General features: G+C 72.1%; 59 protein-coding genes and 1 pseudogene (1 of these 60 only partly in view). 24 read left to right on the plus strand and 36 right to left on the minus strand.

The genetic code is table 11. From position 1 onward, the window contains the following. Positions 1-740: pseudogene (locus V6U90_RS23420) on the plus strand (hypothetical protein); the annotation flags it as partial. Positions 741-793: 53 nt separating this feature from the next. Here the strand turns inward: V6U90_RS23420 and V6U90_RS23425 are convergent. After that, positions 794-976: a DUF397 domain-containing protein gene (locus V6U90_RS23425; RefSeq protein ID WP_334440712.1), complete on the minus strand. Its 183-nt coding sequence runs from the start codon at positions 974-976 to the stop codon at positions 794-796. Between the two features lie 4 nt (positions 977-980). Continuing rightward, positions 981-1,862, minus strand: a complete 882-nt coding sequence (locus tag V6U90_RS23430; protein ID WP_334440514.1) for a helix-turn-helix domain-containing protein — start codon at positions 1,860-1,862, stop codon at positions 981-983. Between the two features lie 211 nt (positions 1,863-2,073). On the opposite strand from V6U90_RS23430, the gene V6U90_RS23435 reads away from it, so the two are divergent. The 4 genes from V6U90_RS23435 to V6U90_RS23450 are packed head-to-tail and all read left to right on the plus strand — an operon-like array spanning position 2,074 to position 3,482. Next, positions 2,074-2,382, plus strand: a complete 309-nt coding sequence (locus V6U90_RS23435) for a hypothetical protein (RefSeq protein ID WP_334440517.1) — start codon at positions 2,074-2,076, stop codon at positions 2,380-2,382. Next, positions 2,379-2,651 (plus strand): hypothetical protein, encoded by a 273-nt coding sequence (locus V6U90_RS23440; RefSeq protein WP_334440520.1) that lies wholly within the window; start codon positions 2,379-2,381, stop codon positions 2,649-2,651. Before V6U90_RS23435 ends, V6U90_RS23440 begins: the two co-directional genes overlap by 4 nt. After that, complete coding sequence (locus V6U90_RS23445; protein WP_334440523.1) at positions 2,641-2,937, plus strand: hypothetical protein; 297 nt, start codon at positions 2,641-2,643, stop codon at positions 2,935-2,937. Before V6U90_RS23440 ends, V6U90_RS23445 begins: the two co-directional genes overlap by 11 nt. Further along, a complete protein-coding gene (locus V6U90_RS23450) occupies positions 2,934-3,482 on the plus strand; it encodes a hypothetical protein (protein WP_334440525.1) in 549 nt (182 codons plus the stop codon). Before V6U90_RS23445 ends, V6U90_RS23450 begins: the two co-directional genes overlap by 4 nt. Positions 3,483-3,536: 54 nt before the next feature. Here V6U90_RS23450 and V6U90_RS23455 read toward each other — a convergent pair whose 3' ends face one another. From V6U90_RS23455 to pgsA, 7 genes are all read right to left on the minus strand, one after another. Beyond that, positions 3,537-4,286 carry a YebC/PmpR family DNA-binding transcriptional regulator gene (locus tag V6U90_RS23455; RefSeq protein WP_334440528.1) on the minus strand — a complete coding sequence of 250 codons (750 nt, stop codon included), beginning with the start codon at positions 4,284-4,286 and terminating at the stop codon, positions 3,537-3,539. 309 nt (positions 4,287-4,595) lie between these two features. Continuing rightward, the gene (gene pdxT / locus V6U90_RS23460) at positions 4,596-5,201 is read right to left on the minus strand and encodes a pyridoxal 5'-phosphate synthase glutaminase subunit PdxT (RefSeq protein ID WP_334440715.1); all 606 of its coding nucleotides are present in this window, start codon (positions 5,199-5,201) and stop codon (positions 4,596-4,598) included. Positions 5,202-5,245: 44 nt separating this feature from the next. Further along, positions 5,246-6,163 (minus strand): pyridoxal 5'-phosphate synthase lyase subunit PdxS, encoded by a 918-nt coding sequence (gene pdxS, locus V6U90_RS23465; RefSeq protein ID WP_442933656.1) that lies wholly within the window; start codon positions 6,161-6,163, stop codon positions 5,246-5,248. Between the two features lie 401 nt (positions 6,164-6,564). After that, complete coding sequence (locus tag V6U90_RS23470; RefSeq protein WP_334440531.1) at positions 6,565-7,071, minus strand: hypothetical protein; 507 nt, start codon at positions 7,069-7,071, stop codon at positions 6,565-6,567. A gap of 104 nt (positions 7,072-7,175) precedes the next feature. Further along, positions 7,176-8,336, minus strand: coding sequence for a glycosyltransferase family 4 protein (locus V6U90_RS23475; RefSeq protein ID WP_334440534.1), 1,161 nt, complete (start codon positions 8,334-8,336; stop codon positions 7,176-7,178). A gap of 1 nt (position 8,337) precedes the next feature. Beyond that, complete coding sequence (locus V6U90_RS23480; protein ID WP_334440720.1) at positions 8,338-9,219, minus strand: phosphatidylinositol mannoside acyltransferase; 882 nt, start codon at positions 9,217-9,219, stop codon at positions 8,338-8,340. A gap of 26 nt (positions 9,220-9,245) precedes the next feature. After that, positions 9,246-9,875, minus strand: coding sequence for a phosphatidylinositol phosphate synthase (gene pgsA / locus V6U90_RS23485; protein WP_334440537.1), 630 nt, complete (start codon positions 9,873-9,875; stop codon positions 9,246-9,248). A gap of 173 nt (positions 9,876-10,048) precedes the next feature. On the opposite strand from pgsA, the gene V6U90_RS23490 reads away from it, so the two are divergent. Together V6U90_RS23490 and V6U90_RS23495 are read left to right on the plus strand one after the other, a co-directional pair. After that, positions 10,049-12,211, plus strand: a complete 2,163-nt coding sequence (locus V6U90_RS23490) for an elongation factor G-like protein EF-G2 (protein ID WP_334440539.1) — start codon at positions 10,049-10,051, stop codon at positions 12,209-12,211. A 410-nt stretch (positions 12,212-12,621) separates the two neighbouring features. Then, on the plus strand, positions 12,622-12,825 hold the full coding sequence (locus tag V6U90_RS23495; protein WP_442933657.1) for an MbtH family protein: 204 nt from the start codon (positions 12,622-12,624) through the stop codon (positions 12,823-12,825). Positions 12,826-13,142: 317 nt separating this feature from the next. On the opposite strand, the gene V6U90_RS23500 is transcribed toward V6U90_RS23495, so the two are convergent. Further along, complete coding sequence (locus tag V6U90_RS23500; RefSeq protein ID WP_334440723.1) at positions 13,143-13,655, minus strand: HIT family protein; 513 nt, start codon at positions 13,653-13,655, stop codon at positions 13,143-13,145. A gap of 196 nt (positions 13,656-13,851) precedes the next feature. On the opposite strand from V6U90_RS23500, the gene V6U90_RS23505 reads away from it, so the two are divergent. Continuing rightward, the gene (locus V6U90_RS23505; protein WP_334440543.1) at positions 13,852-14,604 is read left to right on the plus strand and encodes a D-Ala-D-Ala carboxypeptidase family metallohydrolase; all 753 of its coding nucleotides are present in this window, start codon (positions 13,852-13,854) and stop codon (positions 14,602-14,604) included. 80 nt (positions 14,605-14,684) lie between these two features. Here the strand turns inward: V6U90_RS23505 and thrS are convergent, their stop codons facing one another. Then, complete coding sequence (gene thrS, locus V6U90_RS23510; protein ID WP_334440545.1) at positions 14,685-16,688, minus strand: threonine--tRNA ligase; 2,004 nt, start codon at positions 16,686-16,688, stop codon at positions 14,685-14,687. 121 nt (positions 16,689-16,809) lie between these two features. Then, complete coding sequence (locus tag V6U90_RS23515) at positions 16,810-18,477, minus strand: ArnT family glycosyltransferase (protein ID WP_334440548.1); 1,668 nt, start codon at positions 18,475-18,477, stop codon at positions 16,810-16,812. 85 nt (positions 18,478-18,562) lie between these two features. On the opposite strand from V6U90_RS23515, the gene V6U90_RS23520 reads away from it, so the two are divergent. Both V6U90_RS23520 and V6U90_RS23525 read left to right on the plus strand, forming a co-directional pair. Further along, complete coding sequence (locus V6U90_RS23520) at positions 18,563-19,252, plus strand: response regulator transcription factor (RefSeq protein WP_208816184.1); 690 nt, start codon at positions 18,563-18,565, stop codon at positions 19,250-19,252. Between the two features lie 29 nt (positions 19,253-19,281). Further along, the gene (locus V6U90_RS23525) at positions 19,282-20,673 is read left to right on the plus strand and encodes a HAMP domain-containing sensor histidine kinase (RefSeq protein WP_334440552.1); all 1,392 of its coding nucleotides are present in this window, start codon (positions 19,282-19,284) and stop codon (positions 20,671-20,673) included. A gap of 246 nt (positions 20,674-20,919) precedes the next feature. Here V6U90_RS23525 and V6U90_RS23530 read toward each other — a convergent pair whose 3' ends face one another. Then, a complete protein-coding gene (locus tag V6U90_RS23530; protein WP_334440554.1) occupies positions 20,920-21,945 on the minus strand; it encodes an adenosine deaminase in 1,026 nt (341 codons plus the stop codon). A 10-nt stretch (positions 21,946-21,955) separates the two neighbouring features. Continuing rightward, positions 21,956-22,744: a trans-aconitate 2-methyltransferase gene (locus tag V6U90_RS23535; protein ID WP_334440726.1), complete on the minus strand. Its 789-nt coding sequence runs from the start codon at positions 22,742-22,744 to the stop codon at positions 21,956-21,958. Positions 22,745-22,913: 169 nt separating this feature from the next. On the opposite strand from V6U90_RS23535, the gene V6U90_RS23540 reads away from it, so the two are divergent. Next, complete coding sequence (locus V6U90_RS23540) at positions 22,914-23,144, plus strand: hypothetical protein (RefSeq protein ID WP_334440558.1); 231 nt, start codon at positions 22,914-22,916, stop codon at positions 23,142-23,144. 137 nt (positions 23,145-23,281) lie between these two features. On the opposite strand, the gene V6U90_RS23545 is transcribed toward V6U90_RS23540, so the two are convergent. The 7 genes from V6U90_RS23545 to V6U90_RS23575 form a co-directional block, all read right to left on the minus strand. After that, positions 23,282-23,485 carry a cold-shock protein gene (locus V6U90_RS23545; RefSeq protein WP_007075740.1) on the minus strand — a complete coding sequence of 68 codons (204 nt, stop codon included), beginning with the start codon at positions 23,483-23,485 and terminating at the stop codon, positions 23,282-23,284. Positions 23,486-23,861: 376 nt separating this feature from the next. Beyond that, entirely contained in the window at positions 23,862-24,134 is a 273-nt protein-coding gene (locus tag V6U90_RS23550) for a DUF4235 domain-containing protein (protein ID WP_334440632.1), read from the minus strand. Beyond that, positions 24,131-24,487 (minus strand): DUF3618 domain-containing protein, encoded by a 357-nt coding sequence (locus tag V6U90_RS23555; RefSeq protein ID WP_334440633.1) that lies wholly within the window; start codon positions 24,485-24,487, stop codon positions 24,131-24,133. The genes V6U90_RS23550 and V6U90_RS23555 overlap by 4 nt, the downstream gene beginning before the upstream one ends. Beyond that, complete coding sequence (locus tag V6U90_RS23560; protein ID WP_334440636.1) at positions 24,484-24,918, minus strand: phage holin family protein; 435 nt, start codon at positions 24,916-24,918, stop codon at positions 24,484-24,486. The genes V6U90_RS23555 and V6U90_RS23560 overlap by 4 nt, the downstream gene beginning before the upstream one ends. Before the next feature lie 188 nt (positions 24,919-25,106). Beyond that, a complete protein-coding gene (locus V6U90_RS23565; RefSeq protein WP_334440729.1) occupies positions 25,107-26,351 on the minus strand; it encodes a mechanosensitive ion channel family protein in 1,245 nt (414 codons plus the stop codon). A gap of 116 nt (positions 26,352-26,467) precedes the next feature. After that, complete coding sequence (locus V6U90_RS23570; protein WP_334440639.1) at positions 26,468-27,289, minus strand: DUF1206 domain-containing protein; 822 nt, start codon at positions 27,287-27,289, stop codon at positions 26,468-26,470. 60 nt (positions 27,290-27,349) lie between these two features. Then, positions 27,350-27,712, minus strand: a complete 363-nt coding sequence (locus V6U90_RS23575) for a hypothetical protein (protein WP_334440641.1) — start codon at positions 27,710-27,712, stop codon at positions 27,350-27,352. A 97-nt stretch (positions 27,713-27,809) separates the two neighbouring features. Here V6U90_RS23575 and V6U90_RS23580 point away from each other — a divergent pair, with 97 nt between their 5' ends. Continuing rightward, positions 27,810-29,048: a cysteine desulfurase-like protein gene (locus V6U90_RS23580; RefSeq protein ID WP_334440643.1), complete on the plus strand. Its 1,239-nt coding sequence runs from the start codon at positions 27,810-27,812 to the stop codon at positions 29,046-29,048. A gap of 17 nt (positions 29,049-29,065) precedes the next feature. Then, positions 29,066-29,347, plus strand: a complete 282-nt coding sequence (locus V6U90_RS23585) for a GNAT family N-acetyltransferase (RefSeq protein WP_334440645.1) — start codon at positions 29,066-29,068, stop codon at positions 29,345-29,347. Between the two features lie 40 nt (positions 29,348-29,387). Here the strand turns inward: V6U90_RS23585 and V6U90_RS23590 are convergent, their stop codons facing one another. Continuing rightward, positions 29,388-30,884 (minus strand): glycoside hydrolase family 3 protein, encoded by a 1,497-nt coding sequence (locus V6U90_RS23590; RefSeq protein ID WP_334440648.1) that lies wholly within the window; start codon positions 30,882-30,884, stop codon positions 29,388-29,390. A gap of 148 nt (positions 30,885-31,032) precedes the next feature. On the opposite strand from V6U90_RS23590, the gene V6U90_RS23595 reads away from it, so the two are divergent. Next, positions 31,033-31,167, plus strand: coding sequence for a hypothetical protein (locus tag V6U90_RS23595; protein WP_334440650.1), 135 nt, complete (start codon positions 31,033-31,035; stop codon positions 31,165-31,167). A 7-nt stretch (positions 31,168-31,174) separates the two neighbouring features. Here V6U90_RS23595 and V6U90_RS23600 read toward each other — a convergent pair whose 3' ends face one another. Both V6U90_RS23600 and V6U90_RS23605 read right to left on the minus strand, forming a co-directional pair. Next, positions 31,175-31,411 (minus strand): hypothetical protein, encoded by a 237-nt coding sequence (locus tag V6U90_RS23600; RefSeq protein ID WP_334440653.1) that lies wholly within the window; start codon positions 31,409-31,411, stop codon positions 31,175-31,177. A gap of 119 nt (positions 31,412-31,530) precedes the next feature. Beyond that, on the minus strand, positions 31,531-32,577 hold the full coding sequence (locus V6U90_RS23605; protein ID WP_334440656.1) for a trypsin-like serine peptidase: 1,047 nt from the start codon (positions 32,575-32,577) through the stop codon (positions 31,531-31,533). A 256-nt stretch (positions 32,578-32,833) separates the two neighbouring features. Between V6U90_RS23605 and V6U90_RS23610 the strand changes: the two genes are divergently transcribed. Next, a complete protein-coding gene (locus tag V6U90_RS23610; protein WP_334440658.1) occupies positions 32,834-33,784 on the plus strand; it encodes a TIGR03557 family F420-dependent LLM class oxidoreductase in 951 nt (316 codons plus the stop codon). Positions 33,785-33,971: 187 nt separating this feature from the next. Here the strand turns inward: V6U90_RS23610 and V6U90_RS23615 are convergent, their stop codons facing one another. Both V6U90_RS23615 and V6U90_RS23620 read right to left on the minus strand, forming a co-directional pair. Continuing rightward, positions 33,972-34,805, minus strand: coding sequence for a hypothetical protein (locus tag V6U90_RS23615; RefSeq protein WP_334440660.1), 834 nt, complete (start codon positions 34,803-34,805; stop codon positions 33,972-33,974). 22 nt (positions 34,806-34,827) lie between these two features. Continuing rightward, the gene (locus V6U90_RS23620) at positions 34,828-35,271 is read right to left on the minus strand and encodes a hypothetical protein (RefSeq protein ID WP_334440663.1); all 444 of its coding nucleotides are present in this window, start codon (positions 35,269-35,271) and stop codon (positions 34,828-34,830) included. Between the two features lie 245 nt (positions 35,272-35,516). Here V6U90_RS23620 and V6U90_RS23625 point away from each other — a divergent pair, with 245 nt between their 5' ends. The 5 genes from V6U90_RS23625 to V6U90_RS23645 all read left to right on the plus strand — a co-directional run bounded on the left by V6U90_RS23625 (position 35,517) and on the right by V6U90_RS23645 (position 40,326). Continuing rightward, entirely contained in the window at positions 35,517-36,410 is an 894-nt protein-coding gene (locus V6U90_RS23625) for a helix-turn-helix domain-containing protein (RefSeq protein WP_334440665.1), read from the plus strand. Then, complete coding sequence (locus tag V6U90_RS23630; RefSeq protein WP_334440668.1) at positions 36,400-36,606, plus strand: DUF397 domain-containing protein; 207 nt, start codon at positions 36,400-36,402, stop codon at positions 36,604-36,606. Before V6U90_RS23625 ends, V6U90_RS23630 begins: the two co-directional genes overlap by 11 nt. Positions 36,607-36,693: 87 nt before the next feature. Continuing rightward, positions 36,694-38,325, plus strand: a complete 1,632-nt coding sequence (locus V6U90_RS23635; protein WP_334440672.1) for a RecQ family ATP-dependent DNA helicase — start codon at positions 36,694-36,696, stop codon at positions 38,323-38,325. 178 nt (positions 38,326-38,503) lie between these two features. Further along, the gene (locus V6U90_RS23640; protein ID WP_334440675.1) at positions 38,504-39,007 is read left to right on the plus strand and encodes a hypothetical protein; all 504 of its coding nucleotides are present in this window, start codon (positions 38,504-38,506) and stop codon (positions 39,005-39,007) included. A 254-nt stretch (positions 39,008-39,261) separates the two neighbouring features. Then, positions 39,262-40,326, plus strand: coding sequence for a helix-turn-helix domain-containing protein (locus tag V6U90_RS23645; RefSeq protein ID WP_334440677.1), 1,065 nt, complete (start codon positions 39,262-39,264; stop codon positions 40,324-40,326). A 159-nt stretch (positions 40,327-40,485) separates the two neighbouring features. On the opposite strand, the gene V6U90_RS23650 is transcribed toward V6U90_RS23645, so the two are convergent. Genes V6U90_RS23650 through V6U90_RS23685 form a run of 8 tightly spaced genes read right to left on the minus strand, consistent with a single transcriptional unit; the run spans position 40,486 to position 49,282 of the window. Then, entirely contained in the window at positions 40,486-41,469 is a 984-nt protein-coding gene (locus tag V6U90_RS23650; RefSeq protein WP_334440680.1) for a DNA topoisomerase IB, read from the minus strand. Further along, positions 41,453-42,469 (minus strand): glycosyltransferase family 9 protein, encoded by a 1,017-nt coding sequence (locus tag V6U90_RS23655; protein WP_334440682.1) that lies wholly within the window; start codon positions 42,467-42,469, stop codon positions 41,453-41,455. Before V6U90_RS23655 ends, V6U90_RS23650 begins: the two co-directional genes overlap by 17 nt. After that, the gene (locus tag V6U90_RS23660; protein WP_442933658.1) at positions 42,466-43,161 is read right to left on the minus strand and encodes an SDR family oxidoreductase; all 696 of its coding nucleotides are present in this window, start codon (positions 43,159-43,161) and stop codon (positions 42,466-42,468) included. The genes V6U90_RS23655 and V6U90_RS23660 overlap by 4 nt, the downstream gene beginning before the upstream one ends. Next, positions 43,158-44,594 carry a PfkB family carbohydrate kinase gene (locus tag V6U90_RS23665; RefSeq protein ID WP_334440685.1) on the minus strand — a complete coding sequence of 479 codons (1,437 nt, stop codon included), beginning with the start codon at positions 44,592-44,594 and terminating at the stop codon, positions 43,158-43,160. The genes V6U90_RS23660 and V6U90_RS23665 overlap by 4 nt, the downstream gene beginning before the upstream one ends. A 20-nt stretch (positions 44,595-44,614) precedes the next feature. After that, positions 44,615-45,430: a D-sedoheptulose-7-phosphate isomerase gene (locus V6U90_RS23670; RefSeq protein ID WP_334440688.1), complete on the minus strand. Its 816-nt coding sequence runs from the start codon at positions 45,428-45,430 to the stop codon at positions 44,615-44,617. Continuing rightward, complete coding sequence (locus tag V6U90_RS23675) at positions 45,430-46,647, minus strand: glycosyltransferase (protein WP_334440691.1); 1,218 nt, start codon at positions 46,645-46,647, stop codon at positions 45,430-45,432. Before V6U90_RS23675 ends, V6U90_RS23670 begins: the two co-directional genes overlap by 1 nt. Beyond that, positions 46,632-47,606: a glycosyltransferase gene (locus tag V6U90_RS23680; protein WP_334440694.1), complete on the minus strand. Its 975-nt coding sequence runs from the start codon at positions 47,604-47,606 to the stop codon at positions 46,632-46,634. The genes V6U90_RS23675 and V6U90_RS23680 overlap by 16 nt, the downstream gene beginning before the upstream one ends. Continuing rightward, on the minus strand, positions 47,603-49,282 hold the full coding sequence (locus V6U90_RS23685) for an HAD-IIIA family hydrolase (RefSeq protein ID WP_334440735.1): 1,680 nt from the start codon (positions 49,280-49,282) through the stop codon (positions 47,603-47,605). Before V6U90_RS23685 ends, V6U90_RS23680 begins: the two co-directional genes overlap by 4 nt. Before the next feature lie 348 nt (positions 49,283-49,630). On the opposite strand from V6U90_RS23685, the gene V6U90_RS23690 reads away from it, so the two are divergent. From V6U90_RS23690 to V6U90_RS23700, 3 genes are all read left to right on the plus strand, one after another. Continuing rightward, positions 49,631-50,077 carry an SRPBCC family protein gene (locus tag V6U90_RS23690; protein ID WP_334440697.1) on the plus strand — a complete coding sequence of 149 codons (447 nt, stop codon included), beginning with the start codon at positions 49,631-49,633 and terminating at the stop codon, positions 50,075-50,077. Continuing rightward, on the plus strand, positions 50,074-51,093 hold the full coding sequence (locus tag V6U90_RS23695) for an SDR family oxidoreductase (protein WP_334440700.1): 1,020 nt from the start codon (positions 50,074-50,076) through the stop codon (positions 51,091-51,093). The genes V6U90_RS23690 and V6U90_RS23695 overlap by 4 nt, the downstream gene beginning before the upstream one ends. Before the next feature lie 126 nt (positions 51,094-51,219). After that, a complete protein-coding gene (locus V6U90_RS23700; protein ID WP_334440703.1) occupies positions 51,220-51,987 on the plus strand; it encodes a polyprenol monophosphomannose synthase in 768 nt (255 codons plus the stop codon). Positions 51,988-52,202: 215 nt separating this feature from the next. Here the strand turns inward: V6U90_RS23700 and V6U90_RS23705 are convergent, their stop codons facing one another. Together V6U90_RS23705 and V6U90_RS23710 are read right to left on the minus strand one after the other, a co-directional pair. Beyond that, a complete protein-coding gene (locus V6U90_RS23705; protein WP_334440705.1) occupies positions 52,203-52,706 on the minus strand; it encodes a hypothetical protein in 504 nt (167 codons plus the stop codon). A gap of 187 nt (positions 52,707-52,893) precedes the next feature. Beyond that, complete coding sequence (locus V6U90_RS23710) at positions 52,894-54,498, minus strand: phytoene desaturase family protein (RefSeq protein ID WP_442933659.1); 1,605 nt, start codon at positions 54,496-54,498, stop codon at positions 52,894-52,896. A gap of 72 nt (positions 54,499-54,570) precedes the next feature. Between V6U90_RS23710 and V6U90_RS23715 the strand changes: the two genes are divergently transcribed. After that, on the plus strand, positions 54,571-55,734 hold the 5' portion of the coding sequence (locus tag V6U90_RS23715) for an aldehyde dehydrogenase family protein (protein WP_334440709.1). Its footprint extends 267 nt past the window's final position; only the first 1,164 of its 1,431 coding nucleotides appear in the window; its start codon is at positions 54,571-54,573; its stop codon lies beyond the right edge, outside the window.

Consider the following 55,734-nt stretch of genomic DNA (forward strand, 5'->3'; position numbering starts at 1 on the left):
CACGGACGAACCACCTGAAACGACCACTACGCACAGTTGCAGACCGTTACTCGGAAACCTTCAATGTCAAGCCTGCACGCGAGGAGAACAACCGCCCGCTGTACCGGGAGCGCTGGTGGCAGTTTGGCGAATCCCGGCCAGGCATGCGGGCGGCGCTTGCGGGGCTGCCCCGGTACGTTGCGGCCGGGCGGGTCGGAAAGCGGCTGCTGTTGACCTGGTGCGAACCGTGGACCTGCCCGAGCGATCTGGTCTACGTCTTCGCCTTCGATGACGACTACTCGCTGGGCGTGCTGTCGTCGTTCACGCACAGCGCTTGGGCACGCTCGCAGTCATCAACCCTGGAGGACCGTCTCCGGTACACCCCGACGTCGGCGTTCCTGCCGTTCCCATGGCCGTACCCGGTCACCGACGAGCAGCGGGAACGGGTGGCCGAGGCGAGCCGCCTGGTCATCGCGCGGCGGCAGGAGATCTGCGCCGAGCAGCAGTTCGGGCTGACGAAGCTCTACAACCTGGTGGACGAGGGCGGCTACGCCGACCTCAAGAAGCTGCACCGCGAGTTGGACGAGGCGGTGGTCGGCTGTTACGGCTGGCCGAAGGCAATCGCCCAGGACGCGCCCGAGATCGCCCGCCGGCTGCTGACCCTCAACCAGGAGATCGCCGCCGGCCAGCGCCCCTACGACCCGTTCGACGCCCAGGACGGCAGGGCCGTCGCTCAGCAGCTCGGTCTGCCCGGCACCTGAGCGAATCGTGGTGGCGCCCGAACGACTGGACGCCACCACGAGATCAGCTCGGATCAGGCCCGGCGGTCGAACAAGCCGGCCCGGGTCGCTGCCACAAAATTCGCCCACGCCCCCGGGTCGTAGGTCAGTACTGGGCCCTGCCGGTCCTTGCTGTCCCGCACCCCGACCGCGTCGGCGAAGCCGGCCACCTCGACGCAGTCGCCGTCACCGCCGGACCGGGACGACTTGCGCCACACCCCGTCACGCACCATTGTTCATCTCCTTCGCTGTCGCCGCGATCAGCTCACGGGATTCATTGTGGTCGAAAGCCCGCTCGTCGAGCGACTGCCAAATCTGCTCATAGGTCTCGATCTCGTGAGACCGGTCGAGATAGACCGCGCCGCACGGGCCGTCCATGTAGATGGTGGTCGGCTCCGGCTCTCGGACATCGGTCGGGAAATCCAGCATGGTGAAGGTGCCCGCCGCCAGCCCGCGAAAGAGCGGAACAGCGGTGGGCAGCACCCGGATCCTGACGTTGGGCTGCTCCCCTAGCGTGACCAGGTGGTCGAGCTGCTCGACCATCGCCGCCCGGTTGCGCAACGGCCGGCGCAGCACCGCCTCGCCGAGAATCACATCGAGCTGCGGCGCCCGGGGCACCATCCGGACCAGCAGCCGCTGCCGTCGCAGCCGGACCTCGGCCCGATCCCGCCGCTCGACCGGGCTCATCGTCGGATGGTCGGTGGCGATCACCTCGGTCATGTAGGGCACGGTCTGGAGCAGACCCGGAATCAGGTTCACCTCGTACTTGCGGATCTTCGTGGCGGCGGATTCCAGGCCGACGTAGAGCTTGAACCAGTCCTTGACCGCCTCCCCGTAACTGTGCCACCAGCCGTGCGCCTTGGTCTCCCGGGCCAGAGAACGCATGGTCTCGATGGTTTCGCGTGATGCGCCGTAGACCCGGCACATGGCCTCCACGTCATTGGGGTGCATCGACACCTGGCCGGTCTCGTAACGCCAGATCCGGGGTGCCGACCACTCCAACTCCTTGGCCGCTGCGGTCACCGTGACATACGCATTTTCGCGAAGCTCTCTCAGATATCTGCCGAGTTGCCTACGCGGGACGGTGCTGCCTGCGTCGTCCACGTCATCTCCTTCACTGCCGTTGCGTAAGGCTCCTCATCCCTTGGTCCACATCCTCACGTAAAAGATTGCCGAACGCCAGAACCGAAACAAATATGTTCGACGACCCACCGGAAAAATGCGGTGGTCACGCCAGGGGCGGGGATCGTCTCCCCCGTCCTCATTCCCGGATCCCCGCCCCTGGCCCCGCAAAGACAATTACCGGGAGGCAGGCGTGCGCAATTACGGAAATCATCGAGCCGGTAAGGGCGTACCGCTGGGGCTGGTGCACCGGCGAGACTGGGCGCGCTGGGGGCGGTACTGCATCTGCGGGCTCCGGTGGCGGCGCTGCCCGGACCGGGGCTGGCAGGTACCCAGGGAGGAGCCGCAGCCCACGGCGCCCGGCTGGCGCCCGGCGGACCCCCGGTGGAACGCGCGGACCGCGACCTTCTGGGTCGGCCGCGCCGGGCTGGTCACCCGGGGCCAGGCTGAGCGCTGCACCCGGGCCCAGGCTGAGCGCTACACCCGCCGGAGCCGGCGGTGACCAGCGCGGCACCGCTGGTCACCATCGGGGAGGTGGTGACCGTCGCCGAAGCGGACTACTGCTACGGCCGGGGCACCCTACGGCTGCGGATCACCGAGGAACCGGTCGGCCACCCCGCGCTGGAGTGGATCGAGCTGACCGGCCTGGAGCAGTGGAGCTACGGCGGCCGGTGGCACGACGGGCGGCCCCGGACCGCGCTGGTGCGCATCGCCGCGCTGCGCGGCGATCCGCCACGCCGGGCCGAATGCGGTGAGGGCCGTGGCGCGTGACCGGCTGCTCGGGTGGTTGCGCCAGCATCAGCCGGTACGCCCGCTCTGGCTCTGCCGGGCGTGCGCCGCCGCCTGGCCCTGCCCGGCCGCCCGCCTCAGCCTGCGCATCGAGTACGCGGACAACCGGGTCGGGTTGGCGATGTACCTGTGCGGGCTGATGCACGACGCGATCACCGACCGGGCGCGGGTCCAACCGGCACCCTCCGACGATCCACAGGAGATCTTCACCCGGTTCATCGCCTGGACCCGTGGTGGCGCCAGCCGGGCTCCGGAGTGTCGTCCATGATGACGTTCTCCACGCCCCGAAAATGGAGTGATAAGCAGGTGACCGAAGCCTTGGACGCGATCGCTGCACTGATTCGCGCCAGCGAGCATCCCGACATCACGGCGGTGACGCGCTACGGCAACGACACCCGCGCTGGCGGGCAATCGCCACCCGGGGTGAAGGTCACGTACGGGTCCGGCTCAGCCACCTTGCTCTGGGCTGCCGAGGAACCACGGCCCGCACCTGCCCAGGTTCCGCTACCGGCGGACATGCCGCCGCCTACACAGCGAGCAACCCGAATGCTCGTTTTCACTGACCAGCTACTCGACTACGCGCGCCCGCCCATCTTCACGAGTTGGGAAGCGTGCGGCTACCCCGGCGTACACCTGTCGCCGTCCGCTCTGCGGATCAACTGCGCAGATGGTACGACCATCTACCTCCGGGTAACCGTGGCATCCGGTCCCAGCCGCGAACCGGAGGTGGACCCCCATCCCGATTACCGGTTTCCCGAAGGAGCCCGCGAATGGCCCCCAACAGTCAGTGTTCCGTCTGCGGCGCACGGGTAGGCGTAACACAACAGAGGGGGCCCGCTCGGGCCCCCTCTGTGCTTCGCAGGCCGGTCAGCCGACGGCCTCCATCACCTCGTCGGACACGTCGAAGTTGCCGTAGACGTTCTGCACGTCGTCGCAGTCCTCCAGCACGTCGATCAGCTTGAAGACCTTGCGCGCACCCTCCTCGTCGAGCGGCACGTTCACGCTCGGGATCAGGGAGGACTCGGCCGACTCGTACTCGATGCCGGCGTCCTGGAGAGCGGTGCGCACCGGGATCAGATCGCCCGGCTCGGAGACCACCTCGTACGCCTCACCGAGGTCGTTGACCTCCTCGGCACCGGCGTCGAGCACCGCCATCAGCACGTCGTCCTCGCTCAGTTCGCCCTTGGGCACGATGACGACGCCCTTGCGGGAGAACATGTACGACACCGAGCCGGCGTCGGCCAGCGAGCCGCCGTTACGGGTCAGCGCGGTGCGCACCTCGGTCGCGGCACGGTTACGGTTGTCGGTGAGGCACTCGATGAGCAGCGCGACACCGTTCGGGCCGTACCCCTCGTACATGATCGTCTGCCAGTCGGCGCCGCCGGCCTCCAGGCCGGAGCCGCGCTTGACCGCGCGGTCGATGTTGTCGTTCGGTACGGAGTTCTTCTTCGCCTTCTGGATGGCGTCGTAGAGGGTCGGGTTGCCGGCCGGGTCACCACCGCCGGTACGCGCCGCCACCTCGACGTTCTTGATCAGCTTGGCGAACATCTTGCCGCGCTTGGCGTCGATGACGGCCTTCTTGTGCTTGGTGGTCGCCCACTTGGAGTGGCCGGACATCTCGTACCTCCGTTAGCTAACCCACGCCTGCGTCGACTGCCCGCGCCAGACTCCACACCTCAACGCGCCGGACTCCACCACACCGCCGCGACCGGGCGGGTGGAGCCGGCCGGTCGGCTCCGCGGGGTAGGCCGTGGCGGGCGCTGGCCCTGCCGAACCGCGGCAATCCTACCGAGGTCGTACCGGCCGGTGTCACACCCGGCACCCGTGGTGGTGTCGATCGTGGCGCCGATCCGGACGAAGGCGCACGTTGATCGTGGTTAAGAAGGGACCCCTCCTCTACCGAAAGCGATAAGAAGGGGCCCTTCCTTACAGGCTCTTGACGAGGTCGACGAAGTACTGGTGCACCCGCAGGTCGCCGGTCAGCTCCGGGTGGAACGAGGTGGCCAGCAGGTTGCCCTGCCGGACCGCGACGATCCGCCCGGCCGCCGGGCCCTCGGTGACCTGGCCGAGCACCTCGACGCCGTCGCTGACCCGCTCGACCCAGGGCGCCCGGATGAAGACCGCGTGGAACGCCGGCCCCGGCACGCCGTTGATCCGTACCGGCGCCTCGAACGAGTCGACCTGACGACCGAAGGCGTTACGCCGGACGGTCATCTCGATCCCGTCGAAGCTCTGCTGGTCGGGGCGCCCGTCGAGCACCTCGGTGGCCAGCATGATCATGCCGGCGCACGAGCCGTACACCGGCATGCCACCGGTGATCCGCTTGCGGATCGGTTCGAGCAGGCCGAACGCCTCGGCCAGTTTGCTGATCGTGGTGGACTCACCGCCCGGGACGACCAGTGCGTCGACCCGGTCCAGTTCCTCGGGGCGGCGCACCGGGTGGGCGTCCGCGTCGCACTTCACCAGCGCGTGTACATGCTCCCGGACGTCGCCCTGAAGGGCGAGCACCCCGATCGTCGGCCGGTCGGCCATGGCGTACCCCCAGTCGACGGGTCGGTGGGCGGGTCCGGCCGTGCTCACCAGCCGCGCTCGGCGAGCCGGTGCGGCTGCGGGATCTCGTCGACGTTGATACCCACCATCGCCTCGCCCAGGCCCCGGGAGACCTTGGCCAGCACGTCCGGGTCGTCGTGGAAGGTGGTGGCCTTCACGATCGCGGCGGCCCGCTGGGCCGGGTTGCCGGACTTGAAGATGCCCGAGCCGACGAAGACGCCCTCCGCGCCGAGCTGCATCATCATCGCCGCGTCGGCCGGGGTGGCGATACCGCCCGCAGTGAACAGCACCACCGGCAGCTTGCCGTTCTCGGCGACCTCCTTGACCAGCTCGTACGGGGCCTGGAGCTCCTTGGCCGCCACGAACAGCTCGTCCGTCGGCAGCGAGCGGAGCCGGTTGATCTCCTGGCGGATCTTGCGCATGTGCATGGTGGCGTTGGAGACGTCACCGGTACCGGCCTCACCCTTGGAGCGGATCATGGCCGCCCCCTCGGTGATCCGGCGCAGCGCCTCACCGAGGTTGGTGGCACCGCAGACGAAGGGGACGGTGAACGCCCACTTGTCGATATGGTTGGCGTAGTCGGCCGGGGTGAGCACCTCGGACTCGTCGATGTAGTCGACACCAAGCGACTGGAGGATCTGCGCCTCGACGAAGTGGCCGATCCGGGCCTTTGCCATCACCGGGATGGAGACGGCGTTGATGATGCCGTCGATCATGTCGGGGTCGCTCATCCGGGAGACGCCACCCTGGGCGCGGATGTCGGCGGGTACCCGCTCAAGGGCCATCACGGCGACGGCGCCGGCGTCCTCGGCGATCTTCGCCTGCTCGGCGTTGACCACGTCCATGATCACGCCGCCCTTGAGCATCTCGGCCATGCCCCTCTTGACCCGGGCGGTGCCGAGTACGGGGGTGGCGCCAGCTGCCTGCGAGGTGGATTCGGACACGGTGATTCGCTCCTCAACGCGTTCGGGGTGGATACGGAAATGCTACGTCCGGCTCAACGCCGGTCCGACAGCCAATCAGACCCACGGTGGCCTGACCTGTGGCAGCCGTCACCCCACCAACGCCCGGCCACACCCCGCCATCACCCGTTGACCATGAAACCAATCGGGGGTTTTATCCGATTAATGCCCGACCAATTCATAATCAAACCGGAAGGGGTGATCGGGCGGCGGTAGGGCCGGGCAAAAAGCAAGGGAGCGAGGCCGGGGGCAGAAGCAAGGAAACAGGGCCGGGGGCGAAGCAAGGGAACAGGGCCGGGGCGTGCGGCAGGGCCGGGCGCGGCGGCGTCCCGGGGCTGGGGTGACGGGGAGGTCGGGGGGCGGGGAGGTCGGGGGGCGGGGAATCAGGCGACGGGGAGGTCGGGGCGGACCGGCAGGGTGGGGTCGTCCACGTCGAAGTAGCGGGGCCACTCGTGCCGGCGCCCCATCCGGAGCAGCCGCACCAGCGGTCGCCGCCGGGCGGACAACGCGTCCCGGACCAGGTCGGTGTGCACCTGCCGGGCCAGCGCCAGCCGGCGGCTCGCGGCGATCACCGCCTCGGCGGCCGGGTCGGCCGGGTCGAGCTGTGCCGCCCGCAACTGCCGGGTGAGGTCGTTCTCGGCCGCCTCACGCTCGTCCGGCACCGCGTCGAGGGCGATCCGGGCCGCCGCGTACAGCTCGACGCCGTACCGCTGGTCCTCGGCGAGCACCGCAGCGGCCGCCGCCCGGCGGACCAGGTGCGCGTCGAGAGCCCGGGCCGCCGAGGAGACCCGCGCCTGGAGCCGGTCGACCCGGTTGGCCGTCCAGACCAGGTACAAAGTGACCAGCGCGACGACCAGCGTCACGCCCACCACCCACCACATGCCCGGCATCGTAGTGTCGCTCCCATCCTGTCCCTGCCGCAGGCGTCCGGCGCCCGTGGTCCCGTACCGGCCGGAGCGCCCGGTTCCGCAGGTCAGCGGCCCGGTTCCGCAGGTCAGCGCAGCTCTGCCCACTCCTGGTCGATGACCCGCCCGTCGGTCGCCTCGATCGCCGCCGCGTACACCTCCAGCACCCGCCGGGCGACCACCGGCCAGTCGAACCCGGCCACCACCTCGTCACCGCAGGCGGACAGCTCGGCCCTCGCCGCCGGATCGTCGAGCAGTTCGGCGAGGGTCCGGCTGAGCGCCGTCGCGTCGCCGACCGGGAAGAGCCGGCCGGCCCTCCCGGAGTCGAGTACCCGCCGGAAGGCGTCCAGATCACTGGCGACCACGGTGGTACCCGCCGCCATCGCCTCGGTCAGGATCATGCCGAACGACTCGCCACCGGTGTTCGGTGCGACGTAGAGGTGCACACTGCGTAACATGCGCGCCTTGTCCGGTTCGGAGACCAGGCCGAGGAAGGTGACCCGGTCCCGCAGCTCGGGTGGGAACTGCCCGTACAGGTCGTCGGCCTCGCCCGGCCCGGCGACCAGCAGGCGCAGACCGGGACGGTGCGGGGCGAGCGTGACGAACGCGTCCCGCAGCAGCGGGAAGCCCTTGCGCGGTTCGGTGAACCGGCCCAGGAAGCCGAGGGTGCCCCCGCTGCCCGGCTCACACTCCCCCGGCCAGCCGTCCAGCGGGACGGCGTCGGCGAACTTCGCCACGGTCACCCCGTTGGGGATCTCCACCGCGCCGCCGTCGAGGTGTTCCACCTGCACCTTGCGGGCCAGGGCGCTGACCGCGATCCGGGCGGTGATGCGTTCCAGCACGATCTGGAGCAGGCCCTGGGCGGCGGCGAGCGCCCGGGACCGGGTCATCGCGGTGTGGAAGGTGGCCACCACCGGCCCCCGTGCGGAGAGCACCGCCAGCAGGGACAGGCTCAGGGTGAGCGGCTCGTGCACGTGCAGCACGTCGAACTCGCCCCGGTTGATCCAGCGGCGGACCCGGGCGGTGGAGACCGGGCCGAAGGCGATCCGGGCCACCGAGCCGTTGTAGGGCAGCGGGACCGCCCGACCGGCCGGTACGACGTACGGCGGCAGCGGGGCGTCCTCGTCGGCGGGGGCGAGCACGCTCACCTGGTGCCCGAGCCCGATGAGCGCCTCGGCGAGGTCGATGATGTGGTTCTGGACGCCGCCCGGGACGTCGAAGGAGTACGGGCACACGATGCCGATGCGCACGTCAGTGCTCTCCGTCCAGCCACATCCGCTGCAACATGTGCCAGTCTTGCGGATGACGGGCGATGCCCGCCGCCAGACCGTCGGCAATGCGCTGGGTTACCGTCCGGACCCGGTCGGCCAGCGGGGCGCTGTCCGGGTCGGGCAGCTCCAGCGGGCCGTCGAGGGACGCGCACGCCACGTCCGGTTCGTACCACATCGACGCCACGTAGAGCGGGGCTCCGGTACGCAGCGCCAGCAGGGCCGGCCCCGGGGGCATCCGGGTCCGGCCGCCGAAGAAGGAGACCTCGACGCCGCGCGCCGACAGGTCCCGGTCGGCCAGCAGCGGCACCACGTACCCCCGGCCGATCCGCTCGACGAGCACGTCGAAGGCGGGGCGGGGGCCACCGTGGGTGGGCAGGATCTCCATGCCCAGGCTCTCCCGGAAGGCCAGGAACCGGGCGAAGACCGCCTCGGGCTTCAGCCGCTCGGCGACGGTGACCAGGGGCCAGCCCTGGGCAGCGACCCAGGCTCCGGCAGCGTCCCAGTTGCCGGCGTGCGGCAGCGCCACCACCGCACCCTGGCCGGCGGCCACGTCGGCGGCGAGCATTTCCTCGCCGTGCAGCCGGAACCCGTCGCGGATCTGCTGCCGGCTGCGTGACGGCAGGCGGAACGCCTCCCGCCAGTAGCGGGCGTAGGAGCGCAGACCCTGCCGGACCAGCTCGTCGAGTTCGGCGTCGGGCAGGTCCGGACCGACCACCCGGCGCAGGTTGCCGGCGAGCCGGGCCACGGCCGGACCGCCCCGGCGGTGGGCGCGGTCAGCACCGGCCCGGAAGGCCGCGACGGCGACCGGCTCGGGCAGCGCCCGGACCAGCCGCCAGCCGGCCAGGATGCCGAGTGCCGCCAGATCCGGGCCGCCTCCTCGCCGGGCGGTCACCCCCGCACGCCCGCCCGGGCCTGCTCGGCCTGCCGGTACACGTGCCGCATCCGCTGCCCGACCGTGAAGATCGACACGGCGGCGAGCAGCCAGAGCGCGACCGGCAGGGCGGGGTCGAGGCCCAGTCCGGTGAGCAGCCCGCCGACCCCGACGATCAGCAGTCGTTCGGTGCGCTCGGCGATGCCCACGTTGCAGGTCATGCCGAGCCCCTCGGCGCGGGCCTTGACGTAGGAGACCAGCCCGCCGGCGGCCAGGCAGATCAGCGCGGCGGCGACACCGGCCCGGTCACCCTGGGTGGCCAGCCAGTAGGCGACCGCCCCGAAGACCGCGCTGTCGGCGATCCGGTCCATGCTCGAATCGAGGAACGCACCGAATTTCGTCGAGCCGCCACTCATCCGGGCCATGGTGCCGTCGAGCAGGTCGGTCAGGGCGAACACGGTGACGATGAGTGCTCCGGCCACCAGGTGGCCCCGGGCTCCGAAGCCGAGTGCACCGACGAGTACGCCGACGGTGCCGATCACGGTGACCGTGTTCGGCGTGACACCGGCCCGCAGCAGTGCGCGCGCGATCGGCTCGACGACGCGGGTCATCCCCGCCCGGACCGACACTTGGAAGATCTTCGCCATGGCGGTCCCACGATAACGGTCGGCTCCCGACCGGCGATACGCCCGGTGGCGCCTACTTCGTGCCGGGGGTTGTGTACGGTCCGCGACGGGTGTCTGATCGGTTTGGAACGTGAGCCAGGTCACTAACCCACGCGGCGGTCGCCGTCAACCACCGGCCGAGGGAGGTGCGCCCGATGGCGCAGAGGAATCAGGAGAAGGGTGTCACCGGCGCAGTGCCGGTGGTGACCGCACCCGACAGGGTCCGCAACGTGGTGCTGGTCGGGCATTCCGGGTCCGGGAAGACCACGCTGGTGGAGGCGTTGCTGGCCGCCACCGGGACGATCGGCCGGGCCGGCAGCGTGCCGGACGGCACCACGGTCTGCGACCACGATCCGGCTGCGATACGCCAGCAGCGTTCGGTGAGCCTCGCCTGCGCGCCGCTGGTGCACAACGGCATCAAGGTGAACCTGCTGGACACTCCCGGCTACGCCGACTTCGTGGGTGAACTGCGCGCCGGGCTGCGGGCGGCGGACGCGGCGCTCTTCGTGGTCTCCGCGGTGGACGGGATGGACGCGGCGACCGCGGCGCTGTGGGAGGAGTGCGCCGCGGTGGACATGCCCCGGGCGGTCGCGGTGTCCCGCCTGGACCACCAGCGGGCCGACTTCGACGAGGCGGTGGCGCTCTGCCAGCGGGTGTTCGGGGAGAACGTGGCTCCGCTCTACCTGCCGATGCTCGGGGACGACGGGGTGTCGGTGGCCGGGCTGCTCAGCCTGATCACCCGCCGGGTGTTCGACTACACCGCCGGGCTGCCGGCGGAGGTACGTGACCCCGACCCGGAGCACCTGCCGGCGATCGCCGAGTCCCGCAACGAACTGATCGAGGGGATCATCGCCGAGAGCGAGGACGAGACCCTGATGGACCGGTACCTCGAGGGCGAGGAGATCGAGACCGGGGTGATCGTCGACGACCTGGAGAAGGCGGTGGCCCGGGGCCACTTCTACCCGGTGGTGCCGGTCTGCGCGTACACCGGGGTCGGTCTGGACGTGCTGCTGGAGGTGCTCACCTCGGCCTTCCCGGCACCGCCGGAGCACGACCTGCCGGCGGTCACCGGGCTGGACGGCTCGCCGCGTCCGCCGCTGACCTGCGACCCGGCCGGGCCGCTGGTCGCCGAGGTGGTCCGGACCACCGTGGACCGGCACGTCGGCCGGGTGTCCCTGGTCCGGGTCTTCTCCGGCACGCTGCGGCCGGAGCTGACCGTGCACGTCTCCGGGCACGGGCTGGCCGAGCGCGGTCACCCCGACCACGACGCGGACGAGCGGGTCGGACACATCTACACCCCGCTCGGCGCGGGCCTGCGCGAGGTGCCGCACTGCGTCGCCGGGGACATCTGCGCGATCACCAAGTCCGGTAGCGCCGAGACCGGCGACACCATCTCGGCCAAGGACGATCCGCTGCTGATCGCCCCGTGGGAGATGCCCGAACCGCTGCTGCCGGTGGCGATCGTGGCGGCCAGCCGGGCCGACGAGGACGCCCTGGCGCGCAACCTGGCACGGCTGGTGGCGGGTGACCCGACGCTCCGGCTGGAACGCAACCCGGAGACCCACCAGCTCGTGCTCTGGTGCATGGGCGAGGCGCACGCCGACGTGGTGCTGGACCGGCTCCGGGCCGGCGGCGTGGAGCTGGAGACCGAGCCGGTCCGGGTGGCGCTGCGGGAGACCTTCGCGGCCGGGGCGCGCGGGCACGGCCGGCACGTGAAGCAGTCCGGCGGCCATGGCCAGTACGCGATCTGCGACATCGAGGTGGAGCCGCTGCCGCGCGGTGCCGGGTTCGAGTTCGTCGACCGGGTGGTCGGCGGCGCGGTGCCGCACAACTACATCCCGTCGGTGGATAAGGGCGTCCGCGCGCAGATGGAGCGCGGCATCGTGGCCGGGTACCCGGTGGTGGACCTCCGGGTGACCCTGGTCGACGGCAAGGCGCACAGCGTGGACTCCTCCGACGCGGCGTTCGCCACGGCCGGCGGCCTGGCGCTACGCGACGCCGCCGAGCGGGGGCAGGTGACCCTGCTGGAGCCGGTCGACGAGGTGACGGTCCGGGTGCCGGACTCGTTCGTCGGGGCGGTGATGAGCGACCTGTCCGGCCGGCGCGGCCGGGTACTGGGTACCGAGCCGGATCCGGCCGGTGCCGAGCGGACCCTGGTACGCGCCGAGGTACCGGCCACCGAACTGCTGCGGTACGCGGTCGAACTGCGCTCGATGACCTCCGGCACGGGTACGTTCCGGCGGTCGTTCGTCCGGCACGATCCGATGCCGGCGCATCTGGCCGAGCAGATCCGTAAGGAGCACCCGAACGGCGGGTGACGCCGATCAGACGGCGGTCCGGGCCGGGGCGGACGCCCGAGCGTGGCGTACGGAACGGTCGAGGTCCACATCAGAATGATGTTCCTACATCATCGCGTTGTGGACCTCTTCGGTTTACCGCGACCGGCAATAGGGCGGTGGAGGCGAGGCCCGCCGGACGGGCAAGCGATACCGGCCGGGCGTACCTGAGCCGACCGGCTGACCAGGGAACAGTTTCACCGCAACTGTCCGACCGCACCGAAAATCAGCGGCGAACCGACCGATGATCAGTTCGGAATTCCCCGCCGCAATTGCCTCGCGACAGCAGGATTCAACTCCGTGGTAGATCTGGACGGGCGAGACATTGATGAGCCCGCAGCTCTGGCTATAGTGCCAGGTCGGATCGACCGAACGAGTGGATGGGACTTCTCATGACGGATGACCAGCATCAATACCACGTCGTCGTGAACGACGAGGAACAGTACTCGATCTGGGCCAGCGACTCCGACCTGCCGGCCGGCTGGCACCCGGCAGGCTTCAGTGGCGACCGGGCCGCCTGCCTCGCCCACATCGAGGAGGCCTGGACCGACATGCGGCCCAGGAGCCTCCGCGAACGGATCGCCACCTCGGGCTGACCGGCACCACCCCGGCTGCGGGCGCACCCGGAGGCTCCCCGGCGCGCCCGCAGCCGGCCCGCACACTCCCGCCGGACCGGCGTATCGGGCCTCGGTATGCCTGTGCTCAGCAGCCCATTTCGCACCCGGCCGGGCACTGTGGACCAGAGGGTCAGGCAATCACATCAAGCTACCCGCTTTCGCGGCCATTCGGACAACAGCCTTCGGTATTTTCAGATGTCCCGATTGCGGCGAAGTATCGACATAGTTATATTTAGCCGAGCCGGGCCCCGGGCCCCGGGCCGGGCCGGGCCGGGCCGGGCCTGCTAGTGCTAGTGCTAGTGCGGCCAGGCGGCGGAGAGCAGGTCGCGGGTGTCGGCGAGCAGTTGCGGCAGCACCTTGGTCTGACCGATCACCGGCATGAAGTTGGCGTCGCCGCCCCAGCGGGGTACCACGTGCTGGTGCAGGTGGGCGGCGATGCCGGCACCGGCCACCCCACCCTGGTTCATCCCCAGGTTGAAGCCGTGGGCGTTGCTCACCTGACGGATCACCCGCATCGCGGCCTGCGTGGCGGCGCCCAGTTCGGCGGTTTCGGCCACGTCCAGGTCGGTGTAGTCGGCGACGTGCCGGTACGGACAGACCAGCAGGTGGCCTGGGTTGTACGGGTAGAGGTTGAGGACGACGAAGACGTGCTCGCCCCGGGCCACGATCAGGCTGTCGTCGGGGGCGAGTCCGGGGGCCCGGCAGAACGGGCAGCCACTCGGCTGCTCGTACCCCTCGGCGGGGCGGTCCTCGCCGGAGATGTAGGTCATCCGGTGCGGCGTCCAGAGCCGGTCCAGTCCGTCCGCCATGCTGCCGTTGGTGATGCCGCCGTCCGCGTGCCGCTCCGCCCCAGTCACACCGCCGATCCTACGGTTTCCGGCCTCCGGTGCCACTAGTCCCACCCAGCGACGCATCCGGCCGCGGTTGGTAAACAATCGGTAAACCTCAATGTCAAATATTGACGGATGTAACATCGATACTGGAAACTTCCTCCATCTCCCGATCATGACCCTGGAGGAAAACGTGTTCCGACGACTCGGTCGGCTACTCGCCGCCTGCGTACTGGCCGCCACCACCACCCTCGTCGGCCTGGTCGCGACGGGCGGTGCCGCCCACGCTGACGCCTGCTACACCTGGGGACGAACCCTCTCCTCCGGGATGAGCGGCGAGGACGTCCGCCAGCTCCAGATCCGCATCTCCGGCTACCCCGGATACGGCGCCCGGATCGCCATCGACGGCGCGTTCGGCCCGGCCACCCGGTCCGCGCTGATCCGCTTCCAGCAGGCGTACGGCCTCTCCGCCGACGGGATCGCCGGACCGCAGACCTTCAGCAAGCTCTACGCGTTGCAGGACGACGACTGCACCCCGGTCAACTTCACCTACGCCGAGTGGAACCGGTGCAACTCCGACTGGTCCGGCGGCGCGGTCTCGGCCAGCACCGCGAGATTCAACGCGCTGGTGTCGATGTGGAAGCTCCAGGCGATGCGGCACGCCCTCGGTGACGTGCCGCTCTACATCAGCAGCGGCTTCCGCAGCTACTCCTGCAACAGCGCGGTGGGCGGCGCATCGAACAGCCGGCACCTCTACGGCGACGGGGTGGACCTGGTCGGGTCGCCGTCCCTGTGCCGCCTGGCCCAGCAGGCCCGCAACCACGGCTTCAGCAACATCCTCGGCCCCGGCTACCCCGGCCACAACGACCACACCCACCTGGGCAACACCTCGAGCCAGTCCTGGTCCGCCCCGAGCTGCGGCATCTGACGTACCGCCCGAACCAGCAGCGCGTTAACAAGGGCCCCCTGCTATGCCAAAAGCGATAACAGGGGGCCCTTCCTTACACCTCAGGCGGCGGAGGGGCCGGCGTTGGTCCGGGAGCGGACCACCTCGACCACGTGCGCGACCGCCTCGGCCAGCGGTACGCCGTTGCGCTGCGAGCCGTCCCGGTAGCGGAACGAGACCGTACCGGCGGCCACGTCGTCGTCCCCGGCCAGCACCATGAAGGGGATCTTCTGCTGCTGGGCGGTCCGGATCTTCTTCTGCATCCGGTCGTCCCCGGCGTCCACCTCGGCCCGGATGCCCTGCTCGCGCAGGGTGGCGACGAACTCGGCGAGGTAGGGCGCGTGGTCCTCGCGGATCGGGATGCCCACCACCTGCACCGGCGCCAGCCAGGCCGGGAACGCCCCGGCGTAGTGCTCGGTGAGCACCCCGAAGAAACGCTCGATCGAGCCGAAGAGCGCCCGGTGGATCATGACCGGCTGCTGCCGGGTACCGTCGGCGGCCTGGTACTCCAGCCCGAACCGGGCCGGCTGGTTGAAGTCCACCTGGATGGTGGACATCTGCCAGGTCCGGCCGATGGCGTCCCGGGCCTGGACCGAGATCTTCGGGCCGTAGAAGGCCGCACCGCCCGGGTCCGGCACCAGATCCAGTCCGGACGCCTCGGCGGCGGTCCGCAGCGCCTCGGTGGCCTCGGCCCAGTCCTCGTCCGACCCGATGAACTTGGGCGAGTCGTCCCGGGTCGACAGCTCCAGGTAGAAGTCGTCGAGACCGTAGTCGCGCAGCAGGTCGAGCACGAAGGTGAGCAGCGTGGTCAGCTCACCGGGCATCTGCTCCCGCGTGCAGTAGATGTGTGAGTCATCCTGGGTCAGGCCCCGTACCCGGGTCAGCCCGTGCACCACGCCCGACTTCTCGTACCGGTAGACGGTGCCGAACTCGAAGAACCGCAGCGGCAGTTCCCGGTACGACCGCCCGCGCCCCTTGAAGATCAGGTTGTGCATCGGGCAGTTCATGGCCTTGAGGAAGTACTCGGCGCCTTCGAGCTGCATCGGCGGGAACATGGTGTCCGCGTAGTACGGCAGGTGGCCGGAGGTCTCGAAGAGCTTGGCCTTGGTGATGTGCGGGGTGTTGACGAACTCGTACCCGGCCTGCTCGTGCTTGATCCGGGAGTAGTTCTCCAGCTCCCGGCGGATGATCCCGCCCTTGGGGTGGAAGACCGCCAGCCCGGAGCCGATCTCGTCGGGGAAGCTGAACAGGTCGAGGTCCGCACCGAGCTTGCGGTGGTCGCGGCGGGCCGCCTCCTCCAGTAGCTTCAGGTACGCCTTGAGCGCGTCCCGGGTCGGCCAGGCGGTGCCGTACACCCGCTGGAGCTGGGGATTCTTCTCGGAGCCCCGCCAGTACGCGGCGGCCGACCGCATCAGCTTGAACGCGCCGATCAGGCGGGTGTGGGGCAGGTGCGGGCCCCGGCACAGGTCGGACCAGCAGACCTTGTCCTCACCGGCGGCGATGTTGTCGTAGATGGTCAACTCACCGCCGCCCACCTCCATCACCTCACCGGCGTCGAACCCCTCGCCCTTGACGTCGACCAGTTCCAGCTTGTACGGCTCGTCGGCCAGTTCGGCCTTCGCCTCGGCCAGGCTGTCGAAGCGCCGCCGCCGGAACCGCTGCCCGGACTTGATGATCTCCTGCATCCGCTTTTCGAGCTTGGCCAGGTCGTCCGGCTGGAAGGGCTTGTCGACGTCGAAGTCGTAGTAGAAGCCGTTGGTGATCGGCGGGCCGATGCCGAGCTTGGCCTCGGGGAAGACGTCCTGCACGGCCTGGGCGAGCACGTGCGCGGTGGAGTGCCGCAGCACGTTCAACCCGTCCGGGGAGTCCAGCGGGACCGGCTCGACGGCGGTCTCCACGTCCGGGGCCCAGTCCAGGTCGCGGAGCTGCCCCTCCGGGTCACGGACCACCACGACGGCCTTGGGGCCACTGGTCGGCAGACCGGCCGCCGCCACCGCGTCGGCCGCCGTCGTACCGGCCGCGACCACGACGGGCTCGGCCACGACAGGGTTACCGGGTGCTGACACGACTACTCCTCAAACCAGACGAAAAGGACAGGGCCCGATCTCGGGACCAGGAAATGCTATCGGTCACCGCGGTCGCGGCATCGGCGACGTCGCGGACTTCCGCCACGCCGTCCCGCCGGCATCACGGGATCCGGTAGATCCGGATGGTGTGACCGATGACCGTGATCGGCTCCCGCCCGGCGACCAGCGCGGCGTGCCCGTCCGGGGAGAGGGAGATCCGCATCTCGGAGACCGCGAGCAACCCGCGCACCTGTTCCGGCGGGACCTTCGTCGGGTCCGCCGCGTCGATGCCGTAGTAAGCCGGGCTGCCCCGGCCCTTGTAGAGCAGCCAGACCTGCTCGTCCGTCGGATGCCGCGCCAGGTACTCACCGAGCCGGCGGAGATCCTGCCCCCAGTCGACGTTCGAGTCGTTGAGGTACCGGTGGGTCTCCGCTGGCCCACCAAACGCCTCGTTCGAATACGGCAGATAGTAGGGAAAGGCCCGTACCGAACTGACCGCGACGAAGGCGGCCACCGCCCAGACGAGCACCGGCACCCACCGGCGACGGTACGCGAGCAGCCCGGCGGCGGCGACGCCGAGCAGCAACGGCAGCCAGATGACGTACCGGACCCCGAAACTCCGCGAGCCCGCCATCGCCACGCCGAGGAGCACCACCGCCGGCAGCAGCAGGTACGCCGCCGCCGACCGGAACCGCCGGACAGCCAGCAGGCAGCTCGCACCGGCGAGCCAGAGAGCCAGCATGCCCAACGGGGTCTTCACCAGCACAGCAGCCGGAAGGTAGTACCACGGGGTGCCGGGATGCAGCTCGCCGAAGAGATACGTCGGAAAGTCCTGCTGTTCGAAGGAGAGCTGCACGGCGAGACCGCTCCGGTACGCCTCCGGCAGCGGCAGCAGCCGCACCAGCAGACCGGTCAACCCGTCCGGATGGGGGATCTCCGCCGGGTGGGTGAACCGTAGCCGCGGGTCGACGATCAGGTAGGTGATCCAGACGACGATGGTGCCGAGCAGCCCGACCAGCCCGGCAGCGGCGAGACCGGCCAGGAACCTGGACCGGCGACCGGTCGGCCCGGGCGACGAGGACCCCCCGGAGCCGGACCGGCGGGCCTGCCACCCGGACCACCCGGCCAGCAGCAGGACCACCGGAAGCACCGGCAGGGCGGTCATCTTGGTGGCCATCGCGCAGCCGAAGGCCAGGCCGGCCAGCGGCAGCCACGGCCACCACCGGGCCCGGGCCCGCCAGAGCAGCCAGAGCGTGGTCAGCAGGAACCCGGCGAGCGGCACGTCGTTCGTCGCCAGCGAGCCGTGGGCGATCACGTCCGGGGAGAACGCGTACAGGGTGAGGGCCAGCAGCCCGCCCCACCGGGTGCCGAGGTCCCGGCCGAAGGCGTAGACCACCAGGCCGAAGAGCAGGGTGAGCAGGATCGTCGGCAGCCGGGCGAGGAAGAGTATCCGGTCGGCGTCGTTGGTTTCGCCGTAGAGCACCCGGTTACCGATGCGCCACTGCCCCTCGTCGTAGTCCGGGTCTAGGCGTACGTCGGCGGGGGCCAGCGCGGCGGCGACGAGCAGCTTCGCCAGCGGCGGATGTTCCGGGTTGAGCTGGATGCTGTGCCGGGTCAGGTACACCGCCGCCGTGCCGATGTAGACCGGTTCGTCGACCGTGGGGGACTGCTCCCGGGCTGCGGTGAGCATGGCCACCGCCAGCTGGCCCAGCAGGATGGCCGCCAGCACTGGCACCAGCCAACGGGAGCCCGCCGCACGACGGAGGGTGGTGGATGCGAACGCGGACACGGCGGAAGGGTACAAGGTCTCTGACTTCGGTGGATGCCGGCCAGGCGTAGCGCGACCGGCTTGCCACGGGCAGTACCGTTCTCCCGTGGCAACCGTGCTCCTGGTGGAAGACGACCACGTCGTACGCGGCGCGATGCTGCGGTCCCTGGCCGACCGTGGGCACGCCGTACACGCGGTCGGTACGGCGCTGGACGCGCTGCGCCGGGTCGCCGCGGAGACGCCCGACCTGGTGGTGCTCGACCTGGGGCTGCCCGACCTGGACGGGGCGGACGCGCTGCGGATGCTGCGGGGCATCACCGACGTGCCCATCATCATCGCCACCGCGCGGGACGACGAGCAGGCGATCGTGCGGCTGCTGCGGGCCGGGGCCGACGACTACATGGTCAAACCGTTCACCGGCGCCCACCTGGAGGCCCGGATCACCTCGGTGCTGCGGCGCGCCGGGCGGGCCAGCCGGACGGTGACCCCGGCCGTGCACACGGTGGGCGGGCTGCGGGTGGATGTCGGCGAGCGCAGCGCCCAGCTCGACGGGGTGCCCCTCGCACTGACCCGCAAGGAGTTCGACGTGCTGGCCTACCTGGCCGCCCGACCGGGCCGGGTAGTGTCCCGCCGGGAACTGTTGGAGGAGGTATGGCGGCAGCCATCGGTCGGCGAGGACCAGACAATCGACGTTCATCTGTACTGGCTGCGCCGCAAGCTGGGCGAGTCCGCGGCGAAGCCGCGCTACCTGCGCACCGTGCGGGGGGTGGGCTTCCGGCTGGTGGCCCCGGACTGAGGCGGGCCCTGGCCTACCTCGCCGCCGGCATGACCACCATCGTCGCGCTGACCTTCCTGATCCCGCTCGGCATCACCCTCGCCCAGGAGCACCGGGAGGAGGCGGTCGCCGACGCGGCCCGGCGCAGCGCGCTGGTCACCGGGGCGCTGGCGGTGGACACCGACCCGGCGGTGGTGGCCCGGGCGGTCGAGGCGACCGGCGGGGCCCCGGCGACCCGGCCGGTCGTCCACGGACTGGGTACCCCCACCACGGGCCGGGCGGCCGGCGCGGACCTGGCCCGGGCCGGCACCGACCGCCGCACGCTGGTCACCGAGGTACCTGGCGGGGTGTCCCGGCTGGAGCCGGTGGTGCTCGGCGACCGGGTGGCGGTGGTGGAGGTCTTCATCCCGGACGCGGTACTCACCCGGGGCAACGGCAGCACCTGGGCGCTGCTCGCCCTGGTGGCGCTCAGCCTGGTGGTGGCCACGGTGATCGTGGTGGACCGGCTCGCGGCCCGGGCGGTCGGCTCGGCCCGCACGCTGGTCCGGGCCGCGCTCGCGGTGGGCAACGGCGACCTCGGGGTCCGCATCGAGCCCACCGGCCCCCGGGAACTGGCCGAGGCCGGGTACGCCTTCAACCGGATGGCGGACCGGTTGGTCACCTTCCGCACCGACGAGCGGGAACTGGTCGCCGACCTGTCCCACCGGCTGCGCACCCCGCTCACCGTGCTGCGCCTGGACGCCGAGGCGCTGGAGTCCGACGACACCAGCGTGGGATCGTTCAGCGAGGCGGAACTGGACCGGCGGCGGACCATCCGCCGGATCCGGCAGGCCATCGTCACCCTGGAGGGCGAGGTCGACGTCCTGATCAAGACGGCCCGCAAGACGGTCGCCCAGGAGACCGGCCCGAGCACCTGCGACGCCAGCGAGGTGGTCCGGGACCGGATGGTGTTCTGGGCCGCCCTGGCCGGCGACCAGAACCGGCCCTACCACGTGCTCGGGGCGCAGCTACGGATCCCGGTGCCGGTACCCCGGGCCGAGCTGGCCGCCGCGCTCGACGCCGTGCTCGGCAACGTGTTCCGGTACACCCCGCAGGGCACCGCGTTCGAGGTGGCCGTCTCCCGGCGGGACGGGTACGTGGCGATCCGGGTCGACGACGCGGGGCCCGGCATCGTCGACCCGGACCGGGCGCTGCGCCGGGGCACCAGCGACCAGGGGTCGACCGGCCTCGGGTTGGACATCGCCAAGCGGGTGGCGTTGCAGGCCAACGGCTCGGTGAGCATCGACCGGGCCCGGCTGGGCGGGGCCAGCGTGGTGATGCTGCTGGCCGACCCGGAGGCCACCCCGCGTCAGGTCAGCCGGTTCGGGCTGGTCGGCCGGATGGCCCGGGAGCGGGACACCGTCTCCCGGCGCTGGTCCCGGCCGAGATCCTCCGGCGACTGAGCACCGCACGTGCCGGGCACCGCACGCAACGTGAGAGTTTCCTGGATCTCCGTAAGTCTGCCTTAGGTCTGCCTTAACCATTCCGCACCGCCGTCGGCCGCTGGCAGCATCCCCTGCGGAACCTGCCAGCTCCGCCGAAGGCCAGCACCTCGTGGTACTCCATCGGCCGGCGGAGCATGCGCGCGGCGGCGGTCGGTCCCCCACACCTCCCCCGCCGCGCGCACCAGGTACGCCGCCCGCGCCGGCTCAGCCGAACGAGCGGGTCTGGTAGTCGGTGATCTCGGCGCAGATCCGCTCGGCCTCCGCCCGGGGCAGGAACGACGACCGGGCCGCCTGCCGGGCCAGGTCGGCCAGCCCGTCGGCCCCACAGTCGAGCAGTCGGGCCGCCACCGCGTACTCGTCGTCGAGGGTGGTGCCGAACATCGGCGGGTCGTCGGAGTTGATGGTGACCACCACTCCGGCGTCGGCCAGCCGGCGCAGCGGGTGCGCCGCGAGGTCCGGTACCGCGCGGGTCCGCACGTTGGAGGTCGGGCAGACCTCCAGGGTGATCTGCCGCTCGGCCAGGTAGGTCAGCAGTTCGGGGTCGTCGACGGCGGAGATGCCGTGCCCGATCCGCTCCGCGCCCAGGTCGCGCAGCGCGTCCCAGATGGTCTCCGGGCCGGTGGTCTCCCCGGCGTGCGGCACCGACCGCAGACCGGCCGCCCGGGCCTGGTCGAAGTACGGCTTGAACTGCGGCCGGGGTACCCCGATCTCCGGACCGCCCAGCCCGAAGCTGATCAGACCGTCCGGGCGTTCCTCCAGAGCGATCCGCAGCGTCTCCTCGGCAGCCGGCAGACCGGCCTCGCCGGGGATGTCGAAGCACCAGCGCAGCGCGATGCCGAAGTCGGCCTCGGCCCGGCGGCGGGCGTCCTCGATCGCCTCGCAGAACGCCGGGGCCGGGATGCCCCGGCGCACGTGCGAGTACGGGGTGACGGTCAGCTCGGCGTACCGGACCTGCTGGCGGGCCAGTTCGCGGGCCACCTCGTGGGTGAGGATCCAGACGTCGGTCGGGTCCCGGATCAGGTCCACGACGCTGAGATAGACCTCGATAAAGTGGGCGAAGTCGGTGAAGGCGAAGTAGTCGCCGAGCTTTTCGGGATCCGCCGGTACCGGCGTCCGCCCCTCGTGCCGGGCGGCCAGCTCGGCCACGATGCGTGGCGAGGCCGAGCCGACGTGGTGCACGTGCAGCTCCACCTTGGGCAGACCGGCGATGAAGGTGGACAGGTCGGTCACGAAACACTCCCTACGGGCAGGCCCTGGTACGGGCCACGACGAAGACACGACGGAACGGGAAGTACACCTGACCGTCCTGGACCGGGTACGCCTCGGCGAGCCGGTCGGCCAGCACGGCACGGAAGGCGGCCCAGCGGCCGTCGTCCGCACCGAGCGCGGCCCGGACCGGCCGCAGTCCGGTTCCTTCCAGCCAGCTCAGCACCGGATGGTCGGCGGTGGCGGGAGCCGGCAGCAGGTGCACGTAGGTAGTCTCCCAGGCATCGACGGCGCATCCGGCGCCGGTCAGCAGGAGAGCGTACCCCGTGGCGTCGGACACGGGATCATGGCGCAGCACGCCGGACAGGTCGTCGCGCCACGGCCCGTCGGCGGCGACCTGACGGATCGCCCGGTGCGACGGGGCGTCGAAGTTCTGCGGCACCTGCACGGCCAGCCACGCCCCGGCCGGCAGGTCGGCCGCCCAGCGGCGGAGCAGGTCGGTGTGCCCGGGGACCCACTGCAGAACCGCGTTGGTCACCACCACGTCCACCTCGGGTCCGGGCCGCCAGGTCCGGACGTCGCCGAGGGTGAACTCGACGTCCCCGGGCAGGGTGCGGGCCCGGTCGATCATCTCCGGGGACGTGTCGAGACCGGCGATGCGGGCGTCCGGCCAGCGTTCCCGCAGGGCAACGGTGAGGTGGCCGGGGCCGCAGCCGAGGTCCACCACGGCCCGGGGGTGGCGCGCCGGAACGCGGGCCAGCAGGTCGTGGAAGGGCCTGGAACGCTCCTCGGCGTAGCGCAGGTAGGTGTCGGGTTCCCACATCACGAACCCCTCCTTTAAAAACCGTACGTACGTTTTGCATCCACCGTAGTGGCGTATCCGGTCCCGAGCAACGGGGCGACTAGGCTCCCACCGTGGAAGAACGCAGCTTTTCCCGGCTCGGTCGGGCCGTCGGGTACGACGACCTGGTCCGGCCGCAGGTGCACGACCGGTGGTGACCCGGGGCGGGACGGACCCGCAGAGCGGCCCGGTCCGGAGCTGGCTGCCGCTGACCGCCGGCCTGCTGGCCGTGGTGGTCGGCGCGCTCTGGACGGTGCAGGGGCTCGGCTACGTGCCGGGCAGCCTGATGACCGGCGACCGGATCGGGGTGGTGGTCGGGCCGGTGGTGCTCCTGACCGGACTGCTGGTGCTCTGGCGGGCGTTGGCCGCCCGGCGCCGCTGACCCGGCGCCAGGCACCGGCCGGGTGACGGGTACACGACGGCGCCAGGCACCGGCCGGGTGACGGGTATGCGACAGAGCCCCGGACCATCCGGCCCGGGGCTCTGTCGTGCTGCTTGTTGTTACGTGGTGCTGTCTGCTCAGATGGGGCGGACCTGCTCAGCCTGCGGGCCCTTCTGGCCCTGAGCGATCTCGAACTCCACCCGCTGGTTCTCCTCCAGCGTGCGGTAGCCGCTGGTCTGGATCGCCGAGAAGTGGACGAACACGTCAGCACCCCCGCCGTCGACGGTGATGAAGCCGAAGCCCTTGTCTGCGTTGAACCACTTCACGGTTCCCTGCGCCATGTGTATCTCCTTCTAAAACTGGCGGCCGAGCACGCCGTGCGGCCGGTTGGCCGTTTTCGAGCAGCGGTGCCTGAGGCTGCCCCCATGGAGGAGACTTCTCAACCCACGCCGTCTCTCAACAGCGTGGAACAGCAAACCACGTACGCAAAAACTTCGCACAGCCTACCCGACGAAATTCTCCGACATGAGACCCGAGAACGCACGGGTTCATCCCGCCTCAGATCATGAACCGGCCCGTTCTCCGTACCCGTGGCTGTGCGGACGGCTAATGGTGCGGACCCCCGCCACCCGGTATAAGCCGCGCACGCCAGACCCCTCCGCCACCGGTGACGGAGGGGTCCGGTGAAGCTGTCGACGGGCGTCGGCCGGGAACCGCTCAACGGGGCCAGCGGCCGGTCAACCGGCGGACGCCGACCGCCCCGCCCCGGTCCACAGCAGCCCGGACCACCGCGAAGATCGCGCCCTGTAGCGCCGCCGCGGCAAGGATCTCGCCCCAGCCACGGTCCTCGTCGGTCGCGCTCGGCGCCTCGCCGTCACCGGCGGTCACCTTCCAGACCTGCCGGAACACCGTGCCGGCCACCGCACCGGCGGCCAGCCCCAGCAGCACGCCGACCGGCTTGTACGCCGCGTGGCTGACTCCCCTGCTCACCTGCTCCGCCTCCCTCGCACCACCAGCACCACCACGACCGCCACCGCACCGGCCACCAGCACCGCGAACGGCAGCGGACCACGGCGGACCGTGGTACCCGAGCGGGGTCCGGAGGCACGTACCGCCGCAGCCTGCCCGCGCAGTCGTACCGCCTGTTCCCGGACCCGCTCCCGGGTCTGCGCGGCCTGCTCCCGCATGCGCCCCTTCGCCTGGTCGGCCGAGTCCTTCAGCCGGGCCCTGACGTCCGCCTTGGCGGCCAGTGCCTCGACCGTCTCACCGAGTTCCATCCGGGTACGCCGGATCTCCGCCCGCAACGCCTCCGGGTCACCGCCGCCGTGGCCGTTGCCGGTCATGACCGCCCCCGGTCCCGGACCGCAGCGGTCACGGTGTCCACGTCCGCCCGGACGCTGCGTACCGTCTCCTTGGGCATCGGCGGGACCGCCTGGCTGACCTGCTTCTTGCCGGCGAGGGCGAGCACCCCGGCGACCGCGAAGAGCGCCACCGCGACGATCAACGCGGCCACCCACGCCGGCATCACCGACGCCAGCAGCAGCACGACCGCCGCGATCAGCACGCCGAGCCCGTAGAGGGCGAGGGCACCACCACCGCCGAAGAGACCGACCCCCTTGCCGGCGTGCCGACCCTTCTCGGTCAGCTCCGCCCGGGCCAGGGCCAGCTCGTCCCGGATGAGTCGCGTGACCTGCTCGGTGGCGCGCTGCACCAGCTCGGCGGTCGACGCCTCACCACCGGGCCGGGACGTGCCGCGACTCGCTACGTCAGCCATGCTGTCCTCCTTTCTTCACCACCGCGCTGTATGCCCGGAGTCGTCACCGGCCAATCCTGTGCGGAGGGATCAGTCCGTCGGACCGCGCCGCGTCGCGCGCCGGAGGCGGTCGGCCGCCACCGGCGTCGGAGTTAGGAAGGGCCCCTTCCTCTACAGAATGCGATAAGAAGGGGCCCTTCCTTACCGGTTCAGCGGTTTGCCTCGACGGGCTCGTCCGGTCCGACGAAGGCCCCACCCCGGGCGTCGCCGTCGTGGCTGCCGCCGAAGAGCCGGGCGTCGTCGGGGACGGGGGTGTCGGTGGCGCCGTCGACCGCAGTGGCGGGCCCGTCGGCACGGCCGGTCTCGGAACGGCCCCGGTTCGGGCGACGAGCCGGGGCAGTCTGCCAGACCAGTGCGGCGGAGGCGTCGCCCACCTCGGTCCGCAGCCGCGGCAGTGCGGTCGGCCGCTGGTCGCGCAGCCAACCCACCAGGTGCTCGCGGACCAGGCAGCGCAGGTCCCACAGGCGCGGCGCGTCCGCGGCGCTCACCAGCGCGCGTACCCGGACCATGCCCCCCACCGCGTCGGTCACCTGGAGCACGCAGACCCGGCCGTCCCAGAGGTCGGTCCCTTCGACCAGCCGGCGCAGTTCCTCCCGCATGGACTGCACCGGTACCGCCCAGTCCACGTCGAACTCGGCGGTACCGAGCACGGCGGCCTGGGTACGGGTCCAGTTCTGGAAGGGCTTGCTGGTGAAGTAGGAGGTGGGGAGGATCAGCCGCCGGTCGTCCCAGATCTGCACCACCACGTAACTGAGGGTCAGCTCCTCGATCCGGCCCCACTCCCCCTCGACGACCACCACGTCGTCGAGGCGTACCGCGTCGCTGAAGGCGAGCTGGAGGCCGGCGAAGACGTTGCCGAGCAGGCTCTGCGCGGCGAGCGCGGCGACCACACCGATCACCCCGGCCGAGGCGAGCACGCTCGCCCCGACGCCCCGGACCGCCGGGAAGGTCATCAGCATCACGCCCCCGGCGAGGATCACGATGACCGCGATGGTCACCCGCCGCACCATCACCACCTGGGTACGGATGCGTCGGGCGTGCCGATTGTCCGGTACGTCCGTCCGGAACCGGGCCAGCGCGGTGTCCTCGGTCACCACCAGCAGGGACGCGACGAACCAGGCGGTCGCCGCGATCACCGCGAGCACGAGCCCGTGCAGCAGCACCCGGCGCCACGGCTCGCCCACCGCGTACCCGGTGCTGAACCGGACGGCGAACTGCACGGCGAGCACGGTGGCGGCGACCCGGAACGGCCGGTGCGAGTGCTCGGAGAGCTCGGTCAGGAGCAGGGAGTGCCGGCCGAGGCGGCGGATGACCCGGTGGGCCACCTCCACCACGACAAGCGCGATCGCCGCGGCGGCGAGCGTCGCGGCGATCGTGCCGAGATAGGTCTGCACCAGTGCGTCCCCCTTCGCAGGCGGCCGGGACATCCCCGGCCGGTCCCCACCGGTGTGCGGTGGAGACCGGCCGGGGCAAAGGCCCTATGGTGCCCGGTGTCGCCCGATCCGGCCAGTCAGACCTTGCGGTAGCGGGACTGGACGAAGCAGAACGCGCCGTAGGCGGCGATGCCGAGCGCCATCAGGGTGAGCAGCAGCGTGCCGTACGACTGGTCACGCAGGGTACGCAGTGCGGCATCCAGCCCTCGGGCCTGGTCCGGGTCGTAGTTGACCGCGGCCATGATGATCAGCAGGCCGGCGATGGTGTACGCGGCTCCCTTGGCCACGTAGCCGGCGATGCCCAGCCGCCGGCTGAGCTGGCGGGTCCGCGGGCTCATCTCACCGGTCTTCAGGTGCTTCTCGAAGCGCTTGACCAGGCCGTAGATGACCAGACCCACCCCGATCGCGGCGAGCACCAGACCGGCCAGGCCGACCAGCCACCGGCCGCCGGCCGACTCCATCAGCCTGCCGGTGAGTGCCTCCTGCTTGTCCGCGGTGGACGAGCCGGCGGTGGAGAAGACCTTCCAGGCGGTCCAGGCGAAGTAGAGGTAGACGACGGCCCGGCCGACGGAGGCGATCCGCTCGACGACCCGTTCACCGCCGCTGTCCGCGCGGTGCCCGACGGCCGCTTCGAGGGCCTGCCAGATGGCCATGGCGAGCAGGCCGACCGCGATCGCGACGACGAGGAACTTCCCCATCGGCTGGGCCGCGAGGGCCTGCAGGGCGCCGGACTGGTCCCCGTCCTCGGCGGAGCGGCCGAAGGCGATCTGGAGGGCGAGCCAGGCGAAAAGAAGGTGGACGATTCCGTATCCGATGAGCCCGGCCCGGGCGAGCAGCTCCAGGGATCTGCTGTGGGCGGTGCGGGAGGCGGTGGCTTCGGCGTTTCTGGTGAGCGACATGGCGCCACAATCACCGGTTGCGAAGATTTCCAAACGTGGGCCACCGCCCACCCGCCCGGCTCAGCCGTTCTGGTTACGCGAGATACGCACCTTGACCTGGGTGTCGGTGGCGCTGTCCAGGGTCACGAAGAGGCCGCCCACCTCGGTCGCCTGCTGACCGGTGGTGAGGGTGACCTGCTCACCGGCGACCTCGATGGTCACCTGGTCGCCCTGGGCGCTGACCAGCTTGGCGTCCACGCCGAGGATCGAGGCCTTCGCCTCGACCCCCCGGTCGAAGGTGACGGTGCAGGCGTCCAGGCCGCAGTCGGTGGAGGCGCCCTCGGAACTGCAACCGGCGAGCACGGCGGCGCCGAGGGCCAGGCCAGCCAGGAGTCCGGCGGCACGACGGGCGGGGGTCAAGGAGGGGATGCGTCGGTTCGTCACCCCACCAAGGGTACGAGAGCCGCGCCCGGCCTCCCCGCCACCGGGTGGCGGGCGCACCGGCACGGACCCGGCGGGGGCGGGCGTTAGGGTGGCCGGCATGTCGCTGGACATCGCCCGGATCCGGGCCGCCTACCCCGCCCTCGCCGAGGGCTTCACCCACTTCGACGGCGCGGGCGGAACCCAGACCGCCGCCACCGTGGCCGAGGCGGTTACCGCCGCCATGACCACGCCGATCGCCAACCGGACCGAGGCGAACGAGCCGGGCCGGCGGTCCCTGCACCTGCTCGCCGAGGCCCGGGCGGCGGTCGCCGACCTGGTCGGTGGCGACCCGGACGGGGTGGTTCTGGGGCCGAGCGCCACCGCCCTGACCTACCAACTGGCGGGCGTGCTGGGCGCGGCGTGGCGCCCCGGTGACGAGGTGGTGGTCTCCCGGCTGGACCACGACGCGAACGTCCGGCCGTGGGTGCAGGCCGCCCAGGCGGCCGGGGCGACGGTGCGCTGGGCGGAGTTCGACCGGGTGACCGGTGAGCTGCCCGTCGACCAGTACGCCGAACTGCTCGGCGAGCGGACCCGACTGGTGGCGGTGACCGGGGCGAGCAACGCGATCGGCACCGTCCCGGATGTCGCGGCGATCGCCCGGGCCGCACACGCCGCCGGAGCCCTGGTCTGCGTGGACGGGGTACACGCCGTCCCGCACCTGCCGACCGACATGGCGGCGCTGGGCGCCGACTTCCTGGTCACCAGCGCCTACAAATGGTCCGGCCCGCACCTGGCCGCGATGGTCGCCGACCCGGCCCGCTGGGAACCGCTGCGGCCGGCAAAGCTGATGCCCGCCCCGGACACCGTGCCGCAGCGCTTCGAGGCGGGTACGCCGAGCTTCCCGATGCTCGCCGGGATCCGGGCGGCGGTGGACCATCTCGCCGGGCTGGCCGGGGACGGCACCGGCAGCCGCCGGAGCCGGTTGCTGCACAGTCTCGCCGCCGCGCAGGCGTACGGGGCGGAGCTGCTGGACCGGCTGCTGACCGGGCTCACCGCCCGGCCGCAGGTGACCGTCTTCGGCGCACCGCAGCGGCGCTGCCCGACGGTGTCGTTCCGGGTCGACGGTTGGCACCCGGCCGACGTCGCCACGGCGCTGGGCGAGCGGGGGATCTGCGTCTCCTCGGGTGACTACTACGCCTACGAGTACTTCGCCACCATGGGTCTGCGGGAGACCGGCGGCGGGGTCCGGGCCAGCATCTACCACTACAACACCGCCGAAGAGGTGGACGCCCTGCTCGACGCGGTGGACCGGCTCATCGACGCCGGCACCGGGGTTGTCCCCCGGAGCCCGCGTTGACCCGCCACAATGACGGGGTGAACACCCTCGTCGAGGACAATCCGGCGCGCCGTCGGTTCGAGATCCTGGTCGACGACAGCCTGGCCGGCTTCGCGGCCTACCAGCTGCGCGGCGAAACCATCATCTTCACCCACACCGAGGTCAGCCCCGGATTCCGGGACATGGGGATCGGCGGGACGCTGGCCCGGGGTGCGCTGGACCAGGTCCAGGCCCGGGGCGGCCGGGTGATCGCCCGCTGCCCGTTCATCGCCGCGTTCATCGCCCGGCACCCCGAGTACGCCGATCTGACCACCGGCTGAGGCCGGCGCCGGTCGACCGGCGCCGGCCAGCACCGGCCCGTCAGCGGGCGCCGGTGAGCACCTCGACGGCGGCCCGGGCACCGACCCGGCTGGCACCGTAGGTGGCCAGGTGCACCTGACCGGTCACCGTCGCCGGTACGCCCAGCTCCACCACGACCGCGTCGGGCCGGTCGGCCAGGGCGGCGTCGACCGCCGCGCGCATCCAGGCGTGCCGGTGCAGGTCCCGCACCACCAGGATGAGGGGCCGGCCGGCGGCGGGACCGCACAGGTCGGTGGCGGGCGCGTCCGGTCCGACCCGGACCGTCGTGGTACCCGGGAGCAGGTCGGCCAGCGGGGCGGCGACCCCCCACGGGGTCTCCGGACCGATCGCGATGTTGCGGGCCGGCTCGAACTCCACCACGTGCACCGGGCCGGTCAGTGGCAGCGGCGCGTCCGGTCCGGGGGCGACGGTGAGGCGTACCGCCCGGCGGGCGGCGGCCAGCCCCACCGGGGAGCCGTCCGGGCCCGCTGCCGCAGTGGACCGGTCGGCCCGGGCCGCCACCGTCCAGGCAGCCAGTTGGCTGACCCGTTTCGCGGCCTCGACCAGCCGTTCCTCGGCCAGTTCCCCGTTGATGACGGCGGCGACGATGGCGTCGCGCAGCAGGGTGGCGGTCGCCTCGTCGGCGTACCCGCCACCGACGCAGATGGCGTCGGCGCCGGCGGCGAGGGCCCGCACCGCGGCGCCCCCGAGGCCGTACCGGTCGGCGACGGCGCGCATCTCGATGCCGTCGGTGATCACCGCGCCCGGGAAGCCCATCTCCGTGCGGAGCAGCCCGGTCAGGATGCGTCGGCTCAGGGTGGCCGGCAGGTCCGGGTCCAGCGCCGGGACGAGCAGGTGGCCGCTCATCACGGCCTGCACCCCGGCGTCGATGGCGGCCCGGAACGGGGGCAGTTCGCAGGCGTCGAGGGCGGCCCGGCTGGCGCCGATCCGTGGCACGTCCAGGTGCGAGTCGACGTGGGTGTCCCCGTGACCGGGGAAGTGCTTGGCGCACGCGGCCACCCCGCCGCGTTGCAGACCGCGTACCCAGGCGGCGGTGTGCCGGGCGACCAGTTGCGGATCGGCCCCGAAGGCGCGCACCCCGATGACCGGGTTGGCCGGGTTGGAGTTCACGTCGGCGTCGGGGGCGTAGTTGAGCGTGATGCCGGCGGCGGCCAGCTCGCGTCCGAGGTCGTGGGCCACCTCCTCGGTCAGCGCCGGATCGTCGATGGCGCCGAGGGCGAGGTTGCCGGGGCGGGAGCTGCCGCGCACCGATTCCAGCCGGGTCACGTCGCCGGCCTCCTCGTCGATCGCGACGAGCACGTCGGGACGCTCGGCGCGGAGCATCGCGGTGAGCCGGGTGACCTGGTCGTGGCCGGTGACGTTGCGGGCGAAGAGGACCACCGAGGTCAGGCCCTCACCGAGCCAGCGGCAGACCCAGGGCGGCGGTGTGGTGCCGACGAACCCGGGTTGCAGAACGGCCGCCGCCAGGCTGGGCAGGTTACCCGTCGAAGTGCTCATCCAGCCGAACCCCCAGATCACCAGTGCTGCCCGCCGCGTTCCGGTGGCGGCGGGTGCTGCCATGGTCACATCCGTCCGATAAATAGTCAACAAACCTTCCTATTCATCGGACGCGCCCCGGCGCCCGGGTCCGTGGCACAGTGCGGGGATGCCTGAACTCCCCCTCGCCGCCGAGGAGATCAGCTGGTACGACGTACCCGGCGTACGTCTGCTCGGGATGGTCGTCGGCGGGCTGCTCCTGCTCGCCGCGATCCGCTCGATGTTCGGCCGGGGTGGCCGCTGACCGGCCCTCAGTCGTCGGTCGGCATCGGCGCCGGCTGGGCACTGCGCATCCGCTCCGGCGTCCAGTAGGACTCGTCGGGTACCGGTAGCCGGCTGCTGGTCGTACCCGGATCGGCGGTGCTGTGCACGGCCGGCGCCGGGGCCTCCGCCGGCCCGGACCGGCGGACCGCCAGCACCCCGACGGCCAGCACCACCAGGACCACCGCGCCGCCCGCTGCCAGCATCACCAGCCACGGTCGTGTCATCTGCGCACTCTCCTCTCACACCGGGTCACCCAACGGACCCGCCCCCAATAGGACGCGGAACGGCCCCGCCCGGATCCGCAGATCCCGGTCGGGGCCGCCGCGCCACCCGGTCGGGTGACTCAGGTGCGGTTCGCCACCGAGTTGTAGGCGTCCATCACCGCGGTGTCGAAGTAGGAACTCTTGTTCGTACCGTCACTGCTGAGCGTGCTCATGATGCCGTTGACGTAACCGTAGGCATCGTTGTAGAGGCGCAGCCAGACCGAGCCGCTGGAACCCCCGGTGAAGCCACAGCGCAGCGCGATCTTGTTCTCCTGGAAGGGCCAGATGCCGGGGCGGAACGTGGTGCCCTGGCAGTACTGCTGCCAACCGCCGTCGTACGGCGGCGCGGCCGGGTAGGCGAGAATCGTCACGAACTGCTCGTAGCTGTAGTTGACCGAGAGTCCGTTGCCACCGAGCACGTCGACCGGCCGCTGACCCGAGGCATTCGGCCACATGGTGATCCAGGCGACGTCCCGATCGAGGTTGCTGTCGTTGATCCAGGCAGTGAAGGTGGTCAGATACTTGGCCGACCACCGGCCATACGGCTCACTGCCGTAGTTGTAGAGCGGGACGAAAATCCAATTCTGCATCCACTGGCCACCCCGGCCACCGTGCACGCAGTGCCCGGCGCTCATCACCAGCAGCTTGGATCCGCTGTTGACGGTACCCGCGGAACAGACGTAGTTCTTCCCGTCGGCCGGGTTGTAGAAGAAGACCTTGCCCACCGTCGCGGAGGCGGCGACCGCCGTCGTCGGCCCACCGGCGGTCGCGCCGGCCAGCCCCGCCGAGACGGGTACGGTCGGCGCGGCCGGCGCCACGGACTGCGCCGCCCCGGTCGGCCGGGCAGCCCGGTCCGACTTCGCCTTCGCACCCTTGACCAGCAGGTCAGCCGAGAGGGCGGTGCGCATCCGCTCGGCGGTCCAGTAGCTGCTCGCCTGCTCGGCGACGCCGAGACCGCTACGGGCGCCGGTCGAGGTGGTGGCCGGGACAGTGCTGACCTGGGCCCCGTCGGCGGCGTCGGCGACCGGGGCCGCCTGGGCGGAACCGGCGCCGACCAGCGCCATTCCCGCAGCCAGGGCAGCGGACGCGAGCACCGTGGCCACGCGTCGGATGTCCGGAACGTACATTCTTTCCCCTCCCCTAGAGGATATTGGTGCTTATCGAAGCGCTCCCAAAGCATCCTCGACAAATCAGGGAATTGGAAGGACCGTCTTCAGTCGGAAATTTGCCTGTCGGATTCCGCTATTCGCCCATTCACCGAACCGTTACTTAATTACCGAAAATAGAATTCCGGGCACGACAGGCATAACCCGCCACCGCCGGGGTACGGGTGCAGTTATCACTGCGGTGCGCACCGGCACCCGCACGGCGCGAGGGGGAGACATGCGGATCGGGTACTTCCTGTCGAGCGAGGAGCACGCTCCGGCGCAACTGCTGGAGCAGGCACGCGCTGCCGAACGGGCCGGCTTCGAGGCACTGTGGATCTCCGACCACTACCACCCGTGGGTGGACGCACAGGGCCAGAGTGCCTTCGTCTGGTCGATGATCGGCGCTCTCAGCCAGGTCTGCCGGCTGCCGGTCACCACCGCGGTGACCTGCCCCACCGTCCGGATCCACCCGGCGGTCATCGCGCAGGCCGCCGCGACCAGCGCCGTACTGCACGGCGGCCGGTTCGTGCTCGGCGTCGGCTCCGGCGAGGCGCTCAACGAGCACATCTTCGGCGATGCCTGGCCGAACACCGACGTCCGGCTGGAGATGCTGGAGGAGTCCGTCGAGGTGATGCGGAAGCTCTGGGCCGGTGGGTTCGTCAACCACCGCGGGCGGCACTACACCGTCGAACAGGCTCGGATCTACACCCGGCCCGACACACCACCGCCGGTCTACGTCTCCGGTTTCGGGCCGAAGGCGGTCGACGTGGCCGCGCGAATCGGTGACGGGTACGTCTGCACCCGACCGGACGCCGAACTGGTCCAGCGGTTCCGGTCCAACGGCGGCGGCGACAAGCCCTGCCAGGCCGGGTTCAAGGCCGCCTTCGCCACCAGTGAGGACGAGGGCGCCCAACTCGCGTACGAGAAGTGGCCCAACGCCGGGGTGCCCGGTGAACTGTCCCAGGTGCTGCCCTCCCCACGCCACTTCGAGCAGGCCGCCCAACTGGTACAACCGGAGATGATGAAAAAGTCCTTCGTCTGCGGAAATGACGCCGACGCCCACCTGGAAATGATCGACAAATATGCCAAGGCCGGGTTCGACGAGATCTATGTGGCCAATACCGGCCCGCATTTCCAGGGACTGTTCGACCTCTACCAGCGCGAGGTACTCCCCCGGCTACGCTGACCCCGGCGCACCTCAGGCCCCCGGCTGCCGACCGGCGCGGAACGGGGACAGGCAATCTTGGTGGCGAAGGGCCCCTGGAGGGGCCGGTTCCCACCAAGATCTATCGGGCAGGCGGGCGCGCTGTCCGGATCGCTCTGCTCCCGGACCCGTCCCACCCGGCGGAGCAGTGGGGTGGTGGTGCGGCAGGTCAGTTCCGGGTGACCCCGAGGGTCCGGAGCAGGTCCCGGTAGCCCGCTTCCGTGCCGATCCCGGCCCGGGCAGCCGGCTGGTCGACGTGGTACCTGACCACATCGGCCAGGAACCAGGGGTGGACCGCCAGCCTCTGGACGCTGACCCAGACGTTCCCGGGGCGGCCCCACCGCAGACCACGCCGGGTGACCAACTCCGGGCGCGCGACCGTCAGCACCAGTTGGTACGGGGTGGACGGGCGCCGCGGCCGGCCGACCGTCAGTGCCTCCCACGGGATGATCCGAGTGTGGAAAATCTCGACCACGGTCAGCACTTCGGGGGTGAGGACCACCCGGGGACGCCCCCGTAGCACCAGGACCACCAGCAGCCCGACGACGACGCCGAGCAGCAGCGCGGGAAGCTGGTCCAGGATGCCGAATCCCAGGTCCACAAGGCGGAGGCGGCCCGAAAGGCTGTCGGGCCATGCCCCGATCCGATCCGCCAACTGGTTGACGGCACTGCCGGCCCAGGCCGACGCGAACAGCACCTGACCGACGACCAAATAGCCGTGCCCCGGAGAGGCTGGTATCCGGTAGCAGCCATCGGCCACCACCAGAGCCACCGGTCCACGCCACAAAAGACGCCGCGCAGCCACCAATGCCACCACCGGCAGGCCAAAGAAGCTGAGCGGCACCGCGATGAGGGCGGGATACTCCCGACCGACCGGGCGGTCCACCAGGGCCATGACCACCAGCCAGCCGAGGCCCACGGCCACTGCGACGAGGACGAGCCAGCGGGAGGGGTGGGCCGGAGTCACGGGCCGGGTCGGGGGCGGTGACTCGGGCAGGGTCATGCCGGCATGCTCCCCCACGGGGTCAACCAGGCCGACCGCTGCTCCCCGGATCGCCGCAGTACGGGCACTGCGGGTCGCGGCCTTCCGAGGGCCAGAGGCAGACGACCGCCGCGCCGGTCTCCGCCGCCAAGCGGAGCGCCAGTTCCTGTCCGGCAGTCCGCCAGCGCTGCCAGTCCTCGGCGGTCGCCGGCTCGGCGCCGTCGTCCGGGCCACGCCATGCAGCCTCGTGGTGCCGGTCCTGCCAGTCCGCCCAGGTCTGGAGGTCTGCGGCCAACCCGACGGAGAGGCCGAGTGCCGCCGGCCCGATGGAACCACACACCTCGCGCGACGGTCTGCCGCGCTGGCCGGGAAGCGTGAACCAGGTCCACACCGGAAAGGCGCCGTAGTCGACGTCGAGGTCCAGCCGGCGCACCCCGGCGGGGCGACCGTAGGGACAGGCGCGGGAGTGCCGGCGGAACTCGTCCATGGACCTCCTGTCAGGTACGGGGGCGCACCTCCGGCCCGGCGCCCCGGACCGGCCGCCCACCGATGGGCCCGGGGACCGGAATCTTACTGCGAACCCGGAATTCCATTTCGACGCGCCTTCCGAGCATTTTCTTGCCTTCATATGTCCGGCTATCTAGCATCAATTCTGCCTTTCCGGCTGCCGCACGTGCACCGGCAGACCGGCCATGAATTCCGATGTTGCAGCAATTAACGTGGAGGTGTTGCATGTCGCATGAAACATCGACTTCGAGTGTTCCCCGTCGCCAACTTGGTCGGCTCCTAGCCCAACTCCGCGAGGAGGCTCTGATCAGCATGGACGCTGCCGCTGCGGAGTTGGACTGCTCCCGGCAGAAGGTCTGGCGCATCGAAAAGGGGCTCACCTCGGTCCGGCTGCCGGACCTGCGGGCCATGTGCGATCTGTACCGGGTCCCGGACGAGTTGCGTTCGGTGGTCACCGGCCTCGCCCTGGAGACGAAGAACAAGGGCTGGTGGCACACCTACGGCGACTGCGTACCCGAATGGTTTTCGCTCTATGCGAACCTGGAATCGTCGGCGACCACCATCCGGCGGTTCGACCCGCAGTTGATTCCCGGCCTGTTGCAGAGTGCGCACTACATCACCGCGCACTACCGGCGGAACCGGCCGGACCTCGGCATCGCCGAACGCGAGCGGGCGGTGGCCGCCCGGTCCGAACGACAGCGACTGCTCACCCGCCGGCTGCCGGCCGCACCGACGCTGCGGGTGGTGCTCGGTGAGGAGGCGCTGCGCCGCCCGGTGCTCGACCCGGCCGGGATGGTGACCCAGCTCCGCCACCTGCTCACCCTGGCCCGGCAACTGCCGCACCTGCGGCTGCGGGTGCTGCCCCGGGCCGCCTGGCCGCCGCTGGTGACCGAGGCCGGCACCTTCGTCATCCTCGACTTCCAACCCACCCGGGGCCGGAACTGGGTCGAGCCGAGCACGGTCTACGTCGAAGGACTCACCGGCGCGCTCTATCTCGACCGGCAGACAGAGGTCGCCGCCTACGAACGGGTCTGGGCCGGACTGGAAGCGGCGGCACTGGATCAGGAAGAATCGATGCAACTGATCGAGTCAATCATGGAGGAACACCGTGACCACTGAGACCAGCGCCACCTGGCGCACGAGCAGCCGCAGCGGCGCCACCGGAGGGGACTGCGTCGAGGTCGCCGACAACCTCGGGAACGGGCTGGTGGGCGTACGCGACAGCAAGGACAGCTCCGGGCCGGTGCTGGCCTTCGACGTGCGGACCTGGACCACCTTCCTCGCCGGGATCCGGGCCGACCGTTTCGGCGGGTGACCGTCGGGCCGACCGGCCCGGACGGGACGGCGATGGCACGCAGGGCTGCGGTTTCGGGCGGAATCCGCCCGGGTACCTGCGCGTGCGATGACATCGCCACTGAACGCCACCCGGCTGCGACGCGCGGCGCGCAACCTCTTCGGTTGGCACTCCCTCCGTCCCCACCAGCTCGCCGCGATGCGGGCGGTGATGAAGCGCCGGGACGCCCTGGTGGTGCTGCCCACCGGCGCCGGCAAGTCGGCGATCTACCAGATCCCGGCCAGCCTGATCCCCGGGCCGACGGTGGTGATCTCGCCACTGCTCGCCCTGCAACAGGACCAGATCGCCGCGCTCAACGAGCGCCGACGCCCGGAGCTACGGGCGGTCCGGATCAGCTCGAACGAGACCTCCGCCCAGCAGGCGGAGGCGGTCGCGGAACTGCGGGACGGGCGGGCCGAGTTCCTGTTCATCACCCCGGAGCAGCTCAGCAACCCGGACCGGATGGCCGAGATCCGGGATCTGCGACCGGCCCTCGTGGCGGTCGACGAGGCGCACTGCATCTCCGCCTGGGGGCACGACTTCCGCCCGGACTACCTGGCGCTCGGTCACCTGATCGCCGGGATCGGCCGACCGCCGGTGGTGGCACTGACCGCCACCGCCTCCCCACCGGTACGCGACGACATCATCGCCCGGCTGCGGCTGACCGACCCGGAGATCGTGGTCTCCGGCCTGGACCGGCCGAACATCTTCGTCGAGGTGGCGCACTGCCCGACCGAGGACTACCGCTGGCGGCGGCTGGTGGCGCTGCTGCGGGAGGACGAACGTCCCGGGATCATCTACGTGCCCACCCGACGCTCGGCGGAGGACCTGGCCACCCGGCTCACCGACGCCGGCTTCCCGGCGCAGTACTACCACGGTGGGATGGCGGCCGGTGCCCGGGAGGGGCTGCACGAGGCGTTCCTCGCCGACCAGGTACCGATCATGGTGGCGACCTCGGCGTTCGGCATGGGTATCGACAAGCCGAACATCGCCTGGGTGGTGCACATGGCGCTGCCCGACTCCCCGGACAGCTACTTCCAGGAGATCGGCCGGGCCGGCCGCAACGACGAACCGGCCCGGGTACTGCTGCTCTGGCGGGCGGAGGACGTCGGGTTGCAGCGCTACTTCAGCGGCGGACTGCCGGACGAGGCCGAGCTGCGCGAGCTGGCCGCCCTGCTGCGGCGTGCCCCGATGACCCGTACCGAGCTGCGGGAACACACCGGGTTGGGGGCCCGCAAGCTCGGCAACCTGCTCGCCCTGCTGGAGCAGGTGGGCGCCGCCGCCCCGCAGGCCGGCCAGCGGATGGGCGCACCCCGGTACGCCCCGGAGCCGGCCGAGGCGGCGCGGGCGGCGCTCGCCGAGGCGGAACGGCAGCAGGCCGTGCAGCGCTCGCGTACCGACATGATGCGGGCGTTCGCCGAGACCCGGTCGTGCCGCAGCCAGACGTTGCTGGCCTACTTCGGCGAGCAGATGACCACGGTCTGCGCGCACTGTGACAACTGCCATGCCGGTACCAGCGTCGCCGACGACGGCGCGAGCGGGCCGTTCCCGGTACACAGCCAGGTACGCCACGCCGAGTGGGGCACCGGGCTGGTACTCAGCTACGAGGCGGACCGGATGACGGTTCTCTTCGATGACGTGGGGTACAAGACGCTGTCCGTACCGGTGGTCAGCGAGCAGGGACTGCTGGTCGCGGGCTGACCGGTCCGGCCGGACCATCCGGCCCGGCGCCGGGTCGGATGGTCCGGAGGCGGGTCGGATGGTCCGGAGGCGGGCGGTCCTGGCATACCCTCTGTGCCGGCCCGTGGTGCCGGCGGGCACAGCTTCCGGTGGTCCGGAGATGCGAGAAGATGGGCAAGCGAATGGAAGGGGCACTGCCGTGATCGAGCAGCCGACGTACGCCAGATTCGGTTTCACCGACGAGGAGTGGGGGTTGCTGGTCGGCCTGCCCCAGTCCGTGCTGACCGCAGCGAGCGCGGCCGAGTCCGACGGCACCCGCCGGACGATGGCGGAGAGCGCCGCCGGGCTGGACACCATCTCGGCGGGCCGCGAGTCGGGCAGCCCGCTGGTCGCCGCCGTCGCCGCCGAGATGGTGTCCCGGGTGGGCGACCCGGAGGCTGGTGAGGAACTACCGGTCATCGCACCGTCCGACCCGCAGGCCCTGATCGACGACGTGCTGGGCCGGGCCCAGGCCGCCACGCTGCTGCTGGCCGACCGGGTCGACGAGGGTGCGGCCGGGGCGTACCGGCACTGGCTCGTGGAGATCGCCGAGAACGTGGTGACGGCGGCCTCGACCGGCGGCATCCTGGGCATCGGTGGCGACGTGGTCAGCGACTCGGAGCGACGGTTCCGGGACCGGCTGTCCCAGGTGCTCAACGACTGAGGTTCCGCACCGGATCCGATCAGCAGTCACGATCAGTAGTCACGATCCGCGCAACGTCCCGGGCGTTGCCGCCCCGACCGGTGTCGGGACGGCGACACCGGGATGGTGCGCGGATTTTCGCAGGTACCTTCGGTCTCCGGTCGGCATGTATCGGTACCGTGACGGACCAATCACAATGGACCGGAGCAGCACGGGCGTACCGGGTAGACACCCAGGATCGGGTACCGATCGGATGCCGGAAGAAAGGGGCCGTCATGCTGGAGTCCGCCGTCGTGGATACCGAGGAACTGCCCCCGCCGGACCGGTTCGGGCTCTGGTTGGACGTGATCGCCCGGATGTCGGCACCGCTGAAGGTCTACACCGACCACGCGGACAACTTCACCGCCCGCGCCACCGCCATCCCGCTCGGGCCGGTGCAGCTCATCGACTACCGGTACCCGTCGATGGACGCCCGCCGGGCCAACAGCCGCGCCGGTTCGGAGCCGGAGGTGTACATGCTGGCGTTGACCACCAGCGGCCGGAGCCGGATCACCCAGGACCGGCAGACCAGTGCCTTCCATGCCGGCGACTTCACCTTCTACGACGCGACCCGCGCGCACGAGGTGGCCCACTTCGGCGACCTCGGTCGTACCGGGCTGGCCACCTCGGTGTGCCTGGTCATCCCGCACGACCTGGTGAGCCTGCCACCGGACAAGGTGGCCCGGCTCTTCGCCGGTCGGCTCTCCTCCACCGACGGGGTGGGTGTGCTGCTCGCCCAGTACATGACCCGGATCGCCGCCCACCCCGAGCAGTACCGGCCGCAGGACGCGCCGCAGCTCGGCACCATCGCCCTCGACCTGTTCACCACCATGCTCGGCACCCATCTGGACACGGCGGCGACCGTGCCGACGGCCGTCCGGCAGCGGGCCATGCTGACCCGGGTACACGCGTTCATCCAGCGGCATCTCGCCGACCCGCGGCTCGATCCGGCGATGATCGCCGCCGCGCACCACATGTCGGTGCGCTCCCTGCACCGGCTCTTCGCCGAGGAACAGAGCAGCGTGGCGGAGACCATCCGGCAGCGGCGGCTCGACCGCTGCCGGCGGGACCTGATGAACCCCGCGTTGCAGCACCAGCCGGCGTACGCCGTGGGCGCCCGGTGGGGCTTTCCCGACCGGGCGCACTTCACCCGGGTCTTCCGGTACGCCTACGGGGTGACCCCGCAGGCGTACCGGGAGCAGCAGGACGTGCTCGGCTCCCCCGGCGTGGCACGCACCGCCAACCCGGTGGCACCCGTGGACAACGACGGGACCGCGATACTGAAGCCCGACCGGCGGTGACCGGTCGGAGACGGGGCGGTTCCGCGACGCAACGGGGGTTGCGGCGGCGACCGGCGGCTGATCGGCCGGCGGTGACCGCCCAGGTCGCGGGACCCCCACCCCACCCGGCTCCGGCCCTGCCGCCCGTCGTTCCCCCCAGGATCACGGGTGGCCGGGCCGTCAGGTGTCCGAGAGCAGTTCCAGCACGGCCCGTTCCGCCGCCGGTCGGGGCGTGTCCCGGTCGACCGGGACGACGACCCCGTCGTGGTACAGGTCGACCACCCGGGGGTCGACGTAGGAGGCCCGGGCCACGGTCGGGGTGTTGCCCAGCAGATCGGCCACGTCCCGCATCACCGCCGCGACGGTCCGGCGGCGGGCGGTGACGGAACGCTGCGGGCCGGCCGAGGCGAGTTCGACCGCCGCCCGCACGGTGGCGTGCCAGGTACGGAAGTCCTTCGCGGTCATCTCACCGCCGCTCGACTCGCGCAGGTACTCGTTGACCTCGTCGCTGCGGACGTCGTGCCACTGCCGGCCGTCCCAGTAGCCGAACAGGCGCTCCGCCGTCCGCCGCCGTCGCCGCAGGTCGCGCAGTACCCGGCAGAGCTGCGGGTCGGAGATCCGGCGGACCTGCTCGACACCGCCCTTGGCGGGGAACTCCAGCACCACACAGCCCTGCCGGGTCCGGGTGTGGTCCGGTCGTAGGGTGGCCACCCCGAACGTCGGGTCGTCACCGGCGGCGTACTGCTCACTGCCGATCCGGAACATGCCCATGTCCAGCAGCCGGGTCGCGGTGGCAAGTACCCGCTCCCGGGTCAGGCCCCGGACGGCCAGGTCGGCGTCGACCCGCTCGCGGAGCACCGGGAGGCGACCGGCGACCTCCAGGACGTGGTCGAACTTCGCCTCGTCCTGCTTGGCCCGCCACTGCGGGTGGTAGAGGTACTGCCGACGCCCCGCCGCGTCGGTACCGGTGGCCTGGATGTGTCCGCCGGGGTGGGGGCAGATCCAGACGTCCCGCCAGGCCGGCGGGATGACCAGGTCACGGAGCCGGGCCAGCTCGTCCGGAGCACGGATCGGGACACCGTCGCAGTCCAGGAAGACCACACCCCGACCGTGCCGGCGCCGCCCGTAACCGGGTTTCGCGGGATCGCTACGCCTCAACCGCACCGGTGATCCGCACCGCCTGTTCCACCTCGTCCACGGCCGCCATGACCTCGTCGACGTCGAGACCGGTCAGCCCCCGGCCCTGCGGGTGTCGACCCGGTCCGCCTCCGCGCGGCGGCATTCCTACCCCGGACATATCGGTCCAATCATGGTCGCTCCGGTGGCCGGCCCAGAGTGCCCGGTGCCAGGGCCGGTCCGCCGGCGGCCCCCACAGCGTCGGCGGTACCGGACCGAAGAGCACCACGGACGGGGTGCGGTAGGCGGTGGCCAGGTGCGCCACCCCGGTGTCCCCGCTGACCACCAGCCGGGCGTGGGCCACCAGCGCGGCCAGTTCCCCCACATCGGTCCGTCCGGCCAGTACGGCGCTGTCGGACAGTCCGGCCGCAGCGGCGACCCGCCCGGCGAGGGACCGCTCATCCGGCGAGCCGGTCAGCACGACGGTGTGCCCCCGGCCGGTCAGCTTCCGGGCCACGGCCGCGAACCGGTCCGGGGGCCACCGCTTCGGCGGTTCCTTGCTGCCCGGGTGCACGATGCTCACCCCGACCGACGTCCGGTCCGGAGCGGGCCGAACCAGGTCCAGGTCGGCCGGGTCGGCGGGGATGCCGTACCAGGCGAGCAGGCGGCACCAGCGGTCGATCTCGTGTTCGTCGGCCCGCCAGGGTGGTCCGTCGTGGTGGCCCGCCTCCGGGCAGCGGAAGGCGATCAGTCGTGCGGGTCGGGTGGCGGCGAGCAGACGGTGCGACCGGGGCCCGCGTCCGTGCAGGTTGACGGCCAGCTCCGGCCGCTCGGGGTGGCCGCCGGTACGGGTGCCCTGGAGCGGTTGGTCGAGACCGTCGGTGGGGACGACCCGGTCGATGCCACCGATGAGGTCGACCAGCGGGCCGAGCCAGGCGGGCGTGGCCAGGACGAGTTCCCGGTCGGGGAAGGTGGCGCGCAGGGCGCGCAGGGCGGGCACAGCGGTGGCGAGGTCACCGACACCGAGGGCACGCAGGGCGAGGATCACGGGTACGACGATTCCTGTTCGGCGCAGACCACCAGTTCGCGTACCGCGCAGCCGGAGGGTTGGGTGAGGGCGAACATGATGGCTGCGGCGGTGTCGGCCGGGTCGTTGAGTTCGGCGTCGGGTCCGGGCCGGTACTGCGCGTCGCGGCTGTCGAAGAAGGCGGTGTGCATGCCGCCGGGGATGAGCAGGGTGACGTTGACGGTGCCGGCGAGTTCGGCGGCGAGGGCCCGGGTGAAACCGACGACGCCGAACTTGGCGGCGCAGTAGGCGGTGGCGTCGCTGACCGCCTTCACCCCCAGCGTGGAGGCGACGGTAACCACGGAGCCGTGGGCGCGTTCGAGCCAGGGCAGGGCGGCGCGGATGACGGCGGCGGTGGCGAGCAGGTCCACCGCCACCACCCGTTCCCAGGTGTCGGCGGGTACGTCGGCCAGCCGGCCGGGTGTGTCGATGCCGGCGGCGGTGACGACGGCGTCGAGTCCGCCGTGGCGTTCGGCGAGGTGCCGGGTGGCCTCCTCGGCGGCCCGGGTGTCGGCCAGGTCGCATTCGCTCCACGGCACCCCGTCGGCGGGGGCCTGCCGGTCCAGGACGAGGGGCCGGCCGCCGGCCTTCGCCACGGCGGTGACCACGGCCGCGCCGAGTCCGCTGGACCCGCCGGTCACCAGCACCGACCGTCCCGTCATCAGCTCGTTCATCGTGCCCCCTCCGGATGCCGGTCCGCCGACCGGGCCGCCATGATCATGTCGGTGGTGGAGCGGCCGTCGAGGTAGGGAACGACGATGGTGTGTCCGCCCCAGCGCTGGAGGATCTCCGCCTCCGGCAGCGTCGAGGTGTCGCCGGTACCGGTGGCGTAGTCACCGCCCTTGACCCAGATGTCCGGCCGCAGCCAGCTCAGCACCGCGTGCGGCGTGGTCTCGTCGAAGACGACCACCGCGTCCACACAGCCCAACGCGGCGAGCAGCCGGCTGCGGTCCCCCTGCGGTACCACCGGACGGTCCGGGCCCTTGAGTTCGGCCACGCTGCGGTCGGAGTTGACGCAGACCACCAGGCAGTCGCCGAGCCGCCGGGCCGCCTGGAGGGTGGCCACGTGCCCGGCGTGCAGCAGGTCGAAGCAGCCGCCCGTGGCCACCACGGTGCCACCGGCGGCGCGTACCCCGGCGACCACGGCACCGGCGGCACCGGGACCGACCCGGTCACCGGCGGCCGCGACCACGGTCGGCGCCGGGGTGGTGGCCGGTACCGGCACCGCCTGCGCCACGCCCCCGCCGGCCACGTACGCCGAGGCCTCGGTGACCGCCTGCTGCACCGCCTCGGAGACCAGCGCGCCCTGGGCCAGGGCCCGGCTGGCGGTCGCCGCGAACCGGTCCCCGGCCCCGCAGGTGTCCCCCTCGGCGCAGGTGGGCGCCGGGACGACCAGCGGGGTGGAACCGGCGTGGCAGAGCAACGCGCCGTCCCCGCCGAGGGTCACCACGACCGCACCGGCCCGCCACCGCTGCCGCAGTTCCTGCGCGCCCCGGGACGCGGTGGCCAGCCGGGACGCGCCCGGTGTGGTACCGGCCAGCACCCGGACCTCCGACTCGTTCGGGGAGGCCAGGTGCACGCCCGGTACCGGGGCCGGCCCCCTCGGATGCGGATCCCACACCACCGGGGCCGCCGTGGCGGCCAGTGCGGCGCGCAGTGCCGGCTGCCCGGCCACCCCCCGGCCGTAGTCGCTGACCAGGACGGCGGCGGCACCGGCGATCAACTGGAGCACCGCCTCGCTCGGCTCGCCCGGTGGCCCGGCGGCGCCACCCCGGTCGTGGCGGAGCAGCACCCGACCACCGGCCCGCAGCCGGATCTTCTCCGGGGTGGCCCCGGCCAGCGGCAGCGCGAACACCTGCACCCCGGCGGCGGTGAGCAGGGTGCTGAGCCGCGCGCCACCGACGTCGTCGGCGAGTGCCGTCACCAGCGCCACCTCGGTGCCGTCGGCGGCGGCGAAGAGCGCGGCGAGACCGGCGCCGCCGGGGCGGTCCGCGTGCACCGTCTCGTCGAGTACCGGCACCGGGGAGTCCGGGCAGAGCCGGTTGACCAGCCCTTCCACGTCCCGGTCGAGCAGCGTGTCACCGAGCACCACCAGCGGTCCCCTCACGGCACCTCCCCGTCGTCGTGTCAGTCCTCGACCCCGGACCCGGCGGACCCGTCGACCACCACCTCGACCCCGGTACGGACCGGACCGGACCGGGTGTGCCCGGCCGGTGCCGGCGGGACGGCGGGCGTCGTGGCGGGGACGGCAGGCGGCCCGGTCGTCGCCGACGGTCGTACGGTGGACGCCGAGACGGCCCGGTCGTCCCCCGCCGACACCGCCGCCCGGCCGGCGGCCGACGCCCCGGCGAGGACCGGCAGCGCCAGGTCGACGTGTTCGCAGAGCACGTGCGCGGAGACCAGGTGCAGTTCCTGGACGACCTGCGGATCCGGTGACGGGACGGCCAGCGCCTCGGCACAGACCGTGGCCAGCGGGTTGGGGGCGGGCCCGGTGAGCGCCCAGCACCGCATCCCGATCTCCCGACCGGCGACCGCCGCCGCCACCAGGTTCGTGCTGCGCCCGCTGGTGGACAGCAGCAGCAGGATGTCGCCCGGCCGGCCGTGGGCGCGTACCTGCCGGGCGAACAGCTCGTCGAAGCCGTAGTCGTTGCCGATCGCGGTCAGTGCGGAGGTCTCCGCGGTCAGCGCGATGGCCGAGAACGGCTCCCGGTCGTCGCGCAGCTTGCCGACCAGCTCGGCGGTGAGATGCTGCGCCTCCGCCGCACTACCGCCGTTCCCGGCCACCAGCAGCCGCCCGCCCCCGACCAGCCGGCGGGCCAACTGGTCGCCCCACCGGGCCAGCAGCCGGGCGGTCCGCCGGTAGGCCGGCAGGGCGGCGGTCAGCCCGGCCAGATGCCGGTCGAGCAGGTCGGCGGCGCCGGGCACGATGTCGGCGCCGGTCATCAGGCCACCGCCCGGGTGGGCCGGCGTACCGCGCCCACGGCGGTGTAGACGGCGGTGAGCTGCTCGGCGGTGCGCTGCCAGGAGTAGTGCTGCCGGGCCCGGTTCAGCGCGGCGGTGGCGTACGCGAACCGCCTGATCCGGTCGTCCAGCAGCCGGCGGATCGCGTGGCCGAGGGCCTGCGGGTCACGGGGTGGGACGAGATCCCCGGTCACGTGATCGACGACGGTGTCGGTGATCCCGCCGACCGCGCTGCCGATCACCGGTACCCCGCAGGCCATCGCCTCCAGCGGGGTCAACCCGAACGGCTCGTACCAGGGGGTGGCCACCACCACGTCCGCCGACCGGTACCACTGCGGCATCTCCTCCCGGGGTACCGCGCCGACCAGCCGGATCCGGTCGGCGAGGCCGTGCTCCCCGGCCAGCTCGACCAGCCGGCGGGCCTGCGGATCGTCGTCGACCAGGCCGGCGGGTGGACCACCGACGATGACGCATTCCGCCTCCGGCACCAGCCGCATCGCGCGGACCAGGTCCTGGAAGCCCTTGCGTTCGACGAGCCGGCCCACCGAGAGGACCCGGGCCCGCCCGGCGGTACGGGGGGCGGCCGGGCCGATCGGCGCGAAGGTGGTCAGGTTGACCCCGGACGGGACGACAGTCATCTGCTCCCGGGGGATCCCCATCCGGACCAGTTCCTGGATCTCGTCCTGGCTCTGCGCGATGATCCGGTCCACGGTGCGCCCGAGGGCCCGTTCGTAGCCGACCCGGGGTGCCGGGCTGGTGTCCTGGCTGCCCTGGTGGCGGCGCTTGACGGTGCCGAGTGCGTGGTAGGTCAGCACCACCGGCAGGCCCAGTTGCCGGCCGGCGGTGATGCCGGCCAGCCCGCTCATCCAGAAGTGCGCGTGCACCACCTCGGGCAGCCAGTCACCGGTCTGCCACTGTTCGACCAGGGCCCGGCTGAACTCCGGCATGTACGGCAGCAGGCTGTCCTTGGGCAGCGGTTCGGGTGGCCCGGCCGGTACGTGCACCACCGCCACCCCGGCGTCGGCCCGTACCGTGGCGGGCAGGCCGAGGCTGTCCCGCCGGGTGTAGACCCGCACGTCGTGGCCGGCCTGGGCGAGTGCGGTGGAGAGCTCCGCGACATGCGTGTTCTGCCCGCCGGCGTCCTCGCCGCCCAGCACCGCCAGCGGACTGGCGTGCTCCGAGATCATCGCGATCCGCATAGCTCCTCCTCCAGCAGTCGGTCCCAGTCGGCGAGGAACCGGTCCAGGCCGTAGCGGGTACGGGCGACGGTGCGTGCCTCGGCGCCCAACCGGCGTGCCCGGTCCGGGTCGGCGATGAGTCCACGGGCGGCGTCGAGCAGCGTGTCGGTACGGGTGGAGAGCACCCCGGCGTGCGGCGGTACCGCAGCCACCGCCTCCGTGGTGGCCAGCACCACGACCGGCATGCCGACCGTCATCGCCTCGATCAGGCTCAGCCCGAGGGAGGTCCACCGGCACAGGTGCAGGTACGCCCGACGCCGCCCGATCTCCGCCTGCATCCGGTCCTGGGGCAGGTCGTCGTAGCTGGTGAGCCGGTCGGCGGGCAGTCCGAGCCGGTCCGCGAGCCCGGCCACCCCCATGCCGAAGACGTCGAGCGGGGCGATCTCGGCGAACCGGGGCAGCAGGTCGGTGCCGGTGACCCGCCAGCGGCGGACCGGCTCGTTGATCACCACGGCCAGGCGCTCCAGTTCCCCGGTGTACCGGGCGGCCGGCGCGACCACGCCGTGTTCGATGACCGTGGTGCGGGTACCGCCGGTGTCCCAGAACAGCTGGTTGAATCCGGTGACGTGGACGATCAGGACGTCGTCCCGGTCGGCCATCGGGTGACGGGTGTTCGGCACGTCCCCCTTCGGCGTGTTGTGCTCGACGAAGATCACCGGCAGGTTGCGGCCGACCCGCCGGCCCAGCCACTCGCAGGCCAGGTCGTACTCCTCCGGCCGTTGCAGCAGCACCACGTCCACGTCGGCCCGGGACAGTTCCTCCGGGCGTACCTCGACGACCGTCTCCGGCCAGCGGTAGGTGCGGGCCCGGCCCAGGCCGTACGGGCCCCGGTCCGGGGTGACCGGCACGAGGTAGCGGTGCCGGCCGTGGACGAACGACGTGGTCCACGAACCGTGGACGTGCCAGAGAAGGATGTTCACCGGCCGCTCCCCCCACCGGCCAGGGCCGGTACCGGCCGGCGCGCGCCGGACCCGCCCGGCGGCAGGGCCGCGCGGCCGAGGAGACGGACCGCCGCCACCACGTCGGCCGGGTCGACGCCGGACAGGCAGGGGTGATCCGGCAGGGGGCACCGGGTCACCCGGGTGTTCCGGCAGGCGGCTGCCGGGTCGCCGAGACGGACCACGGGCACCCGGTAGGGCGCCCACTGACCGAACGGCACGGTCGGCGCGAAGAGGCTCACCACCGGTACGCCCAGCGCGGCGGCCAGGTGCGCCGGTCCGGTGTTGCCCACCACCAGGCAACCGGCCCGGCTGAGCACGCCGGCCAGTCCGGCCAGGCTGGTCCGACCGCCGAAATCGACCGCCCCGGCCACCGCGACCTGGGCGGTCAGCGCGGTCTCGGCGCGCCCGCCGGTCACCACCACCCGGTGGCCGTCGGCCCGCAGCGCCGCCACGATACCGGCGCAGAGTTCCGGTGGGCAGGCCCGGGCGGCGACCGAGGAGCCGGGGTGCACCACCACGTACCCCGGCTCGTCGGGCAGGTCCCCGGCCGGCGGCGTACCGCCCGGGATGTCGGTTACCGGCCGCAACCGTAGCCGTGGGTCGTCACCGGCGGGCAGGGCGAACCCGGCCGCGGCGGCCAGGGACAGGGCCCGCTCCGCCTCCGGTATGCCCGCCGGCACCCGGTGGCGCACGTCCAGCAGTGAGCCGGGGTAGTCCTCGCTGATCGCGGCGATCCGGCCGACCCCGGCCATCCGCAGGGTCAGGGCCAGCGGCAGCGGCGACTGGTGGAACGAGGTGAACAGCACCGCCTCGTCGGCACCGGTCGCCGCGAGGCGGGTCACCAGGGCGTCGACCGACCCCCGGTGGACCGGGGCGGGCTCCGGGTCGATCCACGGCAGCGCGCACTCGACCAGTTCGTCGACCCCGGGCAGCAGTTCGGCGGCTGCCCGGCCGCGTGGCCCGCAGAGCAACACGACGCGGTCCGCGCCGGCGGCCACCGCGCGGATCGCCGGCCCGGTGACCAGGACGTCACCGGCCGAGTCGGTTCGGGCCACCAGCACGCACCGGGGCCGGGCAGGGCGGCCGGCGGGGCGGAGCAGCCGCATCCGGGTCAGGATCGCCTCGACGGCGGCGGGCAGGTCGTCGGCGCGGGCCGGGGCCGCCGCGATCTCCTCGACCCGGGTCGCCGGGGTGGGGACCAGGATGCCGGCCGCACCGGCGGCGGACGCCGCAGCCATGTCCGCCCCGATGTCGCCCACCACGACGCAGCGCGCCGGGACGGTACCCAGCGCCTCCGCCGCCGCCCGGACCAGCCCCGGACCCGGCTTGCGGCACCGGCACCCGGCCGTGTCGTCGTGTGGGCAGATCTGCCAGGTGTCGAAGGGGCCGAGCAGTTCCTCCACCCGGGCGTTGACCCGGTCCAGTTGGGCCGGGGTGAAGTAGCGCCGGGCCAGACCGGACTGGTTGGTGACCACCCCGAGCCGGAGGCCGGCGGCGCGGAGCCGGTCGAGGGCCGCGCGGGCGCCGTCGACCGGCCGTACCCGGTCGGGATCACCGTTGTACGGCACGTCATGGACGAGTGTGCCGTCCCGGTCGAGCAGGACGGCGTCGAACAGGGGCGGGGAGGTGTCGGGTGCGTACCCGGCCGGGTCCACGCTGGACCGGGCGGCGGGTGGGTCGGCGGCTCCGCCGCCACGCCCGCGCCGATCGCGGTCGACCTGGTCCTGTGGCACGGGCGGCGGGTTCCCCCGGCTACGGGGAGTAAACATCATCTCCGCCGGGCGGAGCCGGGCCGCGCCGGGGGGTTACCCGCCGTTCCGGAGAAGCTAACGCCCGGCCCGGCCGGGCACCGTCCGGCCGGGCACCATCCGGCCGGACCCGGGGCGGGTCCGGGGCGGGTCCGGAGCGGCGCACGGGTCGGCCCGGGTGGCACCCCGGGCGGGTGGTTAACCGGGCGCCAGGTGGGTAAGAGCCCTGTTGCCGGTCACTCTGAGGGGGCCCGGGTGGCGATTGTGGAGAAAGTGATCGAGGCACCCCCGGAGCAGGTGTTCCGGGTCCTGGCGGACGGCTGGACGTACAGCGACTGGGTGGTCGGGACGGTGCACGTCCGGGCGGTCGACGACAGTTGGCCCCGGGCCGGGTCGAAGCTGCACCACCAGGCCGGCCCCTGGCCGTTCTCGCTGTCGGACTCGTCGACCGTGCTCAGCTGTGACGCGCCCCGGCGCTTCATGGTACGCGCCGGGCTGTGGCCGCTCGGCGCGGCGCACGTGGTCTTCGAACTCACCCCGGTGGGGACCGACCGCACCCGGGTCACCCTCGCCGAGGAGTTCGCGGCAGGTCCGCTGCGGTGGATCCGCAACAAGGTCAACGACCTGGTCCTGCACCACCGGAACAAGGAGACCCTGAGCCGGCTGGCGGACATCGCGACCAGGCAGAAGGCAGCGGAGTGACGCAGGCGGTGGTGGTCACCGGTGCCAGCGCCGGGGTGGGCCGGGCGGTGGTCGCCGGGTACGCCCGCCGGGGTGCCCGGTTGGTGCTGCTCGCCCGGGGCGCGGCGGGTCTGGCCGGGGCGGAACGCGAGGCCCGTGACCTGGGTGCCGCCGAGGTGCTGACCTACCAGGTGGACGTGGCCGACGCGGGCGCGGTGCAGCGGGCCGCCGACGACGCCGTGCACCGGCTCGGCGGGCTGGACGTGTGGATCAACAACGCGATGGTTTCCGTGTTCGCGCCCGCCTGGGAGATCACCGCCGACGAGTTCCGCCGGGTCACCGAGGTCAACTACCTCGGTACGGTGCACGGCACGCTGGCCGCCCTGCGCCACATGCGGGCCCGTGGCCGGGGCACCATCGTGCTCGTCGGCTCGGCCCTCGCCTACCGGGGCATCCCGTTGCAGTCGGCGTACTGCGCGTCGAAGCACGCCATCGAGGGGTTCCGCGACTCGCTGCGGGCCGAGCTGCTCAACGACTGTCCCGGGGTACGACTGTCCATGGTGCAGCTACCCGCCATCAACACGCCGCAGTTCTCCTGGGTGCGTACCCGGCTGCCGCGCCATCCGCAGCCGGTACCACCGATCTACGCGCCGGAGCTGGCGGCGCGGGCGATCCTGTGGGCCGCCGACCGGGGGCCGCGGGAGCTGAACGTCGGCGGTCCGACGCTGAAGACCCGGTTGGCCGACATGCTGGCCCCCGGACTGCTCGACCGGTACCTCGCCCGACCGGACGTCGGCTTCGCCGGGCAGCAGACCGACACCCCGATCGACCGGTCCACCTGGCGGGACAACCTGGACGCGCCGGTGGACGCCGAGCGGGACCACGGCGCCCACGGGGTCTTCGGGGACGCCTCCCGTGACCGGTCCCCGGCCCTCTGGCTGGCCACCCACAAACCGGCGGTCTCCGCCGCCGTCCTGCTGGTCGGGGCGGTACTCGGCTGGTCAGCGTGGCACGGAAGCCCGCGCGGACACCGGTAGCCGACAGCGGCGCAGTGGCGTCACCGAACGTGAGCGGACCGTGTCGCTATGGGGGAGGTTCCAGGCATCACCGGCGATGTGACTACCCTCTCCACAGAACGCAGTCGCCAACCGAGGATGCCCGCGATGATCGAACCCGTACAGTTGCCCTCTCCATGGCGGGACGCACGCCTGACCGTCGTGGTGCCCACCTACAACGAGGCGGGCAACCTGCCTGTGCTGGTCGAGCGGCTCCTCGCCCTGCCGTTGCCCAACCTCACCGTGCTGATCGCGGACGACAACTCCCCGGACGGGACGGGTGAGGTCGCCGACAAACTGGCCATCGAGCACCCGGAGCGGATCCAGGTGGTGCACCGGCCGGGCAAGGAGGGCCTCGGCCGGGCGTACGTGGACGGGATCAGCCGCGCGCTGGACGGTGGCGCGGAGTACGTCGCCCAGATGGACGCCGACCTGTCGCACCCGCCGGAGGCGCTGCCGGGGATGCTCGGGGCGCTGCTCTCCACCCGGGCCGGCGTGGTGATCGGTTCGCGGTACGTCCCGGGCGGGCAGCTCGACGAGGCGTGGCCGCTCTACCGGCGGGCGCTCAGCGGCTGGGCGAACCTGTACGTGCACACCCTGCTGCGGGTGCGGATCCGGGATCTGACCGCCGGTTTCAAGATCTGGCAAGCGGACGCGCTGCGGGACATCGGCCTGGAGCGGGTGCAGTCCAACGGGTACAGCTTCCAGGTGGAGATGCACTACCTGGCGACCAAGCTGGGGCACACCATCCTGGAGGTGCCGATCCGGTTCGAGGAGCGCCGGGACGGCGCGTCGAAGATGACCACCGCCACCAAGATCGAGAGTGCGTTGATGCCGTTCAAGCTGCGTTCCCGGCACCGCAACCTGGACCGGTAGCCGGGTCACCGGGTCGCCGCCGGCACCTTCCGGCGACGACCCGGTAAGAGCGCCCGACAATAGGGCGGTGGTGGCGAGGCGGGTCCTGGTCGAGGGTGGCAAGGCGGAGGAGGAGGCCATGCCGGTGTTGCATGGCCGACGACGACAACGCCGCCAGCCGACGCGCCAGGGCACGTCGCAGCCCCGCCAGTCCTGTTGTCGGGCGCTCTGAGGCCTCAGCAGCCGCAGGTGTAGAAGAGGATGTCCCAGTGGCTGCCTTCCTTGGTGTAGAGGTTCCCGGAGGGCGCCCGGTACTGGTATCCGAAGCCGGAGATGTAGCCGACGTAGGTGTAGTACGCCGAGATGTAGTTCTGGATGCAGGTGCTCAGCGAGATGTCCACCTTGTAGCCGTTCCAGTGGCTGTACGTGCCGGACGAGTGCCCGACCTCGGTGCCGGCGGTGATGTTGATGGCGCAGCCGGTGGCCCGCTTGAAGGTGATGATGCCGTCGATGGTGGACTGCCGGATGCCGTCGAAGGACGTGCAGCTGGAGTTGTAGCGGTCGCTGCAGTTGCCGCTGGAGGACCAACTGATGCCGGCGGCGGAGAGTTGCGAGGCGGCACTGGAGTGGGTGATCGCGAACGCCGGGCTGGCGAAGCCGAGCGCGGCGCCGATCGCGGCGAGCCCGGCGACGAGCATGGTGAGTACGCGGCGGCGCACGGTGGTGCCGGTGGATGACATGGGCTCTCCCGATTCGCAGCAGGGGGTGAATTTTTGCGAAGCAGGGGCCGGCCTTGGAGAATTTCTACCAGACATCGACGCGTGTGACTAGATAAAGTTTGATACCGGTCAATGCATATCGTCAGCTGGCCCTTGCCGGATATGCGGGAGAGGCGTTACCGATGGGCGGCCGGCGACAGCGACCCACCTACCGGTAGACGAGCCGATGACCGGCGTCGACGGCCTGCCGGTAGAGGACACCGGTCAGCGCCCGGTCCCGGGCCAGCGCCGCGCGGGCCGCATTCGCCCCCGGCCCACCGTGCACCCCGCCGCCCGGGTTCGCCGAGGCGCTGGCCAGGAAGAGCCGGTCCACCGGAGTGTCCGGCCGGCCCAGCCCCGGGACCGGCCGCAGGAACAACTGCTGGTAGGCGGCGGCCGTACCGCCACCGAGGGCGCCACCGACCAGGCTCGGGTTACGCTCCTCCAGGGCCGCCGGACCAGCCACGTACCGGCCGACGATCCGCGACCGGAAGCCCGGGGCGTACGCCCCCAGCACCGCCTCCATCCGCTCGACGTGCCCGGCCACGTCCTCGGCCCGCCAGTCCCGGCGGAACGGCAGGTGGGTGTACGACCACACCGACTCCGTCCCGGCCGGTGACCGGGTCGGATCCGCCGTGGTCAGCTGCCCCACCAGCAGGAACGGATCGGCCGGCAGCTCACCACAGGCCAGCGCGGCGGCGTACCGGGTCAGACCGTTGACGTCCGCGCCCAGGTGGATGGTGCCGGCGCCGGCCACCGCCGGATTCGCCCAGGGCACCGGCCCGGACAACGCCCAGTCGACCTTCAGCGTGGAGCCGTCCCACCGGAAGTGGTCCAGATCCTCGACCAGCCGGGGCGGGAGCACCGCCGCACCGACCAGGTCCAGGAACAGGGCCGGCGCCGGCACGTCGGCCAGCACCGCCCGGCGGGCCCGCCGGTGCGTTCCGCCGGTGTCGCGTACCCCCACCGCCCGTCCCCGGGCGACGAGCACCCGGTCCACCCGGGCCCGGTAGGTGATCCGGCCACCCCGGGCCAACAGCCGGGCGACCAGGGCGTCGGTGATCCGCTGGGCCCCACCGGCCGGTACCGGCCAGCCGACCTCCTGCCCGAGCATGGCCAGCAGCCAGCCGTACACCCCGGAACCCGCCTCGTCCGGCGACAGATCGGTGTGCAGGGCGCACCCGGCCAGCAGGGCCGGACCGCCGGCACCCCGGAACAGTTCCTCGCCGAGCCGACGCACCGGCAGCACCAGCCGGCGGGCCAGCCGCAGCGCACCGGCGGTACCCAACCGGCGCAGCAGGGTCACCCCGTCGCGGACCGGTGGGAACGGGGTGAGGATGGCGCGCAGCATCGGCCCGGAGACCTGCCGCCAGTCGTCGTACGCCCGCAGCCAACGCGCCCCGTCACCGGGGGCGAAGGACTCCAGCGAGGCGGCGGTGACCTGCCGGTCGGTGTTGAGCACCGCCGCCCGGCCGTCCGGCAGCAGGTGGGCCAGCACGTCGGGGGCGTGCCGCCAGGTCAGCCCGTACCGGTCCAGACCGAGCCCGCGCAGCACCGGCGAGGCGTACCCGAGCGGGTAGAACGAGCTGTACAGATCGCTGAGGTAGCCGGGGACGGTCACCTCGGCCGAGCGCACCGCCCCGCCCGGCGCCTCGGTGGCCTCCAGCACCAGCACGTCCCAACCCGCGTCGACCAGCAGGTTGGCGGCCACCAGGCCGTTGTGCCCGGCGCCGATCACGATCGCGTCCGCACTGTCCGTGCCGGTCATACCCATCCCGGCGGGCTACCCGGCAGCCAACCGGGCGAAACGCGTTTGTCCCCGCCAGACCGGGGCATCCGACCCGCCATGTACGAGGTGCAGCAGTTGATCGACGGGGTGTGGGGCGCCGGTGGCGCCGGGGGTGAGCTGGTCGTACACGATCCGGCCGACGACACGCCGGTCAGCCGGGCGCCGGTGGCGACGGCGGCCGAGGTGGCGCACGCGGTGGCCGCAGCCGGCAAGGCGGCGCCGGGCTGGGCGGCGACCCCGGCGGCGGACCGGGCCGCGGCGTTGCACCGGGCGGCGGACGCCCTGGCGGCCGCCATTGAGGAGCTGGCCACGGCCCAGACCGCCGAGATGGGCCGCCCGCTGGAGTCGGCCCGCGCGGGGGTGGTCGCCGGGGTGGGCACGTTGCGACAGTACGCCGAACTCGGGCCGCTGCGCGGCGGACGGACCCTCGCCGGCGGTGCCGAGGCCATCGACCTCATGGTGCCGCAGCCACGCGGGGTGGTCGCGGTCCTGACCCCGTGGAACGACCCGGTCGCAGTGGCCTGCGGCCTGCTCGGGGCGGCCCTGGTCACCGGGAACGTGGTGGTGCACAAGCCGAGTGAGCGGACCCCGGCCACCGGCTGGCTGCTGGCCCGGCTGCTCGATACCGCCCTGCCGCCCGGAGTGCTGACCCTGCTCACCGGGGGTGCCGAGACCGGGGCGGGCCTGGCGAGCCAGGAGGTCGACGTGGTGGCCCATGTCGGCTCCACCGCCACCGGCCGGTCGATCGCCGCCGCCTGCACGCAGACCAGGGCGAAGGCGCTACTGGAGAATGGCGGCAGTGACCCGCTGATCGTGGACGCGGGGGTGGACCCGGACTGGGCCGCCGGGCAGGCCGCGCTCGGTGCGTTCGCCAACTCGGGGCAGCTCTGCGTGGCGGTCGAACGGATCTACGTGCACTCCCAGGTCGCCGGCGCGTTCGTGGCCGCCCTGACCCGGCGCGCCGCCGCGCTGCGGATGGGCCCGGGACGCGACCCGGGGACCGAGCTGGGTCCACTGGTGGACCGCCGGCTGCGGGACCACGTGCACGGGCAGGTGCAGGCGGCGGTGGCCGACGGCGCCCGGGTGGAAACCGGCGGGCGGATCCCGGACGGGCCGGGCGCGTTCTATCCGGCCACCGTGCTGACCGGGTGCACCGACGAGATGGGGGTACTGCGGGAGGAGACGTTCGGTCCGATCGCCCCGGTGGTGACGGTCGACTCG

It is taken from the genome of Micromonospora sp. CPCC 206060 (assembly GCF_036906895.1).
Taxonomy (GTDB): domain Bacteria; phylum Actinomycetota; class Actinomycetes; order Mycobacteriales; family Micromonosporaceae; genus Micromonospora.

What these genes read in the sequence shown, in the direction of transcription:
- V6U90_RS23670 (WP_334440688.1), bottom strand. Translation starts at nt 45,430, where the DNA reads ATGACCGGCGCCGACATCGTGCCCGGCGCCGCCGACCTGCTCGACCGG.
- V6U90_RS23500 (WP_334440723.1), bottom strand. Translation starts at nt 13,655, where the DNA reads ATGGCGGACGGACTGGACCGGCTCTGGACGCCGCACCGGATGACCTAC.
- V6U90_RS23605 (WP_334440656.1), bottom strand. Translation starts at nt 32,577, where the DNA reads ATGTACGTTCCGGACATCCGACGCGTGGCCACGGTGCTCGCGTCCGCT.
- pdxT (WP_334440715.1), bottom strand. Translation starts at nt 5,201, where the DNA reads ATGGCCGACCGGCCGACGATCGGGGTGCTCGCCCTTCAGGGCGACGTC.
- V6U90_RS23625 (WP_334440665.1), top strand. Translation starts at nt 35,517, where the DNA reads ATGTCGCATGAAACATCGACTTCGAGTGTTCCCCGTCGCCAACTTGGT.
- V6U90_RS23455 (WP_334440528.1), bottom strand. Translation starts at nt 4,286, where the DNA reads ATGTCCGGCCACTCCAAGTGGGCGACCACCAAGCACAAGAAGGCCGTC.
- V6U90_RS23705 (WP_334440705.1), bottom strand. Translation starts at nt 52,706, where the DNA reads ATGTCATCCACCGGCACCACCGTGCGCCGCCGCGTACTCACCATGCTC.
- V6U90_RS23535 (WP_334440726.1), bottom strand. Translation starts at nt 22,744, where the DNA reads ATGTGGGAACCCGACACCTACCTGCGCTACGCCGAGGAGCGTTCCAGG.
- V6U90_RS23495 (WP_442933657.1), top strand. Translation starts at nt 12,622, where the DNA reads ATGACGGATGACCAGCATCAATACCACGTCGTCGTGAACGACGAGGAA.
- V6U90_RS23660 (WP_442933658.1), bottom strand. Translation starts at nt 43,161, where the DNA reads ATGAACGAGCTGATGACGGGACGGTCGGTGCTGGTGACCGGCGGGTCC.
- V6U90_RS23450 (WP_334440525.1), top strand. Translation starts at nt 2,934, where the DNA reads ATGATGACGTTCTCCACGCCCCGAAAATGGAGTGATAAGCAGGTGACC.
- V6U90_RS23610 (WP_334440658.1), top strand. Translation starts at nt 32,834, where the DNA reads ATGCGGATCGGGTACTTCCTGTCGAGCGAGGAGCACGCTCCGGCGCAA.
- V6U90_RS23470 (WP_334440531.1), bottom strand. Translation starts at nt 7,071, where the DNA reads ATGCCGGGCATGTGGTGGGTGGTGGGCGTGACGCTGGTCGTCGCGCTG.
- V6U90_RS23675 (WP_334440691.1), bottom strand. Translation starts at nt 46,647, where the DNA reads ATGCGGATCGCGATGATCTCGGAGCACGCCAGTCCGCTGGCGGTGCTG.
- V6U90_RS23505 (WP_334440543.1), top strand. Translation starts at nt 13,852, where the DNA reads ATGACCCTGGAGGAAAACGTGTTCCGACGACTCGGTCGGCTACTCGCC.
- V6U90_RS23525 (WP_334440552.1), top strand. Translation starts at nt 19,282, where the DNA reads ATGACCACCATCGTCGCGCTGACCTTCCTGATCCCGCTCGGCATCACC.
- V6U90_RS23595 (WP_334440650.1), top strand. Translation starts at nt 31,033, where the DNA reads ATGCCTGAACTCCCCCTCGCCGCCGAGGAGATCAGCTGGTACGACGTA.
- pgsA (WP_334440537.1), bottom strand. Translation starts at nt 9,875, where the DNA reads ATGGCGAAGATCTTCCAAGTGTCGGTCCGGGCGGGGATGACCCGCGTC.
- V6U90_RS23580 (WP_334440643.1), top strand. Translation starts at nt 27,810, where the DNA reads ATGTCGCTGGACATCGCCCGGATCCGGGCCGCCTACCCCGCCCTCGCC.
- V6U90_RS23700 (WP_334440703.1), top strand. Translation starts at nt 51,220, where the DNA reads ATGATCGAACCCGTACAGTTGCCCTCTCCATGGCGGGACGCACGCCTG.
- V6U90_RS23590 (WP_334440648.1), bottom strand. Translation starts at nt 30,884, where the DNA reads ATGAGCACTTCGACGGGTAACCTGCCCAGCCTGGCGGCGGCCGTTCTG.
- V6U90_RS23710 (WP_442933659.1), bottom strand. Translation starts at nt 54,498, where the DNA reads ATGGGTATGACCGGCACGGACAGTGCGGACGCGATCGTGATCGGCGCC.
- V6U90_RS23635 (WP_334440672.1), top strand. Translation starts at nt 36,694, where the DNA reads ATGACATCGCCACTGAACGCCACCCGGCTGCGACGCGCGGCGCGCAAC.
- V6U90_RS23645 (WP_334440677.1), top strand. Translation starts at nt 39,262, where the DNA reads ATGCTGGAGTCCGCCGTCGTGGATACCGAGGAACTGCCCCCGCCGGAC.
- V6U90_RS23560 (WP_334440636.1), bottom strand. Translation starts at nt 24,918, where the DNA reads ATGGCTGACGTAGCGAGTCGCGGCACGTCCCGGCCCGGTGGTGAGGCG.
- V6U90_RS23620 (WP_334440663.1), bottom strand. Translation starts at nt 35,271, where the DNA reads ATGGACGAGTTCCGCCGGCACTCCCGCGCCTGTCCCTACGGTCGCCCC.
- V6U90_RS23600 (WP_334440653.1), bottom strand. Translation starts at nt 31,411, where the DNA reads ATGACACGACCGTGGCTGGTGATGCTGGCAGCGGGCGGCGCGGTGGTC.
- V6U90_RS23545 (WP_007075740.1), bottom strand. Translation starts at nt 23,485, where the DNA reads ATGGCGCAGGGAACCGTGAAGTGGTTCAACGCAGACAAGGGCTTCGGC.
- V6U90_RS23615 (WP_334440660.1), bottom strand. Translation starts at nt 34,805, where the DNA reads ATGACCCTGCCCGAGTCACCGCCCCCGACCCGGCCCGTGACTCCGGCC.
- V6U90_RS23490 (WP_334440539.1), top strand. Translation starts at nt 10,049, where the DNA reads ATGGCGCAGAGGAATCAGGAGAAGGGTGTCACCGGCGCAGTGCCGGTG.
- V6U90_RS23555 (WP_334440633.1), bottom strand. Translation starts at nt 24,487, where the DNA reads ATGACCGGCAACGGCCACGGCGGCGGTGACCCGGAGGCGTTGCGGGCG.
- V6U90_RS23570 (WP_334440639.1), bottom strand. Translation starts at nt 27,289, where the DNA reads ATGTCGCTCACCAGAAACGCCGAAGCCACCGCCTCCCGCACCGCCCAC.